At 51.0% G+C, this 46,693-nt stretch carries 55 protein-coding genes; 30 read left to right on the plus strand and 25 right to left on the minus strand.

From position 1 onward, the window contains the following. Positions 1–798: 798 nt before the first annotated feature. A complete protein-coding gene (locus BJL95_RS10090) occupies positions 799–1,467 on the minus strand; it encodes a hypothetical protein (protein WP_071157639.1) in 669 nt (222 codons plus the stop codon). Between the two features lie 280 nt (positions 1,468–1,747). Here BJL95_RS10090 and BJL95_RS10095 point away from each other — a divergent pair, with 280 nt between their 5' ends. The 27 genes from BJL95_RS10095 (at position 1,748) to BJL95_RS10205 (ending at position 27,484) form a co-directional block, all read left to right on the plus strand. Next, positions 1,748–2,635, plus strand: a complete 888-nt coding sequence (locus tag BJL95_RS10095) for a DNA-binding protein (RefSeq protein ID WP_254786765.1) — start codon at positions 1,748–1,750, stop codon at positions 2,633–2,635. 262 nt (positions 2,636–2,897) lie between these two features. Beyond that, a complete protein-coding gene (locus tag BJL95_RS24560) occupies positions 2,898–3,152 on the plus strand; it encodes a hypothetical protein (protein ID WP_139306204.1) in 255 nt (84 codons plus the stop codon). Between the two features lie 101 nt (positions 3,153–3,253). Further along, a complete protein-coding gene (locus BJL95_RS10100; RefSeq protein WP_139306205.1) occupies positions 3,254–3,691 on the plus strand; it encodes a hypothetical protein in 438 nt (145 codons plus the stop codon). Continuing rightward, complete coding sequence (locus BJL95_RS26040) at positions 3,688–3,858, plus strand: zinc ribbon domain-containing protein (protein ID WP_139306206.1); 171 nt, start codon at positions 3,688–3,690, stop codon at positions 3,856–3,858. Before BJL95_RS10100 ends, BJL95_RS26040 begins: the two co-directional genes overlap by 4 nt. Positions 3,859–4,131: 273 nt before the next feature. After that, positions 4,132–4,422, plus strand: a complete 291-nt coding sequence (locus BJL95_RS10105) for a TrbC/VirB2 family protein (RefSeq protein ID WP_071157643.1) — start codon at positions 4,132–4,134, stop codon at positions 4,420–4,422. A gap of 2 nt (positions 4,423–4,424) precedes the next feature. Continuing rightward, entirely contained in the window at positions 4,425–4,787 is a 363-nt protein-coding gene (locus BJL95_RS10110; protein ID WP_071157645.1) for a type IV secretion system protein VirB3, read from the plus strand. A gap of 18 nt (positions 4,788–4,805) precedes the next feature. Further along, a complete protein-coding gene (locus BJL95_RS10115) occupies positions 4,806–7,271 on the plus strand; it encodes a VirB4 family type IV secretion/conjugal transfer ATPase (RefSeq protein WP_071157647.1) in 2,466 nt (821 codons plus the stop codon). 17 nt (positions 7,272–7,288) lie between these two features. Then, on the plus strand, positions 7,289–8,059 hold the full coding sequence (locus BJL95_RS10120) for a type IV secretion system protein (protein WP_083385885.1): 771 nt from the start codon (positions 7,289–7,291) through the stop codon (positions 8,057–8,059). A gap of 13 nt (positions 8,060–8,072) precedes the next feature. After that, positions 8,073–8,369: a hypothetical protein gene (locus BJL95_RS10125; RefSeq protein ID WP_071157651.1), complete on the plus strand. Its 297-nt coding sequence runs from the start codon at positions 8,073–8,075 to the stop codon at positions 8,367–8,369. Between the two features lie 20 nt (positions 8,370–8,389). Next, entirely contained in the window at positions 8,390–9,412 is a 1,023-nt protein-coding gene (locus tag BJL95_RS10130) for a type IV secretion system protein (RefSeq protein ID WP_071157653.1), read from the plus strand. 41 nt (positions 9,413–9,453) lie between these two features. Next, positions 9,454–9,621 carry a hypothetical protein gene (locus BJL95_RS25145; protein ID WP_175463694.1) on the plus strand — a complete coding sequence of 56 codons (168 nt, stop codon included), beginning with the start codon at positions 9,454–9,456 and terminating at the stop codon, positions 9,619–9,621. A gap of 57 nt (positions 9,622–9,678) precedes the next feature. Continuing rightward, positions 9,679–9,924, plus strand: a complete 246-nt coding sequence (locus BJL95_RS24570) for a hypothetical protein (protein ID WP_139306207.1) — start codon at positions 9,679–9,681, stop codon at positions 9,922–9,924. Between the two features lie 199 nt (positions 9,925–10,123). Continuing rightward, complete coding sequence (locus tag BJL95_RS10135; protein ID WP_071157655.1) at positions 10,124–10,843, plus strand: virB8 family protein; 720 nt, start codon at positions 10,124–10,126, stop codon at positions 10,841–10,843. Next, entirely contained in the window at positions 10,840–11,670 is an 831-nt protein-coding gene (locus tag BJL95_RS10140; protein ID WP_083385887.1) for a TrbG/VirB9 family P-type conjugative transfer protein, read from the plus strand. Before BJL95_RS10135 ends, BJL95_RS10140 begins: the two co-directional genes overlap by 4 nt. Beyond that, positions 11,663–12,892 (plus strand): type IV secretion system protein VirB10, encoded by a 1,230-nt coding sequence (virB10, locus tag BJL95_RS10145; protein WP_071157659.1) that lies wholly within the window; start codon positions 11,663–11,665, stop codon positions 12,890–12,892. The genes BJL95_RS10140 and virB10 overlap by 8 nt, the downstream gene beginning before the upstream one ends. A gap of 44 nt (positions 12,893–12,936) precedes the next feature. After that, positions 12,937–13,962, plus strand: a complete 1,026-nt coding sequence (virB11, locus tag BJL95_RS10150; protein WP_083385888.1) for a P-type DNA transfer ATPase VirB11 — start codon at positions 12,937–12,939, stop codon at positions 13,960–13,962. Continuing rightward, positions 13,959–15,821 (plus strand): type IV secretory system conjugative DNA transfer family protein, encoded by a 1,863-nt coding sequence (locus BJL95_RS10155; RefSeq protein ID WP_071157660.1) that lies wholly within the window; start codon positions 13,959–13,961, stop codon positions 15,819–15,821. The genes virB11 and BJL95_RS10155 overlap by 4 nt, the downstream gene beginning before the upstream one ends. An 11-nt stretch (positions 15,822–15,832) precedes the next feature. Beyond that, on the plus strand, positions 15,833–18,082 hold the full coding sequence (locus BJL95_RS10160) for an LPD7 domain-containing protein (protein WP_071157661.1): 2,250 nt from the start codon (positions 15,833–15,835) through the stop codon (positions 18,080–18,082). Next, a complete protein-coding gene (locus BJL95_RS10165) occupies positions 18,079–18,618 on the plus strand; it encodes a hypothetical protein (RefSeq protein ID WP_071157662.1) in 540 nt (179 codons plus the stop codon). Before BJL95_RS10160 ends, BJL95_RS10165 begins: the two co-directional genes overlap by 4 nt. Then, complete coding sequence (locus tag BJL95_RS10170) at positions 18,618–19,205, plus strand: transglycosylase SLT domain-containing protein (protein ID WP_071157664.1); 588 nt, start codon at positions 18,618–18,620, stop codon at positions 19,203–19,205. Before BJL95_RS10165 ends, BJL95_RS10170 begins: the two co-directional genes overlap by 1 nt. A gap of 1 nt (position 19,206) precedes the next feature. Continuing rightward, positions 19,207–19,821 (plus strand): YkgJ family cysteine cluster protein, encoded by a 615-nt coding sequence (locus tag BJL95_RS10175; protein WP_071157666.1) that lies wholly within the window; start codon positions 19,207–19,209, stop codon positions 19,819–19,821. A 57-nt stretch (positions 19,822–19,878) separates the two neighbouring features. Then, on the plus strand, positions 19,879–20,271 hold the full coding sequence (locus BJL95_RS10180; RefSeq protein ID WP_071157668.1) for a hypothetical protein: 393 nt from the start codon (positions 19,879–19,881) through the stop codon (positions 20,269–20,271). Between the two features lie 327 nt (positions 20,272–20,598). Beyond that, entirely contained in the window at positions 20,599–21,150 is a 552-nt protein-coding gene (locus tag BJL95_RS10185; protein WP_071157670.1) for a recombinase family protein, read from the plus strand. Between the two features lie 70 nt (positions 21,151–21,220). Beyond that, positions 21,221–23,125 carry a Dam family site-specific DNA-(adenine-N6)-methyltransferase gene (locus BJL95_RS10190; RefSeq protein WP_071157672.1) on the plus strand — a complete coding sequence of 635 codons (1,905 nt, stop codon included), beginning with the start codon at positions 21,221–21,223 and terminating at the stop codon, positions 23,123–23,125. A gap of 11 nt (positions 23,126–23,136) precedes the next feature. Beyond that, complete coding sequence (locus BJL95_RS10195) at positions 23,137–23,340, plus strand: hypothetical protein (RefSeq protein ID WP_071157674.1); 204 nt, start codon at positions 23,137–23,139, stop codon at positions 23,338–23,340. Continuing rightward, complete coding sequence (locus BJL95_RS10200; protein WP_071157676.1) at positions 23,337–25,052, plus strand: AlwI family type II restriction endonuclease; 1,716 nt, start codon at positions 23,337–23,339, stop codon at positions 25,050–25,052. Before BJL95_RS10195 ends, BJL95_RS10200 begins: the two co-directional genes overlap by 4 nt. Positions 25,053–25,366: 314 nt before the next feature. Further along, positions 25,367–27,484 carry an AAA family ATPase gene (locus BJL95_RS10205; RefSeq protein WP_217631676.1) on the plus strand — a complete coding sequence of 706 codons (2,118 nt, stop codon included), beginning with the start codon at positions 25,367–25,369 and terminating at the stop codon, positions 27,482–27,484. An 866-nt stretch (positions 27,485–28,350) separates the two neighbouring features. Here the strand turns inward: BJL95_RS10205 and BJL95_RS10210 are convergent. Together BJL95_RS10210 and BJL95_RS10215 are read right to left on the minus strand one after the other, a co-directional pair. Further along, on the minus strand, positions 28,351–29,532 hold the full coding sequence (locus BJL95_RS10210) for a relaxase (RefSeq protein ID WP_139306208.1): 1,182 nt from the start codon (positions 29,530–29,532) through the stop codon (positions 28,351–28,353). Beyond that, positions 29,525–30,088, minus strand: a complete 564-nt coding sequence (locus BJL95_RS10215) for a plasmid mobilization relaxosome protein MobC (protein WP_071157680.1) — start codon at positions 30,086–30,088, stop codon at positions 29,525–29,527. Before BJL95_RS10215 ends, BJL95_RS10210 begins: the two co-directional genes overlap by 8 nt. Positions 30,089–30,359: 271 nt before the next feature. Here BJL95_RS10215 and BJL95_RS10220 point away from each other — a divergent pair, with 271 nt between their 5' ends. From BJL95_RS10220 to BJL95_RS10230, 3 genes are read left to right on the plus strand one after another with little or no spacing between them, the layout of a single operon-like run. Beyond that, entirely contained in the window at positions 30,360–30,827 is a 468-nt protein-coding gene (locus tag BJL95_RS10220; RefSeq protein ID WP_071157682.1) for a hypothetical protein, read from the plus strand. Then, positions 30,808–31,521: a StbB family protein gene (gene stbB, locus BJL95_RS10225; protein WP_071157684.1), complete on the plus strand. Its 714-nt coding sequence runs from the start codon at positions 30,808–30,810 to the stop codon at positions 31,519–31,521. Before BJL95_RS10220 ends, stbB begins: the two co-directional genes overlap by 20 nt. Before the next feature lie 3 nt (positions 31,522–31,524). Further along, a complete protein-coding gene (locus tag BJL95_RS10230; protein WP_071157686.1) occupies positions 31,525–32,007 on the plus strand; it encodes a hypothetical protein in 483 nt (160 codons plus the stop codon). Between the two features lie 4 nt (positions 32,008–32,011). On the opposite strand, the gene BJL95_RS10235 is transcribed toward BJL95_RS10230, so the two are convergent. From BJL95_RS10235 to BJL95_RS10320, 22 genes are all read right to left on the minus strand, one after another. Then, entirely contained in the window at positions 32,012–32,416 is a 405-nt protein-coding gene (locus BJL95_RS10235) for a hypothetical protein (protein ID WP_139306209.1), read from the minus strand. A gap of 18 nt (positions 32,417–32,434) precedes the next feature. Continuing rightward, a complete protein-coding gene (gene trbK, locus BJL95_RS10240) occupies positions 32,435–32,680 on the minus strand; it encodes an entry exclusion lipoprotein TrbK (RefSeq protein WP_254786766.1) in 246 nt (81 codons plus the stop codon). 53 nt (positions 32,681–32,733) lie between these two features. Next, positions 32,734–33,366, minus strand: coding sequence for a recombinase family protein (locus BJL95_RS10245; RefSeq protein WP_071157691.1), 633 nt, complete (start codon positions 33,364–33,366; stop codon positions 32,734–32,736). A gap of 145 nt (positions 33,367–33,511) precedes the next feature. After that, positions 33,512–33,742 carry a transcriptional regulator gene (locus BJL95_RS23850; protein ID WP_302848341.1) on the minus strand — a complete coding sequence of 77 codons (231 nt, stop codon included), beginning with the start codon at positions 33,740–33,742 and terminating at the stop codon, positions 33,512–33,514. Positions 33,743–34,149: 407 nt separating this feature from the next. Beyond that, positions 34,150–34,524, minus strand: a complete 375-nt coding sequence (locus BJL95_RS10250; protein WP_071157693.1) for a hypothetical protein — start codon at positions 34,522–34,524, stop codon at positions 34,150–34,152. Between the two features lie 25 nt (positions 34,525–34,549). Then, the gene (locus BJL95_RS10255; RefSeq protein WP_071157695.1) at positions 34,550–35,041 is read right to left on the minus strand and encodes a hypothetical protein; all 492 of its coding nucleotides are present in this window, start codon (positions 35,039–35,041) and stop codon (positions 34,550–34,552) included. A gap of 98 nt (positions 35,042–35,139) precedes the next feature. After that, positions 35,140–35,325: a hypothetical protein gene (locus tag BJL95_RS10260; RefSeq protein ID WP_071157697.1), complete on the minus strand. Its 186-nt coding sequence runs from the start codon at positions 35,323–35,325 to the stop codon at positions 35,140–35,142. 405 nt (positions 35,326–35,730) lie between these two features. Beyond that, a complete protein-coding gene (locus BJL95_RS10265; protein ID WP_071157699.1) occupies positions 35,731–37,389 on the minus strand; it encodes a DUF4942 domain-containing protein in 1,659 nt (552 codons plus the stop codon). Positions 37,390–37,766: 377 nt separating this feature from the next. After that, a complete protein-coding gene (locus tag BJL95_RS10270; RefSeq protein ID WP_083385892.1) occupies positions 37,767–38,822 on the minus strand; it encodes a replication initiator protein A in 1,056 nt (351 codons plus the stop codon). Positions 38,823–38,858: 36 nt separating this feature from the next. Further along, positions 38,859–39,203, minus strand: coding sequence for a TrfB-related DNA-binding protein (locus tag BJL95_RS10275; RefSeq protein WP_071157701.1), 345 nt, complete (start codon positions 39,201–39,203; stop codon positions 38,859–38,861). Positions 39,204–39,246: 43 nt separating this feature from the next. Next, the gene (locus tag BJL95_RS10280; protein WP_071157703.1) at positions 39,247–40,344 is read right to left on the minus strand and encodes a ParB/RepB/Spo0J family partition protein; all 1,098 of its coding nucleotides are present in this window, start codon (positions 40,342–40,344) and stop codon (positions 39,247–39,249) included. Positions 40,345–40,354: 10 nt separating this feature from the next. Further along, positions 40,355–41,116: a ParA family protein gene (locus tag BJL95_RS10285; protein WP_071157706.1), complete on the minus strand. Its 762-nt coding sequence runs from the start codon at positions 41,114–41,116 to the stop codon at positions 40,355–40,357. 411 nt (positions 41,117–41,527) lie between these two features. Continuing rightward, positions 41,528–42,016 (minus strand): hypothetical protein, encoded by a 489-nt coding sequence (locus tag BJL95_RS10290; protein ID WP_071157708.1) that lies wholly within the window; start codon positions 42,014–42,016, stop codon positions 41,528–41,530. Between the two features lie 249 nt (positions 42,017–42,265). Beyond that, complete coding sequence (locus BJL95_RS25150; protein WP_175463695.1) at positions 42,266–42,409, minus strand: hypothetical protein; 144 nt, start codon at positions 42,407–42,409, stop codon at positions 42,266–42,268. Positions 42,410–42,462: 53 nt separating this feature from the next. Continuing rightward, on the minus strand, positions 42,463–43,170 hold the full coding sequence (locus BJL95_RS10295; RefSeq protein ID WP_071157710.1) for a hypothetical protein: 708 nt from the start codon (positions 43,168–43,170) through the stop codon (positions 42,463–42,465). A 75-nt stretch (positions 43,171–43,245) separates the two neighbouring features. Next, positions 43,246–43,440, minus strand: a complete 195-nt coding sequence (locus BJL95_RS10300; protein WP_139306210.1) for a hypothetical protein — start codon at positions 43,438–43,440, stop codon at positions 43,246–43,248. 11 nt (positions 43,441–43,451) lie between these two features. After that, entirely contained in the window at positions 43,452–43,592 is a 141-nt protein-coding gene (locus tag BJL95_RS25155) for a hypothetical protein (protein ID WP_175463696.1), read from the minus strand. A gap of 146 nt (positions 43,593–43,738) precedes the next feature. Next, complete coding sequence (locus BJL95_RS10305) at positions 43,739–44,002, minus strand: hypothetical protein (protein WP_071157714.1); 264 nt, start codon at positions 44,000–44,002, stop codon at positions 43,739–43,741. 70 nt (positions 44,003–44,072) lie between these two features. Beyond that, a complete protein-coding gene (locus tag BJL95_RS23855) occupies positions 44,073–44,297 on the minus strand; it encodes a hypothetical protein (protein WP_083385894.1) in 225 nt (74 codons plus the stop codon). 105 nt (positions 44,298–44,402) lie between these two features. Then, on the minus strand, positions 44,403–44,825 hold the full coding sequence (locus tag BJL95_RS10310) for an antirestriction protein (RefSeq protein WP_071157716.1): 423 nt from the start codon (positions 44,823–44,825) through the stop codon (positions 44,403–44,405). Positions 44,826–44,961: 136 nt separating this feature from the next. Then, positions 44,962–45,327: a DNA-binding transcriptional regulator gene (locus BJL95_RS10315; protein WP_071157718.1), complete on the minus strand. Its 366-nt coding sequence runs from the start codon at positions 45,325–45,327 to the stop codon at positions 44,962–44,964. Positions 45,328–45,378: 51 nt separating this feature from the next. After that, positions 45,379–45,834, minus strand: a complete 456-nt coding sequence (locus BJL95_RS10320) for a RadC family protein (RefSeq protein WP_071157720.1) — start codon at positions 45,832–45,834, stop codon at positions 45,379–45,381. Positions 45,835–46,693 lie beyond the last annotated feature (859 nt).

The following is a 46,693-nucleotide window of genomic DNA, read 5'->3' on the forward strand; positions in this document are numbered from 1 at the left end:
TCAATCAGTTATGGCATGCCCCTTGCAATCGGGATTAAGGGTTCAGGGGAGCGGAGAAGTCCAAATAGCGCGGCGATAGCCGCACCGCTTGTTAGTCGGGGCAATACCCGGCCTGGGTTGCATCGGTCTTAATGGGACGAGGGTGTGCGGTGCGTACAGTCGGCCGGAGGGTTCGGCGCGGTCAAGGGCGGACATAAAAAAATCGACGCAAAGCCTTAATCAAAAAAGGCGTCTATTTTTTTATGTTCGGGCGAAGCCTTCACCCTTGATCGATGAAGCCGGACGCTCTGGCAACCTGTTCGCACATTACGCACATCCTCGTCCCATTAAGACTAGCTACGTCGATGGCCACGGCTAAACTCAAACATCAAAATGCAGTCGGCGATAGCCGCGCCTTAATCTCTATCCGCAACATTTTCGCGGGCGCGAAAATCACCTCATCGATCATACAAGTTGATTTATGCACACTCGCCCGCGTGGGGGTCTTCCAATCTACCCCCGAAAAAGCGGGGCGTTGTGTATAAATCCACCGCCGACCTTTAGGGTGATGTTGTTCGAGCAGGGCGATAGCCTTGCGTGCCGTTAGGGATAAGCCACAGCGGCTAAGGGAGGTGTGGCGGTGCGTAGCTTGCGGAGCGCCGACGCACGTCCCTTATTGAGCGTCGGCAAGGCGGCCTGGAAGGTGCCGGCGATAGCCGGCAGTCGGTACGACCGAAGCGAAAGCGGAGTCTGTAAGGGCGTCCGGTTTTTCGCGGGCGCGAAAAATGCCCCTGAAATAAAAACAGCATATGATCCCAATCAGACCCTAATGTGGCCAAACATTCCGGTGTAGATCAGCGCGTTCCAAATTTTCTTTATCGTTTGACCTGTTTCTTGGTTCACAAACAAAGATGATCGACTGCCATAAGGAGCACCTAAGAAATATGGGCGCATTGATTCCCACGTTTCAGCTACCTCTGACCATCTCCAGCATGGGATCTCTTTCTCTAAAATGAGAGGCATAGCGAGTGACAATGGAATCATTCTATCCATTGGAAGAGCCTTGTCCCAGTCACATTTAACCAAAATAGGGTTGGCATTGGGTTGATATAGCTGTACATCTAGTCGTTCCGCAGTAATGGTAGCAACAGGATGCGCCGGAAGCGCTGCAACCGAATCGATCACCTCTTGCCCATCACGGTACGGGCACGTGATAAACGCGTTGGCAAGATATATTGTGTGATCGAGACCGTTGTATCCACATTCACGACCAGGATGAGTTACCGGATCGCGGCTGTCATGATTCGTGACCAACGGATGCCATGATGGATAACTGTCAATCACTGGCCCATACGTATCAACAATATCATCGAATGCTTCTTTGCTGCGCGTCCTCTGAGATTTGTCCGCATCCCTAAGTCGAGAAATAAGATAATTTACCGCACGTTCATATCCAATACGTGCAGCTTCGTCTGCTCTGAAAGCCATCTAGCACCTCGTAACACTAACTTAAAATGCACATTATACGCATATAACGCATAACTTTATAGTTTTATGCATAGACTAGTATATTAGCGCATGTTTTGCAGAACCAAGTTCCGGCCCAAACCAGACCACCAGCTACAGCGAAACCTGTCGCCGCTTTAAAAATCCTTGCGCTTTACTGTATCATAACGTAACATATCATAACGATTTTGTAGTGATATGTTACGTTATGCACCACCAGGAGAAACAGACTATGGCACGAATAGGTATTTCATACGAACAAGTGGCGCAAGTCGCCGACGCGATCCTTGGCACCGGCCAACAACCCACTATCCGCACCATACGGGATCGGCTAACCACTGGCAGCCCCAACACCATCCAGCGGCACCTGGCGACCTGGCGAGACGCACGGCCCCAAGCGGCTGCCACCGCCCCTGAATTACCCAGCACCTTAACCGCGGCCATTGCGGCGGAAATCGAAAAAGCGGCCGCCATGGCACGGTCGGAAATCGAGGGCAGGCTTGTACAAGCCCAAGGCGACGCCGCCGAACTTGCCGCCACTGGTGAACAGCTTGAAGACGAACGCGACGAACTGCTCAACCAGCTAACCATCGTCACCACCGAACGAGACCAAGCCACCGCGACGGCCGCCGAACGTGCGACCGAAATTGAACGGATGACGGCCGAACTGGCCCGAGAGCGTCATGCAGCGGAACAAGCCCGGATCGAAGTCGCGCAAGGTCGGAATAAACAAGAAGCGAGCGACGAAAAGCTCAAAGAACAGAAAACGGAAATCGACCGGCTCCGGCAACAGATTGAACAACTGCAAACGGGCAAACAAGCAGCCGAGCAAGCGGCGGCTGTGGCAAACGCCAAACTGGAAGCCATGACGGATCGGACAACCCGCGCGGAAGCGCGGATTGATCAATTAGAGAAACAACAGGATGCCAACACCAAGGAACTCAACAGCGCCCGCAACCAAATCACCAGCCAGCAAATAGCGCTTGATGCGGCGAGCCGCGAAGTGGATACGCTAAAGACCCAACTCAAAGAAGTGAAAGCCGACGCCAAAAGGGCCGAGGGCGAAGCCTCCGAGCTGCGCGGCCAGGTCACAGCACTAACCACGCAACTCAAAAATAAACCGAAGCCAGGCAAAAGCGACCCCAGTTAACCCGCCCAGCGAATCACTCAACCCACGCCCCGCGTGCCATCGTTCGATGGCACCGCTTTTTCGCGCCCGCGAAAAATGCCTCAATTTTAAATACGCGCTAAAATTCACTCGGTCGAAACACAATCGACATTCATTCACAAAAGAGAAGGGTGGGGTAAAAGAACCAAATTTGAGTAAACTAAATAGCCCTTAAATAAGAACAATAAGTAGGGTAAAACTAAAACGATGATAACGACGGCACCGACCGGATATTAACGCGCGTATGAGAACAGAAGAGCAAGAAGAAGAGAGGATTAAAAAGAACGAGTTTCGGGCGGTTTTAGACCAATACGGATTAACACAAGCCCAAGCGGCGGATTTGATCGCCAACGAAACAGGTCAAAAAGTTGGGGTTAGGAAGGTACGGTCATGGCTGGCGGACCCCGATACACCGTCATCACGAAACCTCCCAAATTGGGCGCTAACCGCATTGAAACGCGCAACGCAAAATCTCCCTCCAGCAGCCCCACAAGATTAATAAAAATAGTCTTGACATAGGCTCACTGAGCCTATAACATCGAAACCACCTCAACAATTCCCCGGCGATAGCCGGGCGAACATTCAACCCTGGACGATGTTATGCATAATCATTCACGCGCCGCGACAATACTACTCACCATCGCCCTAGCTGCGCCGACATTCGCACAGACACCGGCGGCACAGGTGAATGTTGCGGAGCAACAATCCCGAGACGCCGAAAAAATCAAGATTCTGCAAGCCGAGCTAACCGAGCAAAAACAACTCTTGGCGGACTCTCAAAAAAACCGCGCGGTGCAAATGGCGGCCAACGACACCGACGCCTTGGCCAAAACCGAAAACCGGCTCGAAGAGCTAAACGCGAACATCAAACAACTGCAACAGGAAATTGCGCTTGCCGACGGCAGCGCCAATAAAACTGTAGTGGTCACGCCCGTGCCCCCGCCTATCGCCAACGCGGCGGCGACCACCCCGCAAAAAACCGCGACAACCGGCCCTTGGTGGGATTTGTATAACAAACCGCCACAGGCCGCGCAATGACGACGTTAACGGCCGCCGTACAGCGGCCGAGAATCTATCAGCAACCAAAAACACAGGCCATTTTTAACTGCGTTGCCTGCGGCCACCATGAAAACGCCGACCTCAATGCAACTAAAAATATCCTGTCACGGGGTATTTTGAAGTACGGCGATATAGGCCGGAATTAACGGACGGGGAGATGACGGCAATGTTTTTTAACCAAAAAACAACCAGCATCGATGAAGCGTCAAGGCGGTCACTATGGACGATATAAAGCCGCTATTCCCTAAACGGGGACGCCACCTGCGGTGTTACTCAAAAGCACTGGGCGATATGGACTTGAAACTCAAAAACATGACCAAATGCAACGAGACAAGTAACAATTTTCGCGCCCGCGAAAATTCACAACATTAAACAAACTGTTTTACCCATCTTTTTTTACAACTTAGGAGAAATTCAGAATGAGAAACAGCCGTAAACTGATTCAACAACTATTGATTGCCATTTGTTTCTTAGGCGCTCAGCGCATCACCTACGCCGCAGGCCCGTTTACAACCGGATCGGGCGCACTCTCGACCGACATCCTGGCAATTCTAACGCCGGTTGCAGTGATCGCCGTTATGGCGCTCGGCGCATTGGCGTGGTTCGGGCGGGTATCCTGGACGCACGCCGTCAGCGGCATGGTCGGTATTGTCCTCGTATTTGGATCACAACAAATTGTGACCTGGGTGCGTGGCCTATTCGGTGTGTAGCCATGAGCCGAAATGATGGTCTGCAAGCAGACCCGTTATTTGTCGCTGCAACGCGCCCGCCGATGCGTTTTGGGGTAACAACATCAGGCATGGTGTTAGGCGCAATGCTGGTAATCGAAATGTTTCTAATGACGCGCAACCTGCTGTGGTTGCTGTCCTACATTCCGATTCACGGGTTACTGGCCTTGATTCTCATGCCGGAACCACGTTATTTCGATTTGGCGACGCTATGGGCCAGAACCAAAGGGCAGAACTGGATCAAGGGCAATTACAAACAATGGAAAGGGAGTAGCTACACCGCGCACCGTTACAACCTGCCAAACGAGAAAGGGCGGCGACAAACGCCGCCCAGTTGCGCGGCTTAACAAACAAAGGAACCGAATATGTCAGCGATAGCTCAACTGAAAAACCACAAGGCGCTGTTGCGAGAAGAGGCGGCCGCGATCCACATTCCCTATACCATCCACGCCAACGAACACATTGTGAAAACCAAAAATGGCTACGTGATGGTATTCAAGCTGTCCGGCATCGGCTACGAAAATGCCGACGACGAACAGCTCAACATCTGGCACGAACGTTTAAACGTGTTTTACCGCAATATTGCCCGGCCGAATATCTCGATCTGGCAAACAGTGATTCGCCACCGGGAAGACACCTACCCGCACGGCGAGTTCGAGCCGGGCTTTGCCCACGACCTGAACGAGAAATACCGTCGCCGCATTGGCCAAGAAACGTTGATGGTCAACGACCTATACGTGGCGGTTGTGTATCGGCCTCAACCCGGCACGGTCGGCAAAACGGCCATGAGTTTTCTAAACCGCGTCAACAAAGAGGCGGCCAAACAAGAGCAAGCGGAAGCGCTGGACGAAATGGCGAAACTGCAACAGCACGTCATGGCCGCCCTCGGCCGCTACGATCCCGAACCGCTCAGCATCTACAAACGGGGCGATCATTATTACTCGACCATCCTTGAATATTTCGGCCTACTCATCAACGGCGAATGGCAACGCATCGCGCTACCGCGATCCCCTTTAAATGAGGTGCTGGCCACCTCGCGTTTATCGTTCGGCACCGAAGCCATGGAATACCGCACCGCAACGAATACCCGCATCGGCGCCATCCTTGGCATCAAAGAGTACCCGACGCCAACCGTCGTCGGCATGTTTAATCCGTTGTTGAAAGCGCCATTTAGCTTTGTCTTGACGCAGAGTTTCACCTTCATGGAGAAAGCGAGCGCGCAAACGCTCTTGGTCAATCAACGGGCCAGAATGGAAAACATCGGTGATTTAGCCAGGTCGCAGACCGAAGACCTCGATATTGCTATCGATCAAATATCCGGGAACGAAATCGCCATGGGCGATCATCATTTCTCGTTGCTGGTTCACGCCGAACCGTTTGAAGGCGTGAAAGAAGCGGAAAACACGCCGCGCTTGCGCGAACTCAATAACAACATCGCATGGGCGCGAACTGTACTAGGCGATACCGGCATGACCGTTGCACGTGAAGACCTCGCCATGGAAGCGGGGTTTTGGGCGCAACTGCCTGGCAATTTCGCCTATCGGCCGCGTCTATCGCCGATCACCACCCGGAACTTCTCGGCGACGGCCCCGTACCATAATTTCCCGGTCGGCCGGGCAACGGGTAACCATTGGGGCGACGCCATGGCCGTACTGATCACCAACGCCAGAAGCAACTATTATTTTTCGTTGCACGCCAGCGATCCCAAAGACCCGACCGGTGGCTCCAAAAAAGACGTGGCCCACACCTACCTATGCGGCCCGACGGGTTCCGGTAAAACCGTCGTGTTCGGCTTCATGGTATCGATGCTGCGCAAACAAAACGTCACGCAGGTGATTTTTGATAACGACTACGGCCTGGAAATCTTGATCAGGGCATTAGGCGGCCGTTACCTGCCGATCCGCAACAAACACAATACCGGGTTTAACCCGCTCCAGCTCGACCCGACCCCCAACAATGTCGAATTCATGCGGCAATTTGTGCAACGCCTGGCGTATCGTCCCGACAAACCGTTAACCGAACGCGAGTTGAAGAATCTCAACACCGCACTGGACGGCACGTTATTACTTGACCGCCAATACCGCCGCTTATCGCGCCTGGTGGAATTCCTGGACGTGCGCGATCCGGAAGGCCTTTACGCGCGACTGAGCAAGTGGGCGGAAAGCACCGCCGGAGAATATGCCTGGGTGTTCGACAATGAGACCGACACGATCAGCGGCCTCATGAATGAGGCTGCAACCATCGGCTTCGATTCCACCGACTTTCTGAAAAACCCGGTGACCTGCGGGCCGATCACCATGTATCTGTTCCACCTCGTTCAAACACTGATGGACGGCCGGCGTTTACTGTGTTGGATGGACGAGTTTTCGCGCTCGATCACCGATCCGGCCTTTCAAGAGTTTGCGAAGGACGGACTGGAACGGGCACGTAAAAAGAACGCCGGTTTTATTTTCGTCACGCAAAGCCCTAGCTCCGTACTGGAAAGCCCAATTGCTCGAACTCTGGTCGAGCAAACCCCGACGCAAATCTTCATGCCCAACGAAAAGGCACGGGAAGAGGACTACATCGACGGCTTCGGACTGAGCGAGCGCGAGTTTCTGTTAATCAAACAGGAAATCGAGCCAGGCAGCCGGCAATTCCTGATTAAACAAGGGCACGCCAGCGTCGTATGTGAACTCAATTTAAAAGGGTTCAGTTACGAACTGGATGTCATTTCAGGCCGTTCACATAACGTCGAATACGTCCGAAAACTGATAGAGGACGTGGGCGACAACCCCGGCACCTGGTTACCGCTTTACAAGCAACACCTTGATGAACAACGCCGTTCCTAACCAATGGAGTACACCACATGAAGCTAATTCAGAAAAAGCCCCTAGCGATAGCCCTAATCATGATGTTATCGACTAGCGCTAATGCAGTTGACATTGTGAACGACCCGGCACACATGGCTGAAACCATCGCCGGTTGGGCCGCTAATCACCAAGACGAAATCCAGCAGTTTAATACCATGGTGGAGCAATTACAGCAATTGCAGCAAACCTATCAAATGGTCACATCCACATATAACGCGGTTACGGGTAGTCGGGGGCTGGGAGCCTTGCAAACCCTAACCAACGCCTCGCGTAACTACCTGCCGGAAAGCACGGGCGATCTACTTGACACCATTGACGGCGCGAGCCAGACCTATAACCAGATGAGCGGCATGGTTCAGAATTTCACCAATCAAAACGCGATTCTGAACGGCAATGCCCTCAATAGTCTCAACATGACCGGCCAACAGCTTAACCTATTCACTCAGCGCCGGAAAAACGCCGCCGCAATACAGGCCACCGCACAGCAAAGCATGGACGCCGCCGGCCAGCGGTACGCGTATATCCAGCAAATGATGAATAGCATCAACAACACCAACGATCCAAAGGCCATTGCCGAACTTCAAGCCCGGATCGCGGGCGAACAGGTGATGCTGCAAAACGATCAGAGCAAAATGGATCAAATGTACGCCTACCTGCAAAATCAGGAGCGCATCAATCAGCAACAAATGCGGGAGTTGGCAGTGCAGCAAGTAGGCCATACAAGCGCACTTGTACAACCGAATTACACCATCGGTGGCAATCCATAACCGGAGACAAAAAATGACTAAGAACATCGCAATTTTGACCACCATTGTATTAACGGCAGCCACGACCGCTGGGGGCACGTACTATCTGACCACTAATAGCAAGGCGAACAATACCCCGGAAAATGCGCCAGTGGCCGTAACACCACAAACAGAGGATGGGCAACAGGTGATCCGCGTAGCCGCGCAGGATGCGGATAAACCAATCACCATTGTGGTTAAAACGCAAGTGGAAGAGCCTAAACGCCCTCGGAAATCGACAGGACACATTCGTGATTTAACACAGCCGAATTACACAATCGGCGGCAACTAACATCGGATCGAGGCATCGCCATGGGATTTTTTTTAACAATTTGGAACAATTTGCAAGCGGGTGTCCTAAACACCGTGGCGACCGTGACTGCCAATCTCTCGGCAAGTATCGCTCCGGCGGCTGTCACGTTTGCGACCATGTATGTGATGTTATGGGGGTATTTACATTTACGTGGGGCAATCGAAGAGCCGATCATGGACGGGGCCAAGCGGATCATCCAGTTGGCAGTGATTTTCGCCGTGGCAATCGATTTATGGGAATACAACGCGGTTTTCATTGATTTTTTTGTGACAACCCCTGACGCATTATCCAATGCAATATTGGGTGGAAACGCTGCATTAAACACGGTTGATGGTATATGGGTTAAAGGGGCTTCGGTCGCCGAAGCCCTTATTGACCAGGGCGGTTTTATGAGTGGCGACGTGGGATATTATCTTGCTGGATTTTTGGTGTATTTATGCGCAGGCGCGATTTGCATCTGGATGGCCTATTTATATTGTTTATCGCTGGTTGCTGTGGGATTGTTGTTAGCCGTCGGACCATTATTCATCCTCGGGTTAATGTTTGAAACCACTAAACGATTTTTCGAGGCCTGGCTTGCGCAATTATCCAATTACGCACTCATAATCGTTATTGCCGCAGTAGCGGCTAAATTATTGTTGAATATGCTCGATGCATACGCGACTGATGCGGCCACAAAAGGGGCGGGTATTCAAATCGCCGAGGGTATTCAATTTTGCGTAGCGTGCGTGTTTATTCTCATCATCATGAAACAGGTGCCTAGTATCGCAGCGGCATTGGGAAGTGGCGTTGCGCTGAGCACATTCAATGCCCTAAGTCGGCTGATGTCTCGTACAGCGAGAAGTACAGGCGGCACCGCGTACCAATTCACGCGTGGCGTAGCCGATGGGCGGGCCGGGCATCAACCAAGCCGCTACCAATCGATAACCCGCAACCTGGGCACCCGCTTAGGCGCACGGCGAGCACAGCAACAGACGCAACAGCAAACAGGGGGAAAAATAGCTAGAAACGCCGTGTTTTAACGGTTTTTTTCGCGCCCGCGAAACTGGAATTCAATAAACCGATGAACGATTCAATACAAACAATCCTCGACGATCCGGCGGCATCGGATTGGCTAAAAACGGCATTGCGGGCCGCACTGGCCCGCGATCCCGTTGATGTGGTCAACGACGCCGAAGTGCTTTGTGAAACACTCAAACAACGACTGGACGACCTTTTTCAAACAATCTAAGGAGCATGCGGCGATGTGTCGCCGCATGCTATCTGTTAGCGATCGGGAACCGTTTAAATGGAGCAACTTCGCATACAAGAACACGAAGAAAACCAAAAAGAATTTCGCGAAATTTTATCTAAGTACGGCCTTACACAAGCTGAGGCCGCTGAACTAATCACGAACGAAACCGGGCAATCAGTGGGAACGCGCAAAGTGCGAAGTTGGTTGGCCGGGGCGTCTATTCCATCCAGCAGGAAATGCCCTAATTGGGCGCTAACCGCGCTCAAACGAACCACCAAAGAATTAACGGAAAAAAAATAACAATAGTATTGACATAGGCTCAATGAGCCTATACCATCAAACCACCCTAACTACCAAAAGCTCCTGCGACTATGAAACACAGAAAACGTAAATGGCTTGTTATAGCCATTTTATCAACCGTAATCCTGACAGGCTGCGCAACTACGCCACCAGTGCGTTGCGACGAGGATTTCACCCCCATTAACGCAACGGTGCAACCATGAAACGCGACCCGGAACTGGACAAATATCTGGCCGAGGCGAGTTCTTGGGAAGCCGACAAACTCAGGGATGCGCTCAAGCAAATCAAATTTCAAAAAGTGGTCATTATCGGCCTGGTCATCGTGACCGGAAGCCTGGCCTGGGCCATCAAAGGCCTGACGCCTTTGAAAACCACGCAACCTTATGTAGTCCGAGTGGATAACTCCACGGGAATTGTCGATGTTGTACCGATCTACAACGGCGAAGCCGAGCTTAACGAGCTTGTTACGCGCAACCTACTAACCCACTACCAAACCGCACGGGAACGTTATTTCTACGCGATTGCGGAAACCGACTACGAATACGTCGGCGCATTTAACAACACCAAACTCAACGACGAATGGGCACGGGATTGGTCGGAAAGCAACCCGGAATCGCCTCTTGTGAAATACAAAGACGGCACGACCGTAACAGTCCACGTCAAAGGCATTACTTTCCTGGAACCCGACAGCGGCGCACGCGATACCGCGCAAATCCGATTCACCACAGAAACACGCAAAGGCGGCAACGGCGCACCCGTCGTCACGCACTGGTTATCAACCGTCAAATACGCCTATGGCGAACCGTCCACCAACGATAAAGAACGCAGTCTGAATCAACTAGGCCTGCGGATCACCAGCTATCACAAAGAGCCGGAAGTCATCGCCGAGCAGCCGCGTGTAATGGGGGGGCAACCATGAAAACAATAGGACGTTTAAGCGCTATCGGCTTGATGGCATGGGCCACGACCGGCGTGGCGGAAATTAACCCCATGCCCGGCATTACAGACCCGCGTGTGCGTGAAGTGGTTTATGACCGCGACGATGTAATCCGGTTGATTGGCTATGTGGGCTATCAAACGCATTTGCGCCTGGCACCGGGCGAGAAGTTTGTCGGGGTAGGGGCCGGCGATACCGGCGGGCTAGAAATCACGGCCGACGGAAACGATACCTGGCTCAAACCCAAAGCGGAATTGGTGCGAACCAATTTCGACGTGAAAACGAGCCGGCGAGTGTATCACTTCGATTACGAAGTCCGGAAAAACCCGCCGCAAAACAAAAAAGCAATGATCTACTCGCTTACCTTCCGATACCCGGACGATGAGGAAGAAAAGCGGCTGGATGACATAGCCAAAGCGAAGCTGCGCGACAAGTTGCATGCGCCGGCCTACAAGTTGAACAAGGATTATTGGTATTGCGGCGCTCCGTCGATGAAACCGATTGAGGCCTACGACGATGGCATTCAAACGCACATCAAATTCGGCTCGCACTCCGAATACCCGGCCATCTTCGCGGAAAACGAGGATCAATCGGAATCGTTGATCAATTATCACGTAGAGCCAGACACCGACGAGGTAGTGGTACATCGCGTCGCACACCGCTTTATTTTGCGCCGTGGCGAATTAGTGGGCTGCATCGAAAACCGGCAGTTTACCGGCGGAGGATCGCGTTTGACGTCGGGCACAGTGAAGGACGACGTAGTTTTAAAGACACACCCAACCGAAAACGAGGCAGCCGGCAATGAGTGAAAATAATCATGAAATGGATATGAACTATGACGACCACGACCACGTACCGGGCGAACGTCAAATCCCGAGCGTGACGCGCGGCCAGTCGTTACAGTCGAAAATGAATAATGTGTTCGCGATTGGCCTAATCTTGCTATTGGGCGGCGGCTTTTTGACCTGGTATTACGCCAATATCAACGCGAAGAAAAACGCCGAAGAGGAAAAACGTAAACAGCAACAGGAACAACTAACGCAGTCAAGCGGCAGCCTTCCGAAACTCGGTGCGGTGCCGTTTCCACAAGCCAAAACGCCACCGCCACCGGAACCGATAGAGCAAGTGGACGCTGGCAACCTGTTTGGGCCGGCTCCCGGATCGACGGCCAACGTCAATAACGGGCCAAAAGAACCGACGCCGGAAGAGGTCGCACAAATGCGCCGGTTGACGACTCCTGTTTACGTGAAACCAAGTAACAGCGGAATAGGGACGGGGCAACCAAGCGCCGACCCTAACCAGCGCACCGCCAGTTTAACGGATGCCATCGCCGGGCAGAATACCGATTTGGCGAAAGCGCTACAGCCGACAACAACCGCCATGGCACGGGCCGAAATGTTGCCATCGTTAACGTTCGTTATCCCGAAAGGACGAAAAGGCGATTGTACGCTGGAAACCGCTATCGACTCGCAACTGCCCGGCATGGTGACCTGTGTATTGTCACAAGATATTTTCGGGGCCGACGGCAAGGTGCCGCTGTTAAAACGCGGCACCGCGATTACCGGCGAGACACGTACCAACGTGCAACAAGGGCAAAGCCGCGTGTTTGTGTTGTGGACGGATGCCAGAACCGAGGCCGGCGTGGTGGCACAACTGGCGTCACCGGCAACGGACTCGCTCGGACGTAGCGGGATCACGGGCGAGGTTGACAGCCATTTCTGGGATCGCTTCGGTGCGGCAATCCTAATATCAGTCATCAATGGCGTGATTCAGGCAGGCACGAACTACGCGAGCGGCGCTGGCAACAGCGGCGGCACGACGCTTAATTACAATACACAACAACCCAACCAAGTCATGACCGAAGTGTTGAGAAACACCGTCAGCATTCCGCCAACGATTCGCGTACCGCAAGGGGAGCGCGTGCAAATTCTGTTCGCGCGTGATGTGGATTTTCGTTCGGTGTATGCACTGGCCGACAAATACCAATACATCTACGACGAGGCGGCCGCCAAGTATCGCCAGTATCAGTAATCAATTTTCGCGCCCGCGAAAATCTAACACCGAGTGGAAAGTACATGGAATCAGCACAACGACGCGACAATGTGGAATACCTGAGCGCATTGCATCACTATCTAACTCCATTGCGTTGCATCCTGGATGATGACGCCGTGACAGAGGTCTGCATCAATAAACCGCATGAGGCCTGGGTGCAACGTTACAGCGGCAAAACCTGTGAAAAATTGCCGTTCGCCTCACATGGTTGGTGTAGAAACATGGCCAATCTGGTTGCGAATAAAACCTCACAAGGGGCCGACGAAACGACGCCCTTGTTATCGGCCGATCTGCCGACCGGCGAGCGGATTCAATTCGTGCTGCCCCCGGCCAGCGATCACGTCTCCATTACAATCCGCCGGCCGTCTAAAACCGTCTGGACACTCGACGAGTTGGCCGACAAAGGCCTGTTCACGCAATGTAAAGAAGCCGGTGATGATCTGGACGACGTGGAAAAGGAATTGCTCGCACTCAAAGAACAGCGCCGTTACGGCGAGTTCATCAAGCTAGGCATAAAGGCCAAAAAGAATTTTCTGCTATCCGGGGTCACGGGGAGCGGGAAAACAACGGCAAACAAAGCGTTAATCCTCGAAATCCCGTCCGACGAACGCATCATCACGATTGAGGATGCCAAAGAATTGGTGTTAGTCAACCAACCGGATCACGTGCGCCTTTTTTACTCAAAAGGCGGGCAGGGCATTTCAAACGTTAACGCCAAAATGCTACTGGAGGCCTGCTTACGGATGAAACCGGATCGCCTTTTCTTGGCGGAGTTAAGAAGCGACGAAGCCTTTGAATACCTGCGGGCCGTGGCGTCGCACCCTGGTTCAATTACCAGTATTCACGGACACACCGCACAACTCGCCCTTGCGCAAATGGTGTTACTACTCCGCCAAAGCCCGGCTGGGCAAGCCTTGCAATCGGAAGAAATCAAATCGTTGCTCTACCAAACCATTGACATCGTTTTACAGTTCGCGGCCGATGGCCAGGTTAGATATATCAAAGAGGTCTGGTACAGACCCGATCTGAAACTCAAACACGGCCTATGAAGAAAACCGCAAAAATCCTCGTCGGGTTGCTATTGGCGCTCACAGCCGGGCTTTATGTGTCCGGCTATTTTTTTCTGGCGGTCAGCCATTTAAACCCGTATCAAGCCACACCGATTACGATTCTTCAATATCACGAACATTACGGCCATAAGCCCACGGTTCACCGCAACCTGATTGGTAGCACGGTGGCCGGGTTCCTGTTGGTCGGCGGTGGTATCGGCCTACCACTCATTCCGCGCCGGCGGGCGTTGCATGGCGACGCCCGCTTTGCCAGCCGCCGGGAAATCCGGGAGCGCGGACTGCTAGACGGCGACGGCATCATTATCGGCAAACTCGGAGAGAAATACTTGTCGATACCAGGCCAGCAGGGGGCAATACTGGCCGCCCCGCCTCGCGCTGGTAAAGGGGTGGGTGTGGTGGTGCCGAATCTGTTGAATTTTCCCGGATCGGTGATCGTCGTTGACATCAAAAAAGAGAACTGGGAAGTCACAGCCGGCTTCCGGCGTCAACACGGCCAAGAGGTTTATCTATTCGATCCACTATCCGAAGAGGGACAAACGGCCCGCTGGAACCCGTTTTTTTATGTCTCCGCCGATCCACACACCCGCATTAACGATATTCAACGGATAGCGGAAATGCTCTATACCGTAGACGGCAATAAAGACTCATTTTGGGTGTTAAGCGCCAGAACTTTGTTCTTGGGATTGGCCCTTTACCTATTTGAAACGCAATACACCAAGCGCACGATTGGCGAAGTGTTACGGCTAGGCATGTCCGGCGGCACGACCGGCGAGGGCTTTGTCGAGCACTGGAAAGGCGTTCTCGCCCGCAGAAGAGAGGGCAACAACCCGCTTTCCTGGCAATGTGTGTCGTCGATCTATGAGGTCATCGATCTACCGCCGCAAACAGCGGGTGGCATCCGTAAAGAACTGACATCGAAACTCTCGCTATGGCTGAATCCATTACTGGACGCCGCCACGTCCGAGAACGACATGGATTTACGCAATTTGCGGAAACGGCCCATGTCTATTTATGTCGGCGTCAAACCGGACGACCTGGACAGGATACGCCCGGTGTTGAGTTTGTTCTTCCAGCAAGCGATTGGCTTGCAGACACGCGAACTGCCCGAACACAACCCGCAATTGAAACATCAATTGCTGTTGTTGCTGGACGAGTTTACCGCCCTGGGCCGTATTCCGATTATCGAGACGGCTAGCGGTTTCTTGCCTGGCTACAACGTCCGCGTGCTATTGGTCATTCAAACCCCGTCGCAACTGCGAGCCGTGTACGGCCGCGACGGTGCCGACACGATCATCAAAACCCTGGCCGGCCGAATCGTCTTTGCGCCGAAAGATTTTGCCGACGCGCAAGAAATCTCGAACGATTTAGGTTCCACGACAATGAAAGGTCAAAGCCGGTCGCGGCCGATGTGGGGCACAAAGGGCCAGACCATGACTGAAAGCGACCAGCGCCGTATGTTGTTAATGCCGCAGGAAGTGAAGGAAATCGGCGCGGATCGCGAAATCATCATCTATGAAGGCATCCGCCCGATCCTGGCGGAAAAAATCATTTACTACACCGACCGCCATTTCAAAAAACGCCTGCTGCCGGCACCGAAGGTACGGCGGATCGCCCCCGTCATGCAGACCTACGAGGACATCTACACCCAAATGGATGTAGAGGACGAACCGACCTACCGGCCGGTGACGATAGAGGAACTGGAAAATTTCGATGAGCTATCACTAAACGACTTTGCAATCGATACCGATTACATCTTGCAACCGACAGACCAACCCATGAGCGCCGACGAAATCAAAGCCGCCGCTCAGCGTTACCTAAACCTTGTGATTGAGGACTAAAAGGAGACAACATGGCAACAGAAAGACAACCGGGTGAGGAATTGGAAACCCGCGTAAAAACAGACCTGGCCGAAACCCAATACCGTTACGGCGTGATCGATCCGAAGAACGGTGCGCAATATCGCGTCTACACCTCAGCGGAAATGATTGCCAAGGCCGACGGGTTCGGAATTAACGAAGTCAAAGGCTATAGCGCCGATGGCAGGGAAACCCGGATTACAAAAACCGGCGATAACTGGGTACGGGCCGACGGCCAGAAGATCGAGGACATACAGGCCGAAATCGACAAACAAAGCGTGGCCGATATTTTGAGCCGCGCACAAGCAAGGGCAAAAGTAGGCCAGACAGGCGACCACGATATAGACCGGAAACTGGCGCTGGTGGACGCCTCAGCATTCCTTCGCATTCAGGACGTGGAACAACAAAAGATCGCGGCGGCCGCCATTGTGAAAAATACCCAAGAACACGCGGATTATAAAGCCGGTCTTGAGGTCGCTTTCACGGGGTACATTAGGAACCCGCCGAAAATGTCAGAAGTCGCGGATCGCATCTATCACCTGGAACGCGGCGCACCGCGCGAACAATCAGCAAACGAACCGGCGGGCGAACAAGCGAAGGCACAAGAGGCGGCGCATGTGTTCACCCTCCGCACTGGCAACCGGGAGCGAGAGTTTACAGACGCTCAAAAAGCCGGGGCCGCCTATTACACCGCAGACCCGGAAAAGTCCCCACGTCCGAGCGTGGTACACGCGGAAGGAAATCGCGGCCGAATCATCGCCTCAACCGAAATTCACGGTAAATACGAGGATGGCCAGACCCGCTTTTACAAGACCCTGCCGGATGTAATGCCTATCGATAAAGAGTTTCAAGCCGGTTACTTCGAGGCACTGGAAAAAGGGGTGCGCAAACATCTTCGCACGCTGAAAACCGAAGCTGAACAGGGGCAGGAACCACCGAAACAATTGGATCGTCGGGTTGCCGACGATCTGGAGCGTTTAGCGGGCTACGACTCCGCAAAAGCCATAAAACTATGGCAAAAGAACGCCCCGGATGGCATGCAAACCCCAACGTATTTAACCGAACAGGCCGTGAGCCAAGAAAGCAAGCCGGTCAGTAAAGGGCAAAAACAAGTCGAAAATATCATTGAGTTTTACGATAAGGCCCAAGAGAAAACCGCACCCAAAGCCGAACAAGCGGCTCAGGTAACGGCCGCAGCAAACGACCAGGCACAAGTGGGAGCCGACGAGAACCACGCAATACCGGAACGGCTGGCAAGTCGTTATTTGCGCGTGAAAAATCAATACTATTTTCAAGACAAAACCCTGGCGTTCGAGGATGGCGGCAAACAACTGAAAGTCGAAACCGAAAACGTCACCGTGATTAAGGATGCAATCGCAATCGCCGAAGATCGGAACTGGCAAACCATCAAAGTATCCGGCAGCGATAATTTCAAACAACAGGTATGGCGGGAAGCGTCCCTCAAAGGCCTGGAAGTGGTCGGCTATAAACCGACTCAGGTAGAAGTGGCCGAACTGGAAAAAGCCAAGGCGGCGCTCGAAGCGAAGCAACAAGTCGCCGCGCCGGCACCGAGAGACCGGGACGGTATGATCGTCGGCACCTTGTTGGATCATGGCGCGGATCACTATAAACACGATCCGAATCAAGGCAAATCCTATTTCGTCAAATTAGAGGTGGACGGGAAGGAAGTCACCAAATGGGGCGCGGACTTCAAACGGGCCTTTAAAGAGTCGCAATCGAAGCCCGAAGTCGGCGACAAGATCATCATGGAGTCGGTCGGCCAGCAAGAGGTAAGCATTGATACAAAGGAACGCGACGCAAACGGTAACGAGGTGGAAGGCAAAAAGCCGGTTAAAAAGAACACCTGGCGGGTCGAACGCGAAGATTATCAAACGGCGCTGGAAGATCAGGCCCAAGCGATCCGCACGGGCCGGGAAATCGAAAGCAACGTTATCCGACAAATGCCGCAAGTGGCCGAAGCGATTACCGCCGCCAAGCTCGGCGAGAAGATAGCCGAACAAGCTCATCAATCCGGCGTCATCAAAACCGAGGATGAAAAAGAGGCGCTGGTTTATATAATTCGCGAAGGTCTGGCCTCCGCATTGGAAAAGGGTAAAAAGATCAGTGCACCCGAAGTGCGAGAACAGGGACGGCAAGCCACCATTGACGCGAACAACGTACTGAATGATCAAAAACCGCCCGTGGTCACCAAGGAGCCGGTACAGCAGGAAATGGTGAGATGAAAACGTGGGCCAAAGTTGCTTGCGTGGGGGCGTTGCTCTGGTGGCACGCCCCAAATGCGGCAACCTTGGATCAACAGACAGTCGATGATGCGCGAATCTTCATGGCCGGTTACCTGGAACTGAACAACACCAAAAACATTAGTCTGCTGCCGCTGTATGCCGATGACGCGGTGATTAACATCACCGTGGTTACCCTGGATCGGGAAGTACGGACGTTAGAGTTAAGTGGGCGCAAATGGAAGCAATTGCTTCGCGAAACCTGGTACAACGGACAACCGTCGGCAGAACCAATGCAGCTACACGACATCAGGATTAAACCGATAAGCGGCGAAACATTAGAAATCACCGCTCATCGGTACGCACTCACACGCTGTTACTGGGACAATCGCTATCGCCTTGTAATCGCGAAGGCCGCCAAACGGTATCACATCATTGGCGAAACATTGCTCATCGATCATCACAACCAGTGTGAGCAGCCCGAAACAACAATCATCAATCAGGAAATAACCATTATCCCAACCATGGAACCACGCTAATGAAAATGTTATACGGCACACTCGCCTTAGTCCTCGCCCAATCGGTACAGGCCGCACCGAATTCAGAGGCGGTCATTCGTTTACAAATCGCCTCGATAGATTCGACAAAAGCCGACACCGTACAACATGACAGAACAATCAACGATGACGAACAGCATTGGGTTGATCAAACCGAGCAAGCACTCATAAAGGAAATGACAAAAAATAAGGCCTTAGCGCAACGTATGAGCAATGAGCGCTTACGCCGGGAGTTGTTGCACACGATTTATTACGAGGCAAAACGGGCAGGCCTGGAACCGTCGTTAGTGGTTTCAGTGATTCGCGGGGAAAGCAATTTCCGCAAATACGCGATTTCATCGGCCGGTGCGCGCGGCTTCATGCAGGTGATGCCGTTTTGGGCCGATATAGTCGGTGCAGATTCCGCCGATCTTTTCAATGTGAGAACAAACCTTCGTCTCGGGTGCGCGATATTGCGCAGCTATTTGGACAAGGAAAACGGCAATATCACTCGGGCATTAGCACGATACAACGGCAGTCGTGCCAGCGACGTTTATCCAAATTACGTCTATGCCGCCTGGGTAAATTGATATGTCAGAAAAACCAAGAATTGAGGAAGCAAGCGATCTTCAACCAGTGCCAATTGAATTATTTGATGAGTTAAACCACCTCATCAATGTTCAGCTAAACAAACCAGGCACCCTTATTGACCACCTAAAGCAAGCCTATGATTTTCTGGATAAAGTGAATCGAACCTATGTCAGCACCTTTACCACATGCAGCAAAGGCTGTTCACATTGTTGTTACATGGACGTTCAATTGTCCGCATTCGAGGCGGAATACATCTGTGTAGCGACAGGCATTCCACATCAGCCGTTTAATAAGCTAACCACCGACCATAAAACGCCATGCCCGTTTCTGTCAGAACAAAACGCCTGTGCCATCTATGAACACCGGCCATTGTTTTGCCGTACCTATCACTCGCTAAGCGCTCCCGAATTATGCGGCATTAAAAATGCCGTATTCGCACATTACGGCACCGCCGAATCAGATATGGGCAATATCATTTACCGTTCGGTTTACCTCTGGATTCACCACCATAACATGCATCAAACAGGAGGAAACATCAAAGATATTAGAGATTATTTTCCACACGACCCAATGGCCATGCGCCGGCATCTAAGTGAAATAGTGAAAGCGAAATAAATAGCGTATTTTCGCGCCCGCGAAAAATAGAATCCAGAAATAGCAAGGAAACTAGAAATGAGAAAAGAAAAAGCCAAGCGCCTTTTAATCCTAACTGCGCTTTTAACCATGGAAGCTTGCAGCGTTTATAGACCCACTGTTGACGCCTATAATGACAGGTACGCCTACAGACTCGATCAAGATTACGAAGAATGCAAACACCTCGCGTTTCAGGCGTCTGGAAACACCACAAAAGAGGCGGCAATCGGCGCGGGCGTTGGTGGCGTCGTAGGGGCGGGCGGTGGGGCCGCGCTCGGCGCTGCCATGGGAGACCCAGGAAAAGGGGCGGCAATTGGTGCTGTTGTAGGCGGGCTTGGCGGCGCTACACACCAAGCGCTGGAATCGGGAAAGAACTTTAAGTACTCGTATCAGGCGTGCATGAGGAATCGCGGGCATAACGTCATTAACTAATAACGGAAAATAAGGTTAGCTACAGAATACGGAAAAAATAGTACGCTAAGACTTTTTCAGTGTTCAGAACTACAAGGTATTGGGCGGGGCGAGTGCGTGAAAGCAGCCGCATTGATCGAGTGTGCATTTTCGGATGATGCATTGTTTGTGCGTCGTCCTATTGATTGAAAAGTTTTTCCAAAATTTCCGGGGTTTGGGCTTACAACCCCAGTTAGGAAATTTCCCCCTAAAACATGGTAACTATTTGAAAAAATTCAGACAATACTTTCAATAGCTTGCATGTTTCATAAGTCTGTTTCATAATATCTTCTATTTGTAAGCAAGTTGATGATAATTGGTTACGCCAGAACCAGCACCGACGAGCAGAACACAGCCTTACAACTCGCGGCGCTCAAAAAAAACGGGTGTGAAACCATCCATGAGGATAAAGGCATAAGCGGAGCGGTTCGCAATCGCCCTGTACTCACTTGTTGTTTGGCCTCACTCAAGGCTGGCGACACGCTCATAGTCTGGAAATTGGACAGACTGGGGCGCAGTGCGCGCGACCTTTTGAACATCCTACAGGACCTAGATGCACGCGGCGTGCGGTTTATTAGCCTCACCGAAGCTATAGACACGCAAACCCAAACAGGCCGAGCCATGCTACACATGGTTGCTTTGCTGGTAGAGCTTGAACGTGGACTTATCACGGAACGCACTCGCGCAGGAGTAAAGGAAGCCCAAAAGCGCGGAGTGAAATTTGGCCGCAAACAGAAACTTACGCCAGTCCAGATTAAACACGCTCGCGAACAAATTGACCAAGGTCAGCGAGTGCAGGACGTGGCTGCGCTGTTGAATGTAGGTAGGGTAACACTCTATCGAGCGCTGAAAGCTGATTAGGCATATTGTCCACTACGCTACGCGGCGAAGCTCAACCACATAGTATAAGAATAATTACCGAGGCGAATTTATGGGGCATGCCCCTTTATTAAAAAGGTCACAAGATTTAAGTCTTTCAAGACCATTGTTGAAGTGGGCGGGCGGGAAAACGCAGCTTCTAGGGGAGATTTTGCCAAAAATCCCCAAGAAGTATGGCCGCTACATTGAGCCATTTTTCGGCGGCGGCGCGGTTTTCTTCGCTGCCCGCCCCAAAAGCGGGATCATCGCGGATATAAATCCCGAATTAGTCAATCTGTATCAGGCGGTCGCTGCCGATGTTGACGGCGTGATTGCCGCGCTTCGCCTTTACCAAAACACCGAAGAAACCTTCTATACCGTTCGTGCGCAGGATTGGACAAAGCTATCTAAAATTGAAGCTGCCGCCCGCACTATTTTCCTGAACAGGACGTGTTTCAACGGCTTGTATCGCGTCAACAAATCCGGCCAGTTCAACGTGCCGTTCGGTCGCTACAAAAACCCAAAACTGATCGACACGGACAGTCTTCAAGCCGCAGCCGCGATCCTCAAGGATACCACCATTATTTGTGGAGATTACAAAACCATTTTAGGGGAAAATGCGCGGGCCGGTGACTTTGTTTTCCTTGATCCTCCCTACTTGCCGGTTTCAGAATATGCAGACTTCAAGCGATATACAAAAGAACAGTTTTACGAGGAAGATCATGTTGAACTGGCCGAGGAAGTCCGGCGCTTGCACGAACTTGGTTGCCACGTTGTTTTAACCAACTCCAATCATCCATTGGTGCATGAGCAATACCGTAAATTTGCGGTCGAAGTCGTGCAGACCAAGCGTTATATCTCATGCAATGGCAAGGGACGCACAGGCGAGGACGTGATTGTGACCGTGCCGCCGAAGCCGCGCTTTAATCTGCGCTTACTCCCCTCGCCTTTGCCAGATCAAGCCCAGCTTTATCCATCGACCCGCTATATGGGATCGAAAAACAAGCTTCTAACCGAAATATGGGCGATAGCCTCGCAATTCGAGTTTGATACCGCGATTGACCTATTTTCCGGCTCCGGTATCGTCGGTTATATGTTCAAGTCTCATGGCAAGGCCGTTATCAGTAACGACTATATGGCAATGTCCGCGACCTTCGCCAAGGCGATGATCGAAAACAACGCTGTCACTTTGTCCAACATCGAAACTCTGGGATTGCTTGAGCCGCACCATCAGTCAGATGGCTTTGTGGAAAGCAAATTTCAAGGACTGTATTACAGCGACGAAGATAACCGCCTGATCGACATCGTGCGCAGCAATATCAAAGCTATTCGGAATCCGTATAAACGCGCAATCGCCATGGCCGGGCTAATCAGAGCATGTTTGAAGAAACGCCCTCGCGGCATTTTTACCTATGTCGGACATCGTTATGATGATGGCCGCAAAGACCTTCTCATGTCTTTCCGCGCACAGTTCATCGAGGCCGTTGAAACTGTCAATGCTGCCGTGTTCGATAACGGCCAACAGAACAAAGCCCGCAATGGCGATGCCATGACCCTACAGCACCGCGCAGCGGGCTTGGTCTATATAGACCCGCCCTATTATTCGCCGTTATCGGATAACGAATATGTCCGGCGCTATCACTTTGTTGAAGGTTTGGCCCGCGACTGGCAGGGCGTAGAAATTCAGGAACATACCATCACCAAGAAATTCAAATCCTACCCGACGCCGTTTTCTTCGCGTAAGGGAGCGGCGGACGCCTTTGACAAGCTGTTTCGCCGGTTTCGCGATAGCGTGCTTGTTGTGTCCTATTCGTCCAACAGTTTGCCGACTTTAGACGAAATGGTTGCGATCATGGCACGGCACAAGCGGCATGTTGAGGTTGTGCCAGTCGATTACAAATATTCCTTCGGCAACCAAGGACACAAGATAGGCGACAATAAAAATGACGTGCAAGAATATATCTTCGTTGGCTTTTAGGGAGAGTGGGAATGTTTAGTGCCAGTGACAGAAGAAATGTCGAAAAAGCCAGCCAGACGGCTAATCTTTTGGTGCAAGATTTACAGGGGCTCGTGAAGTCTGATAATCCGCTATTGGCCGATATTGCTCTTGAAATTCTGCAACAAGCCGCGCAGATCGAACAGAGGTTAAACCGGATAGAGGCTATTACGCGCGAAGGAGAGAACACCGCGTGAAGCCTTGGCATTTAGGCAACACCACTGTCCGCAGCGCCTTTCGCTTGCGGGATGGCCTTGTTGCGCTGTCCACCTCATCCCTGCAAGGCAATTTGCGCGGCCAAGAACAGGAAATCGCTTTAAGACACTTGTTAGGCGAACATGGGATCGTGACGCTTGGCGAAGATGAAACCTACAGCGTCGGACGCAAATGGCGGTCCGCGCTGAATAAACTGGGTTTTCTCTATCCTGAAATTCCTGCCGCGACCGGCATCCCTCAAATTGCAATCGGTCCTATCGACATGATTACACCGAACGGCTGGCGGCTTATCCGCGCCGATACGGTTCCGGCCATGCAGGAATGTTTTTTGCGGGCGCTTGCTGCCCATTACATTCCGTCCGCGCTGGAAAAGAAGTTCGATTTTGCCGTTTTCTCCCCGCTACGGCACACCTTGGCCGTCATGCTGGAATTGGAGCGGCAAACCGGCGAAAGCAGACTCAATTTCATTGAAATGGCGCTTGTCGTGCAACTCACCAGCAGCGACGATCCGCTTGCCGATATTGTGGTTCAGATTCTCGACTTGAGGGCGCGACGTCTGGCGGCGACCAATAAACGCCAATTCGATCAACAGGCGCGCAACGCAGCCGCTGCGCTTCACAAATACGCCGCGACCACATTCAACGACTACGCCGATACCAATATGCGCTATCTCAAGGCAACGGGCCTTGTGCAGAGCAAAGGGCGCGGTCTTTCGCTTGTGCCGGAAAAGCATGTTTTCATCGAAAAACTGGTTCAAGATACCGGCATCCCCGATTCTGATCGTTCCTATTTCATCACCCTGTGTAATGGGGCCGTCTTGCCGACCGACAACAAGGATTCAGCGCTTGTGGTCTTGGATGACCTTTTACAGCAGCTTAACCGGCGCGGTATCCCTTTCGATCCGACCGGCAAGCCGACAGAAACGCCAGCCGATATTGCGATTATTCGCCATGAGATCGAAGGCATCTTGTCCGAGAGCAACGAAGAAGAATACGCCTTACGACAGGCCGCAGAGTGGGAAGAAATCGCGGCTTACATGGAGCTGATTATTACAAGAAAAAACAAGAAAACCCTTTCGGATGGCACCGAGATTGAAGTGCCTCAAGCCGAAGCGCCCGCTTATTTCGAGTGGATTCTATGGCGGGCGTTCCTTGCTATCAACAGCATGGCGAACAAACCTTATGAAGCACGGCGCTTCAAGATCGACCAAGACTTTTTGCCGGTCGGTTGCGCGGCTGGCGGCGGAGCGGATTTAATTTGTGAGTTTAGCGACTTTGTTATCGTTGTTGAAGTCACCTTGACCGACAATTCGCGGCAAGAGGCCGCCGAAGGCGAGCCGGTGCGGCGGCATGTGGCCGACCTCGTTTCTCATTATGCCGAGAAATCAGGAAAGCCGGTTTATGGTCTTTTTATAGCCAACCGCATTGACTCGAACACCGCCGAAACATTCAGAATTGGAGTCTGGTACACCCGAACAGACGACAAAATGAGACTAGACATTATTCCGGTCACGCTCGCACAATTCAAAGCCTTTTTTGAAGCACTATTCACTGCCGACCGTGTTGAGGTTGATCTTATTCGTGAATTACTCGACTGTTGTAGCGGATTGCGGGCGGCACATGAAGCACCAGCTTGGAAAGTCGAGATTGAACAAGCCATTAATCACCGGATTGCTTCATTCGCTTTTGCTTAGACATAAGTTGCCCGCCTACATGTAACGGCTTGCAATCGAAAACGCGCAAACCTGCGATCAGCGCAATTTTCGAACGGAATTAGCTGCAACTGAACCTGCAATCATCTTCGGCAAACCAGGATTATTTGCAACTGACATATGTCGTTGGCCATTGGCGGCAGCCGGCCATTAGCAGCTATTGATCAATGCGCCTAGAAGCGGACATTAGCAAACAGTTGAGGTATGCTGCCTAGATTATGTTTACCGGCCACTTGTGAGAATCCAAGCGCCCACTTTTTTGATCTCAACTGTAGAAATACGCGAATGGAGCAAGCATGACTTTGATTCAGATAGAGGTTAAGAACTGCAACAATATCGATTCGGCCACTATTTCGCTGGCAGTGCAGAAATTGAATATCAAATTTGCACCCAATGGAACCGGCAAAAGCACGATTGCAAGAGCGATGCTACTTGGTCTCAAGGAGGATCAAAACCTGCTGAAGGAACTTATGCCGTTCAAACTCAGGAAAGAAAACCCTGAGAACAAGCAGCCAGAAGTTACTGGGGCAGAAAATATAAAAAGCTTAATGTGCTTCAATGAGGAGTATGTCAATCAGTTCGTTTTTAAGCCGAACGAACTTGTTAGCAATAGCTTCGATATTCTCATCAGAACCGAGTCCTACAAACAGAGAGAACAGGAAATAGAGGAGCTTGTTCGCAACATCAAACAGCTGTTTCTTAATAATCCTGAATTAGAAACCTTGATAGCTAATCTCAAGGAAATGGGTGATGCCTTCAAATTGAGTAAATCCGGCTTGTCCAAATCATCGAGCGGCATGAAGGGATTATCCGCAGGCAACAAACTTGAACACATACCGGCGGGATTGGAGTCATACACACCGTTCATTCAGTCTCAAAACAGCGTAGGTTGGATCGACTGGCAAACCAAAGGATACGACTTTGCAGAACTGTCGGATAACTGCCCATTTTGCACCTCACATGCGGCCGACAAAATAGATCAGATAAAAAAAGTCGGGCAGGAATATGACAAAAACACTATCAAGAACTTGATTGGCATAATTTCCGTGATCGAAAAACTTGGCAACTACTTTTCTGATGAGGCCAAAGGCAAGCTAGTAGTAATCACAGTTTTGAAGGATGGGATTGAAAAAGAACATGAGGCATTTCTTGCCACAGTGAAAACGCAGATCGACAACTTTACCGAAAAACTGGAAAAACTCAGAACGCTTTCCTCGTTTCAGTTCAAAGATGGTGAAAAAGTCGCCGATAAACTACCTGCATACAAACTGGATTTACAGTTTTTCTCCGAACTTAAGTCAGAAAAAATGCACGCCGCCATCGCTCCTATTAACGCCTCTATAGATGTAGTTATCGAGCAAGCAGGCCAGCTACAGGGCAAGATCAATCAACAACGGAGCGAGATGAAGAAGGCCGTCGAGCGACATCAAAAAAATATCAATGAATTTCTTGAATATGCTGGATACCGCTATGCAGTTGAAATTGTCGGTGAAGGAGAACAATCGCAACTCAAACTTCGGCATATCGACCACGAAGAACATCTCAGCGGTGGCAATCAGCACCTCAGCTTTGGTGAAAGGAACGCGTTTGCCATTGTTCTTTTCATGTATGAGTGCCTGTCCAAAAAACCAGACCTGATCATTCTGGATGATCCGATATCTTCATTCGATAAAAATAAAAAATACGCCATTCTGGAAATGCTTTTTCGCCGAGATGCCGATTCATGCCTGAAGAGCAAAACGGTTTTGATGTTGACTCATGATGTGGAGCCGATTATCGACACCGTCAGGTCACTTGAGAAGCAATTCAGCAACCAGACTTCATCAGCTTTCCTGAAATTATCAGCAGGAAAAATAGCTGAAGTCTCCATTGGAAAGGATGATATTCAGACATTTGCTCAAATTTGCAAGAGTGCCATCGCGTCTGAAAAACATGATGTCATCAAGTTGATTTACATGAGGCGTAATTGCGAAATTGTTGACAACAAAGGAGATGCTTATCAGGTGCTCTCTAACCTTTTTCACAAAAGAGCGCGAGCAATCGACTTCAGAGAGCCAAGAGGATTAGATGGTGAGCAACCCGAAATAGAGCCCGTCAAGTTCGTAAACGGATGCGCAGAAGTGTCGCGTCAGCTAAATGGAAATGGCTTTTCATACCCTGATCTATTGAATAAAATCACTGACATTGGTGCCCTCAAGTTACTTTATGGCTCTTGCGCAAATGGGTATGAAAAACTTCAGGTTTTTCGGCTGCTAGGGCTAGATGCTGGAAATTCTGTTATTCAGAAGTTCATCAATGAAAGCTACCACATTGAGAATGAATTTATCTGTCAGCTTGATCCTGCTAAATTCGACACTATCCCAGAGTATGTCATTGCTGAGTGCGACAAACTAATGTTGCACGCTGAGCCATGAGCATTGTTTCTTCCAAAATGAGGGTGTTTATGTAGCTTTGCTCCGAAATTCGTACCCCCGCTGCTATCATCAGCCTGGGTCGGTTTTTGTCAGCCAAGTCACTGCTGACACCTACTTCGAAAAATGACCAGTCCAGAATACGTCCGTTTTCTGGACGTTTGCCTTGCCAAGATACGCTTCACGCCGAATCAGACCTTGATAGTCCAACTATCTCGTCAAAGAATCAACGTCCATATTGTTTCCTTGACGCTGAGTTTCTGGAACTGGTGTCAGTTGCAAATAATCCTGGTTTGCCGAAGATGATTGCAGGTTCAGTTGCAGCTAATTCCGTTCGAAAATTGCGCTGATCGCAGGTTTGCGCGTTTTCGATTGCAAGCCGTTACACCTACACCTCTGCTTTTCCATTGTTCAGTTTCACATTTTAATGTGCGCCTACAGATATTGCCAGTTGTGACAGATCCACGTTGGTGTAGGAAAGTAATAAAGTTGCATGCTATCCATATTCAGCCCCATTGTTGAATTGTGACTATTAAAATTGGAAAGCGCAGGCAGGCCAGAGAGGAAAAAAGAGGGCTTTAGGCGCTACCGGAAAACCAGCGAATACCTCCGTGGGAGTGGCACAAGCGGAAATAATGGTGACAACTCGCCGGCCTCGATCGCGCCTTTGTGTCACCACACACACATGGTGACAAACCAGCGAATCCGGACGCGGGGATCTGACACCAATAGGGTCAGCGTATGGTGACACGGTTTGCCCGGCGCCGGCCTCGATCCGGGCCGGGTCTGTCGCCAATCCGGTTTGGTGACGTGGCCAGCTCGACCTTGCCGGCGAATTGTCACCAATCAGTCTGATCGTGTTTTTACGATTAGCGACCAGGCGCTAAATAATCAACATCTTGCGTCTGTTTATCAACAGCCGGCTTTAGCTCTACCTGGGTGGCCTTCGGTTTCTGACCAAGCGCCGCTTGCAATCGACCCGTGTCTTTCGCTACGCGGTCTCTAAGTACCTCGTAATCCGTTTTAACCGCCGGTAACGTCTTGATGAAGGCCTCGACCGCTTTTGCGTCGTTGTCCATGCCGGCGGCACGAAGGGCGTGCGCCGTCGCATTCCAGTCGGCTACCACATTGTTACGCGTCCCTTCAAGGACTGCTTTACCAGTCATATCCGACACCACGCCATTCACAACCTCATTAAGCGCACTTTCGACCTGGCCTTTAAGATAGGACGATTCAATCGGTTTTTTATTAGCCTCGGGATTGCTCTGCCACTTCGCAAGCCGTTCCTGGTGTTGGTGCATAGCGCCTTTCATGCTGCTTCGACCCTTGCCACGGATAGCGGCCGGTGTCGCGTTCGCTTCCACGCCACGGTCGCGTAGCGCCTGGGCGAACTGTTCGCGCCAATCTTGCAAAGTATTTTTTCGGATATAAAGACGTTCGCCGGTTTCGCTTACAGCCTTAACAACCAAATGAACATGTGGGTTTTTACCAGATTCGGTCTTTTCGTGCTTTGGATCGGTCGCCGGATCATGTAGCACCATCGCGTAACGATGGCTAAAGGCGAAGTTTTCGCGGGCGAAAAACTGGGCCGCTTCCAAAACCTTTTGTGGCGGTGCGCCGTGAGGCATCGATAATACGATGTTATGAACCAGTTTCGCGCGTTTATCCTTTTCGCCTGGCTCCGGCGCATCCCTGTGACGTTGATTGATCACAGTTTCTAGCTTCCAATCCTTGACCAAAAAGCCCGAGACATCCCGACCTTTTAAGGTGTCGCCATCATCGGTTAGGACATCCAGCTCGCCATGGCGATCAATGTAATCGATGTGCGCCTCAGCGGTTCCGCTGTCCCGGCCGCCGCCAGTGACCTTTACCATAACCTCCGGCACTCTATCCAACGTCCGCCTTAAGGCGGCCATGGACGAAGGCGACGACGGATCGAATAATGGACGGCCATCACGCGGCGCTTGCGGCCCTTTACGGCCACGACTGGCAATATCTAAACCTGGGGCGTCTCTATCTCGCGCAATCCGCGCTGTTCGTTTTTTAGGCATCCGCGTTCTCCCAACTCAAAAGGTTAGCCCGAACAACCGCATCGATCTCTTCACTAGCCCGGTTGGTTAGTTGAGTGGTCTCTTCGAGTAAATCGATCAAATCGTGTGAATCCGGCCAGCGGCCAGAATGGGCCAGTTTCGCAAACTGGTTTAGGTTACGGCCAATTGCGGCCAATTGGTTAGATGTGACACCAAGAGCCAACAGTTCATCACGTGGCATCGGCGCGCTCTTGTTTATCCACCCACGCAATACTAATTTTAAGATTATACCAGGCGCTAGTTGACGACCTTCACCGTATTGTTTAACGTACAGCTCATCGCCGGGAAGTGGCCGAAAACATAATTGCCCGGTCAATTCGTGGACAGTCTCAGATTGTGCATTTAACGGCGAACTGGGCGGCGCAGGCGCTCTGTCTTCATCTTCCCTAAGCAATCGGGTTATCTCTCCGATAATCAGCTTAGAGACATCGATACGGCGTTTCTCAGCAAGCGCAAACAAGGCCGCCTTTAGGTCTGCATGAATCCGAAAACGGATGAACTCTGTTTTACCTGTCATTCCGACACCTCACCAATAAAAAAAACTGTTCAACGTGCAAAAATGTTACCACAAATGCCGACGCTAGTCTATCCTGCCCTCTTTATTTTGGTTTTTTATACGTCCTTGCCCGTTGCACATGCCGTTTTTGCTGAGAATTTACTGAAAACAGCGCGAAAATATACGCGCATATAGAGAAATTCTGATGATAGTATTGAAAAACTGTGGAGAATTAGTGTAGAGTGTAGAAAAATGACTGAAATAGGCGCAAAGCCCCCATACTGAGGACTTGATGGAACTAGACGAATTCGTGAAGCTGCATAAACCGGCGTCTACGTCACGGTCACGCCTGGCTCCGTATCTGGCGGACATCTATCGCTTGCGTCGGTTGGGCTATTCATGGGTGCAAGTGCAAGGCTATTTGGAAACAAAAGGCGTCACAGTAGCTTTCCAAACAGTTGCCGCTTATGTGAAACGGCACCCGGAACAACCCGGCGAGTCCTCGAAGCAAAGCAAATTACAGCAGACAGCGACAACGCCGGAATCAACACCAGCGCCGTCGAAACAGGATCGGCTCGAGACGCCGCCGGCAGACCGTGAAGATGAAAGCGAGGATGGTCAAACAAGCGATTCATCCTTTTTTAAACCCAGCGACTTACGGGACATCATGCAATCATCAGTTGACCTAGAGAAGCTGGCCAAAATCGGCAAAAGCCAAAAACCTAAGAGGAAAAAACCACATGAAACTGGTAGTGATTAACTTCTCCGGCAATGTCGGAAAATCAACCGTGGCCGCGCATCTGCTTAAGCCACACATGCCGGGCGCTGGATTGTTCAGCGTTGAAACGTTAAACGATGACGCGGCGACCGATGGCGTGGACGTGGAAACGTACAAAGGCAAAAAATACCGCGAACTCCAGGAGGAAATATTTTTGCTCGATGACGCGATTGTTGATGTTGGAGCATCGAACGTCGAGGACTTTACCAACATGATGTCGCAGTATCACGATTCACATAAACAATTCGACTTCTACGTGGTGCCGACCGTCAAAGAGAAAAAGCAGACTATCGATACGATCCGTACCATTAAGGCATTGTCAGCAATGGGTATCCCTAAACAAAAAATCCGGGTGGTCTTGAACAAAGTCGAGGTGGACGACGATATTCACGATGAGTTCGGATCGTTGTTCGGTCTCGCCTCCGTCGATAAATCGTTTGTCATTAACGACAAGTGCGTGATTTACAACAACGAGGCGTTTGATCAATGCAAAGACCTGGGCGTACCGTTAGTGGATATGGTGAACGATAAGAACGATTACCGGGAACTGGCAAAGGCAGCAAAGGCCGAGGGCAAAACAGAGGAAGCGGAACGCCTGGTTAAAATGGCCCTGCTGAAAATGATTGCGGTCACGGCACAGAAAAACCTCGATCAAGTGTTCAAGGCGTTGTTTTAAGCCATGGCCGCCACCAAAAAAACACCAGAGAAAAACCCAAGAACCATGCGCGACGCCCTGGCCGCTCAGGTATTGGGGGACATCGACGTGTTACTGGATAAATCCGATTCAGCGGCCGCCACGATTACAGCCGCCGTTGAGCGATTAGAAACAACGATCCGTCGGCTTGAAGAGGCCGGCGAAAGCTATAACCAAGCCGTATTGGCGGCAAACATGCGCTCGAAAAAAGAGTTAATGGCCTACCTGAAAACAGTTACAACGGCCACGGTATCAGCGACAGCCGACGAACAACGCGAGGTTATGCGCGATTTGTTGCGCGAAGCGGTAACGGATGAAATCACCGCACTAAAGCAAGCCATGTCGGGAACGGCCGGCGGGTACAACGCGTCAAGTGTCGCGTCGGCCGTAAGGATGGGTGTAATGTGTGTTGCGTCCGGGCTGATAGCCAGCGCCGCGACGGCGGCCGTAATCCACTGGATTGGTTAGCCGCTTAGTGCGTGATGTGAACCACGGTGCCGCCCAACTTAAAAATCAGCCAGTCGTACAAGAACATCGTAAACAACGCGGCCGCAGTCAACAGACCAAAGCCCCAGGTCAGGCGCGTATCGGCCGGATGCGTGAACAGGCAGATTACGAACGCGATTATCAAGGCGGTGGTTAGTGGCGTGATCAGAAAGAACACCAACGGCCGAATGAACATCAACAGAACTAACAACAGCGTTCGAGCGGATGACAAGGCGAACAACACAATGTTAAACAATGCCCTACCCAGCCACGGGAAAAACCGATAGCGCACGGTTTCCATGGCATCGCTACGCATTGCCCGCCTGGTAACGTCCAGGATCGCCTGACGGTTGGCCGCTCTCTTGGCTTTTGGAAACTTAACAACAGTCATACAACCTCCTTCGCATAATCACCATGCGATTGGTTTACTCTTAACAAACTCGCCTCGCCGCAAACATAGACCGGCGAACGCTTCTCGCGCCGCTTTGTCCTCGATCTTCTTAATATTTTCAACCTTGCAATTCCTGTCATTAACAACAGGTAAAGCGGTGCTGGTTGGCGTCTTGTTACCATCATCTGGAACCACATAAAGATCAGCAACGGCACGCGCGGTAACGCACAACATAAGTGGCAACATTACATAAAGGGTTTTCATAAGCTCCCCATTGGTACACATAGTAAAAAATCAATACGGCCCGTTACGATACGTTATGAATCACCGGCCACCGCCTTTTTTTGGGCGGCCGCCCAAATCCGTTTCACCTGGCTAACGCTACACGGAGCAAGCCGAGCGGTTTCCTTGATAGAGTGCCCTGCCCTGCGAAACGCGACGACGCGCTCATTAACGGCGGCGTTTACTGCGCGGCCTGTGTACTTACCGGCCTGTTTGGCCAGCTCAACACCCTGCCGTTGTCGCTCGCGTCGGGTTTCATAATCATCGCGTGCCATCTGCAACGCCAGTTTTAACAATAGCTCCTGCACCGATTCCAAAACAATCCTTGATACACCATCGGCCTTTTCCGCAAGTTCGGAAAGATCAACGATTCCCGGAACTACCAGCTTCGCGCCTTTTGCTCGGATAGACGCGACCAATTTCTCCGCTTCGGCGAGTGGTAGCCGGCTTATCCTATCGATCCGCTCAGCGATCACAACGTCGCCCGGTTGTAACTCCCTAATCATGCGTAGCAGCTCCGGGCGATCCGCCCGTGCGCCTGACGCCTTTTCCTCATATCGGCCAGCGATATAGTAGCCCTGGGCTTTTGCCTGGCTAACGATGTCCTCTTGGCGAGCCATATCTTGCTTGTCAGTGCTAACGCGCAAATAAATTCGAGCAACTTTCATAAACAGGGCAATAAGGGTATAGTCTAAAAAGCCACTATAACCCGGATAGCCAAAAACTAAAATATGCAATCCTAATTAGCCACTGTGGCCACGCCAACCCTAATTGGCCATAAGACCATTTTCGCGCCCGCGAAAAGCACTTGCGCTAGGCCTTATGCCTCCATATTTGACCAAGCCCGGCGAAATCACATAAAAGCGCCCAAACAGCATATGGGATTTCAACTTCATTACCGATCCATTTTCGAACAGTCCGCGGCCCGGTTTTTTGTTTTAATCCGAGTGCCTTTGCCGCGGTCGAACCGGTAAAGCCGGCAAGACGCATCGCGGCGGCCACTTCTGCACCGGTTGGCGTCGGCCAGTCTTCACTATGCGGCATCAGACATTCAGGCCGTATTGTTAATTTATATGGTTCCACCATACCTTCCTCTAAACGTGCCGAGTGACCGGATTATCATCTGGTCTTGCAATTACATTTTTCATTTTCCGAATATCCCATTTAGGTTAATCATTCATTTGTTTAATCGCCCCACATGAAACGGATTTCACCGGGTAATGTTAGTTGTTTAATACGTTTAATGAAATGGTGACAATCCGCCGGCCAGGTCGAGCTGGCCACGTCACCAAACCGGCTTGGTGACAGACCCGGCCCGGATCGAGACAAGCGCCGGGTAACCCCTGTCACCAACGCTTACCCTATTGGTGTCAGATCCACGCGTCCGGATTCGCTTGTTTGTCACCATGCGCTTATGGTGACGCCGGCACGCGATCGAGGCCTTCATTCTGTCACCATCGATAGTTACCGGATAAATGGTTGACAGCCTCGCGCAGTCGGGCCTTTCCTTGTAACAATAGGCTTTCAATCCTACGCGTTTCCGCCGACAACCGATCATACTCAATGGCCCGCTGCATGCCATCACGGGCGGCCTGGATACGCTCAGGATCACACCCGATATATTCACGCTTCCGTTTGCCGTCGGCCTCGGTCGGATAAATTAGGTAAAGGTATTTACCGCCCCGCCAATACTCGTTTGCATAGATCAAGCCCGCATCTTTCAAAGTAGTCATTTGCTGCTCATTGACTTGCAGTGCGGCTTTCTGAGCTGTAATCAAGGCCGGCAATTCGTCGGCTAACGCCTCCAATTCACTTACGACATACACGGCATCACCTCAACATAAAAAATAGTTAATGCACAATGTAGGATTGTTTAATAGTGCTAACCGCTTGGGGACTAAAGGTTAAGTCCAGCTCGCACCCGTGCGCAATTAAATCCATGATCGAAATATTCCTAAACTGTAATCGGCGTTTTCGATCAGTGGCCAATATAACGTAACCAAACGCCTTATCGATGCGTTCGCCATCTACACGTTCGGTAATATACCAATGCCAGTTATTCAATTTATAGTGAAGGAAAACTGTCGCTTGATCGTTTAAGCCGGTTTGTTCAGGTGATATTGAAATCTTTTCGATCACCTCGGCTATCGAGACTATTTGCTTCATCATATCCGTCTTATTTTCGCCTCGTAACGAAAGCGCGATTTCCTTAGCCTGTTTGTTTGAAATGTATGGCGAAATAAAAATTGCATCTTGCGCCGCCCGAACTGCTAACGGCGTCGGGTGAAATTCCGTGTTCGATGGGCGATGAACACGGTCAACGGTTTTATAGAATTTAAACATCGGACATCTCCGGTAAGCTGGCCTGAGCGGAATTGCCCGGCCTTTAGTAATGACTAACAGTGTTAATGATGCGGAATTCCGTTTCCGCATAGTGGTAATTAGTACCAGTCGGGTTCCTCCCCGCAGCTTTGGCAACCATGCTCGTGCGGATCGGCGTCCCCTGCTCCGCAATTATTACAGCGCCAAGTGGAATCTTCCGCGCCTATGGCGACTCGGCTGAATTTCCCCGTTTTCGAGTCTTCCAGCCATTCTTGATCAAATAAATCGATTTCTTGCTTTGCCATCGGATACCTCCGGTAAACCTGGCCAGAGCGAAACGGCCCGGCCTTCTGATGGTCGAGCGGTTGCCCAAACCACGATTCCATTATCTAGTATATTTTCCTGCATGTCAAGCTTTTTTGCCTGATAGTGTAACCAAGCAAACCCCACGTGGCATAGTCTTACCAAGTAGATATTCCCGTGCAGAATAGTAGTGCGCGAAATAATATGATCTAAAGCGGCGTTTATGCTTCGGCACTGAGCGATCAAAGCCGACAAACGTCCGTTTTATATGGCAACTCACAAATCGCCGCATTGCCCGCCTGGTGTGATGGAAAGGTTTAGTATTCATACATCAATCCTTATGGTGACAGAGGTCGCCCGGTGCCGATCCGGGTGGTGTCTGTCACCAGCTCCGGGCGATTGAACATTTAGGCGGCCTCCGAAACATCACTCGCCGCGCTTAACTGGAACATCGTGGACAAATCATAACCGGCAGCGGTACACGCGTTGGTGTGTGCATTGTCGATCTGTTCATCCGAAGGAGAACCCCAGCGAACGTGTGGCATTATCATTGCGTCGGTGATCTTCTCGGCCATTTCGTAATGCTTCCAGAAATCCTTTGTGGCTGCATTATCATCTTGCGGTAACCATTGGCGTTCTTTACCGACTAATCGGTTTAATCGCTCTATTAGGTCTTTCCTTCTCGGGTAGATATGTACAGAACCAACCCCAGAATAAAACCTAATGTCAAAATATTCCGTGGCGTGCCTTTTTGATGGTGTTGGGCCGTGATACCCGGAATCAAATAACGAATAAAGACCCTTGAAACACAAACAAGCTTTAGATTCGTGATCAGCGCCGTTATCACAATGTAATTTACCGTCCAGCATGGCAAAAACCTTGTCAAAATCCTGCATCTGCTTTTTGAATTCCCACGGTATCCCGTGATAATTCCGCACTGGCAATATAAACCGCGTCATTTTGACGCGATAAGCTAACACCCTGTGTTTTTCGTTAGATTTCCAGCCCTTGTAATAAGCGCGGTTGTCGGGTCGGTACTTGGTTATCTCATCGAAACAATCAAGTAACATTTGAATATTCATATCGCCTTGATTATTGACCAGACCGATTAAAAAGCCTCTTATATTCGACTCCGTAAACGATAGTTTGGCAATGTCTTCAAATTCAGTCGTAAGGCGTTGATAGGCCTTTGATGACAGATATTTATCGAACTCGGTTGAGTGCAAGACGTTTGTCCACGCCCGTTTTTTAAGATCATCGTACCCTTTATTAAAGCGCTCCTGAATCGCAACGGAATCGCCATCCTGTGCGGATTTATGTAGCTCATTCAGTGGCCGGCCTAATAACCTGGCGTAGTAGTCGGCCTCTTCGCGTGCGACCTCGGCGGTCTTGAGCGATTGCACGGCGGCATTAAACACCGCTACCGCGTTGCTGATCGTATTTTGTCTTAAAGCGATGCTGTTTTTGTCTTGATAATCAAGCCCGGCAACATGCTCGAATTCAAGGCCATTGGTGAAACTCGCTTTTACATCGAGCGTCTTTTGTAACCAAATCAAAGCAACCTCGACCGATGTCTTACGTTGGGTGTCTGGATCAAGAAACGCCTCAGAAAGAAACTCTACAGAACCATGTTCCCCGATCCATTTACAAATCAATTTCCGCTTAGCTGTATGTGGATTGCGGATAGTCTCGGCATTTAGGATCGCGACCAGTTCGCCGTCCACTAACAAATTGAAAGCCTTGATAAGATGTTCATCGCCAGAAGAAAAAGGCGGGTTCATGATGATATGCGAGAACATTGCCGCACCGTCATAGGCTAAAAAGTCGCTATCGATTACGTTCAGGCCTTTACTGCGTAGGATCGCCTGATTAGCTAAATCGATTTCGATGCAATCAATGTTAGCGGGGTGGCGTGATGAATAGTGATGGCTCCATTTATCAAGCAGTGGCTTAAGTAGATCGCCTCGACCGGCTTGTGGCTCCAGGATGCGCCTATAATTGTGAGATTGGAACTTAGCAATAGCTTTTTCAGCCAATGCGGGAGGTGTTGGATAAAATTGAAACATCGGAAATCTCCGGTAAACCTGGCCAGAGCGGAATTGCCCGGCCTATACGTGGTTCGGAATGTGCAAACCACGGCGCTATTATCCTGTCCTATTGGCGGCGTGTCAAGCGTTTTAGCCTGATAGCGAAAAGTTTTAAGGTTTTAAAAGTTTTATTAGTTTTAGACGGTAAAACGCTTATTTTACTTATATAAAACAATAAGATAGAAATATCAACAGTTCCTAATGTACCCCGTTCGGTTCCTAATGTACCCCGTTCGGTTCCTTAAATACGGGTTTCGGTTCTTAATGTACACAAATCGGTTCCTAATGTACGGAATATCCACAGGTTACAATCGCCGAAATCGGTTTGACACGGTTGCAACGGCGGCGTGTGTACATTAGGAACCGCTGCTATCAATGACCTCAATTGAGTCGCGGTGAATCATCACTAATTGTGGGCCTTTGAGGCCTTTTTCCTCGCTCAAAATGTATTCCGGCAGGTCGTTCGTTTCGATAAGCTTACGCAGCATAAAGCAAAATTTCTTAAATGTGCCAGTGCTTCCGCTACGCTCATAAATCGTTTGGTATGACCATTTTGCGGAGTCTTTACCGGCCGCCCGCCGGGCAAGCCGGTAAATGAATTTACCCAAGCCTGGCTCAATTAGAAAATAATCAGGGTGAACTGTGAGCACGTCCGGGCGCTTTCCGTCGATAATTTCCCGATATAGCCATTTAGGTGCTTCAATTTCCAGCTCGGCAATTCGGCCTGAATCGGTATAGGACACCACACGATAACCACCGATTAACCCCTCAGCCTCGACTTCGCGTAACTTCTGACCGTTAGTGTTGACACGTTCACGGACGCTTTTGATCGTTGTGCCTCGAAGCCGATCTAACGCATGTTCTATCTCTACGGCTTGTTTGCCGCCATGTCCCTTTCGGCAAAATCGTAGAATGTCGCTGACATGCGGCCGAAAAGTGCGGCTAGGCTTCTCACCCTTGCCGGCACGATAGGCGTTAACGGCTTCCGTTAAATGTGATACCAACATCAATACAATGTCGTAGTCCCAAATCGACGCCATTCCGTCTGGCCCGCTCTTCACCTCGACGTAACCATCTGGCAGGTCATACCGGATCACGTCACCGGCGCGGCGTTCCTTTTTAGACAGCCGGAACACTGCGACATCCATAATGCTGCGGCTATCGCGCGTGCCCACGTCATAAAGGGCCGGCACAAAAAAATCCATTTGAGCGTCACCACTGGGCGCTTTCCGCATATTGGATTTGGGGGTCGGCGGCTGTTTATCGGCTGCAACCTGCAAACGGTGGGCGGCTTGCGCGTAGGTCTCACCAGGCCGCGCCTCTTTCTCAATCCGCTGCTTTTGAGCCTCGCGGAGTTTGTCAAGTTTATCCGCCATTGCGGATACTTCTTTTGATGCGCCGTGGCCAGTCATTGTAATAAATCCTCGTTTAACCCATTGCCAACTAGACTAATGGCCGCTTTTTTCGCTTTCGTGCCGAAAGGCATTGATGACATTACGGAAGGCCGAAATAATCTCGGTCGGCGCAACAAGTGTCACCCGTTCCCAGCCTGGCGGGATTAGTGAGTCGTCCTCTGCCGCTTGGCTGGCAAGCACTTTTTGATATGTATCCCAAACACTGTTTACGGCGTCACCGATAGATTGGCGAGAACAACCATACTGAGCGGCAACGGTTGTATAGGATTCATTAGCAACAAGCACCGCATAAGCGGCATCCTGCCGCTCTGGTGAAATTCTTAAAAGCGGCCGGACCGACGCGAATTCGCGTTCGGTCAGACGTCGTTTAGCCGGCATAGGCAATTAACTCCAAATAACAAAAACATAATGTAACCATCGGTTACGCTTTAACACTGCCAAAAATATTCAACAGACTGAATTTTGAATCACGATCAAGACCGTATGCAAAAGACGCCAACGCAAACGCTCCAACACCATCGGCAGCAAACAGATCGCCACGCAAACATACCAACATATCGCGGCCGGCATCTTTGCTTTGAACGCCCTTGTCATAAAATGCGCGAAGCCAGACATCGATCATTTCCCGGTCGTCCTGGCTCATGTCGTCCAGCACCGACTTAGGCGATTTGTTTTGTAGAAAGATCGCGCTGTATGCAAGACTCAATACCAAACTAACTGACTCGCGCGACGGGTGATTAGGCGGCGATTGCTCTTCATCCCCGCTCGTTGGTTTTTTCGCGGACGCTAAAACATCAACTTGAGTCGCTGGTTTTTTGTCCTCTTTTTTCTTAGGTGGCTTGACTTCATCTTTAGCGGCTTTCACCATATCCCGCACATTCACCTTAGCCCCGCCGCTTTTTATATCGTCCACTAACACCTTGGCTTTCGCCGGGTCGATCTTTTCGATCACCTTTACTGCGTTAATTGATTCAACATCTGCGCTCAAGTCCTCCGTCACCAAGCGTCTTGCCTGCTCGGGCAAATCCAGCAAGCCCATCATTTTTGATAAGCGCGTCCGGCTTATGTGGTACTTCGCCATCACTTCGTCCATGCTCATGGTCTCAAGGTCATGCTCAATTTTCTTCGCTTCTTCAATTTGCGTGAGATTTTTCCGATGGATGTTTTCGACCACTTGGGCTTTTTCGGCCTGTTCATCGGTTAAATCCTTCACTCTCGCCCAAAGTTGCGTTAAGCCCTCGATCCGGGCTGCGCGGCAACGTCGTTCACCGGCCACCAACAGATAAGGCTTTTCACTTCCTGGGCGATTCGCTCGAAGAATAATCGGCTGTAACTGGTTCTCGCGCAGGCTACGGCCAAGATCGGCCAATTTGTTGTTCTCGTCCTCGAACTCTTCACGAACCTGGTTACCAATCTCAATATCATCCAGGTTAGCCATAATGTCGTATTCGTTCGGGTTACCGCTGGCCCCGAACAAACTATCGATACCACCGCCGAATAATGCATTTGTCTTGCTCATATCGCCCCCCTTAATTCAAGCGATCCAGAATAGCGGTGCATGCCGCCCGCCATTCATGCGCGGCCTTTAAGTGGCCCTCGCCGCTCGTATGTGTCCACACCGGGCGGCGCATTGAGATAGCTTTTTTCACAGGCGCACGTTCCGCCAAGGCCTCTTTTAAAATGATCGGCCCATATTGTTGTTGGAGCGACGCGAGCGCCTGGCGGGCATCCGTGCTGCGGCTATTGACCTTCATCGGCAGAATACCGATGTGTTTCAACCTGGGGTTGAAACCCTGGGTGCGAATGACATGGATTGTCGCCATTAGATCAGCGACACCGGCCAACTCGTACAGGCCGATAGATACTGGCGTCACCACGTAATCGGCGGCGGCCAATGACGCCATAAGGCGAATGCCGAGCAAAGGCGGCGTGTCAATCACGCACAAATCGTAATCCGCCGCAAATTGCCGTAACGCCTGGCCCGGCTGCCGGATCACTTCGTTCTCGGCCTTGTCAATTGACAGCAAAGCGTTATCCGCCCGAATAATGCCTAGATGCTCGCTAAGCATTTGCGGCCGTGTCTCCATCGCACCGGCCACATACAATCTTGACGCGAATAGGCCTGGCTCAGCGTCAGCAGGAGCCGGGAACGAAAGCGACAAACTACCCTGTTTGTCCATATCGACCAACAACACCCGCAAACCAGCCTCTATGGCCGCGTATGCAATATGCACGGATAATGTGCTTTTACCGACACCGCCCTTTTGATTGGCTATTGATAATATTTTCATGACGTAACTATTCCTAAAATCGTGGCACCAATGGAAGTATTTTTATGCTCGTTCGACGCGATCCAATTCCCAACTCGACAAACTAGGCCGATCCGGGAAACTGGTTCGCGAAAGAGTTTGAACCGCTTTTACAAACACCTCGTGGTCAGTCGCCGTATCCGGTGCGTACACCTCAACGAAACCAGAATAGCGTTCCCACATGCCGGGTGCGCTACGCATGTGACACAGGTATTGAACATAAACCGGCAATTGTGATTCATCGAGCATCTTGTCTACCCCTCTGGTAACCTGGCCAGAGCGAAATTGCCCGGCCTTCTGATGGTGGGACGGTAACCCCGAAACCATGGGGCTATTATCAATAGATAAGCCCGGCGTGTCAAGCGTTTTTACCTGACACGCGCATAAATAGTATTACGCGACTTCGTGACTCTCATCGAACGGGGATAACGCCAGCGTATCCAAAAAAACCGTTAAACTCTTGCAAGCCGGTAACGCTGAATCGCCGCGTTCCCGCCGAAATGCATTCATCCGCTGTTCGGCCGCAAGGCGGCTGGCTTTCATCTGCGGCCAATTGCGAATCAAATCCAGCAACATGACAGGGTTTGCGGTCAAGCTATACGTTTGCCAATACCACAGAATGCCATCCTTTTCGGCGTGCTCTCGTAACAAGCGCCGCGCTTTGCGCCAGTCCGCCGCATGCCGGCGGCGGTCGTGAACATCGTCGTCCGCATGCTTGCGCCGCCTAGCCGCCATTTCCTTATCTTCGTCTACTGGTGCAATCTCCCCGATGAATGCGAGCAACGGGTATTTATTGACTTCGCGTTTATGCCGGCGACGGATAGCCGCCCTTTTTTGGTGGGTGTCGGTAAACTCAAAACGTGGATGTTTGTTGAATCTCATCGGATACCTCCGGTTAACTGACCTGAGCGAAGCGCCCGGTCTCTATATGTATGGCCAGAGCGAAATCGCCCGGCATCCTATGGTGACAGGGTTTGCCCGGCGCTGGTCTCGATCCGGGTGGGGTCTGTCGCCAATTCGATTTGGTGACGTGGCCAGTTCGACCTGGCCGGCAGATTGTCACCAAGTAACAGCATTCGTTTTTCGCGCCCGCGAAAATATCTTATGCCTGCGCGTTGCGGAAAAAGCGCCTTACTTTGTCTTTACTGGATAAGGCCCAACAATCAAAAAGCCAACCGCCGCTATTGCTGCTGTGATCTTGACTGTAAGATTTTCTGCCGAGATATGCGCAATTACCTTGTTGCCACGAAGAACATCAAATCTGTGTTTTGCCATCGGTTTATCTCCGGTTAATGGCCAGAGCGAAATCGCCCGGCCTGCTGTGCAAATCAAGCCGCTAAGAGTGTGCAAGTAAAAGGCTTCTCGGCATGCTGTAGGTAACGGCAAAGGCCAATCTGCGTCGGCATCGCATCGGCATCGATGATTTCAATTGTAAAATCGTCGGTGTTATCAAAGCGGTGGCGATACCGGCGTTCGTTGTCCCACTGATACCAGCGCCAATAAATCGCCTCTTCAACATCGGCGCTCGCGTCCGCGCTTCTACCTGCTTGGGCTGCCCTAAAAATCCCCTCCTGGCCGCCTGGTAGATAGTTTGCAACCGTATCCCGATACAGTTTTTCGTAGTCCAGCTCCAGCAACGCCGCTTGCGCATACGCGCGGGCGGCGTCGATTTCATACGCCATGCCATGGCGAAGGCGTTTGCCGTTCAAGTAACGACCAAGGGTCACGCCCTCGCCATACTTGCTATGATCGCGGAGCCAATGACTCATATACACGTTAAACGCAATATCGTGCACCTCCTGAGCGGATAAATGAAACGGCTCTTGATCCAACAGTACGGCTTCGGATTGATTACCGATAATTTCCATCGCATCGGACAAAATACGGCCTCGAACGATACCGTCTAAGTCATGTTGCCGAACATCGCCGCTCGGTAAAGTTTGTATGAGTGAGCGACTGGGCACGCGGTTAGCGTAGGCCTGCCATTGCGCATTGGAAACGGTAACCCGGATTCGCGCGTTTTGTACGGTTTTCATGGCTGTTATCCCCTATCAAATAAAGATGGATTTTTAGCTGATAAAGTCCCCGCGCCCTAAGCGCGGGAACGCGGTTTATTTGGCGGCTAAACAGACCAACCGTTTAAGTGCTTCAAGTTTTCCCTTTTTCCGATTGATAGCCCATTCAAGTTCTTCGGCATTTGGAAAATCCCGGTGGTCGATGTTGTCTAGGTCATCAACTATCAACTCGATAGCGTACTCCAATGCCTCTACATCGTCGGGCATGACAGGAATATTGACGGCTTGCATCGCCACCCCCCTTAGCAACCAGCGCCTAACCAGGCGCAACCGTTGTCTTCCCATGCGTTTTCAGCTTGGCGCATCGCATGGCAACTATCATTCCAAGCCATGGCATCAAGCCACTCGTAATAAAAAACTACATGCGCGTCGTGTAATTCCATAATGGAAATCTCCGGTAACCTGGCCAGAGCGAAGCGCTCGGCCTTCTGATGGTCGAGCGACTGCCCGAAACCATGGGTCTATTGTCCTGCGTTTTCGTTTGCCTGTCAAGCGTTTTTGCCTGATAATGTAACATAATTACCTGGCTTTACCGGCACCACATTTTTACAATCGGCCAACGTTCTAAAACCGGCGATCCTGAGCGATCATCGTTAACATCGACGGCGATATAGGCCACCGTCTGCAAAAGTCGCGCAAACCGCACCGATCCGTCGGACATTGCGATTTCCCACTCAAGCCCGTACTGAGCCGCCCAATTGTCGGCGGTTGGGCGGAACTCAAAGCGGGCCTTAGTCTCGCGGTGATAGAACTCGCCCGCCGGCCTATCCTTCTGATCGTTAAAATAACCCATTACAAGCCCCAATAGAGGCCCGGCACATGCCGGGCGTTACGGTTTAATCAATAAAGGCGCTAGTAATCAGCTAATGATCCCAAAACCGAGAAGAGAACCACTTACCAGCGACAAAAATCCGATTGTTGGCGTCAATTGGTACGAGCTCGGTTGCTTTGTTGTGGCATAAGATCGTTGCGGAATCGCCATCAAAACCACAAATATAAAATCGCCAGTTATGCCGGATAGTTTTATTGCCAATCCGCACCACTTCACGCGACTGAAAGTAACCTTTAAAATCACGGGTCTCAAACATGACTAACCCTCACAATGCCCACAATTAACCTGGCCAGAGCGAAGCGCCCGGCCTTCTCTTTAAATTAGGTAAAGATGCCCCGGCACATGGCCGGGGCGTTGCGCCCTAATCGATAGCGGCGAAGATCAAGCCGGCTTCGGCATGTTCGGAAGCAAAGTCCCGTAAGAAGTGATAACGGTCAATCAGTGCATCGACATCGTGTTGTCCGTGCATGGCGCTAATGAGTTTATTGATTGCAAACAAGCTGATCACAACACCGGCCGCATCGGGCGACATCACGCCATCGAAATAATTACCGGCGACCGAAATTCGCACCGGCGCATCGAAATCTGGAGTCATATAAAAGCCCCCGTTGCTAAGCTCATGAAACAACCAGTAACCGCCCTTGTAATCGGGGCACAATTCATCGGCGGTTTGATACACAAGCATTTCACCGATTAACATCAACTCATCGCCGAAATAAGTAGGCAGGAAGTCAAGACGGTTGCCATCTGCAACCAAGGAAGACGAAACAGGATTTTCTAACATCGGATACCTCCGGTAAACCTGGCCAGAGCGAAACTGCCCGGCCTTCTGATGGTAGGGCGATTGCCCCAAACCATGGCGCTATTATCCGGCGTTTTCGCTTTGTTGTCAAGTGTTTTTGCCTGATACCGTAAAGCAATTACCCGGCATTCTGGCCAGCATTATCAAGACCGTCTTGTAAGCCATCATCAACCGACACCACCCCGGCATACAACAACATCAAACGCCACGCGGCATACGGAATCTGCCTATAATCGTGATTCTCTACAACGGTGCGCCATTTTCGGATCGTGGATGATCCTTTTTTCGGGTTGTACGTCACCCCAACAAGGCGGGCGACACGACTTTGAGACCATCCGGCCAGCTTAATCAAACGATCCACCTCTTGCGGGCTTGGCGGCGCGTATCCGTCTTTTCCAAAGGGTAGCGAACACGCGCGGTTTTTGAACGCATCGAGCGAATTAGGCAGCACGCCGCCGGTATCGTAAAAAGCTATTGTTTCCATAAAAACCTCTAACGTTAAAAAAAAGGGGCGGGGTAAACCCGCCCGCAAAAATTACATAAGGCCGTGCTCTGCGAAACTGTACGCGCCTTGGTTACTGACGATGATATGGTCAAGGATACGAACATCGATCAACCCCAGGGCATCGCGTAATTTTTTAGTGATGCGAATATCGGCGTCCGAAGGTGAAAGCAAGCCCGAAGGGTGATTGTGATACGCGATTAGCGCACAAGCATTGCATGCCAGCACGGCCTTAACGATCTCTCTAGGGTAGACGCTTGCGCCGTCTACCGTACCCTTTGCCACGGATTCATACTTGATCAACTGGTGTTGATTATCCAGAAACAACAGGCCGAACTCTTCATGCTCCAAATGGCCGAAATGAAGGCGGCAGAAATCTTTAACGTTATCGGGCGAAGTCGCCGATAAGTCTTGTTTTTTGAAAAGGGTTTCCAGAATAGCCAGCGCGTTGCGAATGATGGCTTGTTGATCAGCGGTTAAAGTTGTCATCGGTTTTAACTCCGGTTAATGGCCTTGGCGGAAGTGCCCGGCCTGATTGTTATAATACGCCCCAATGGGGCGGAAGTCAAGCAGAAATTAACATCCAAACACAACAATATCAATCAGTTATGGCATGCCCCTTGCAATCGGGATTAAGGGTTCAGGGGAGCGGAGAAGTCCAAATAGCGCGGCGATAGCCGCACCGCTTGTTAGTCGGGGCAATACCCGGCCTGGGTTGCATCGGTCTTAATGGGACGAGGGTGTGCGGTGCGTACAGTCGGCCGGAGGGTTCGGCGCGGTCAAGGGCGGACATAAAAAAATCGACGCAAAGCCTTAATCAAAAAAGGCGTCTATTTTTTTATGTTCGGGCGAAGCCTTCACCCTTGATCGATGAAGCCGGACGCTCTGGCAACCTGTTCGCACATTACGCACATCCTCGTCCCATTAAGACTAGCTACGTCGATGGCCACGGCTAAACTCAAACATCAAAATGCAGTCGGCGATAGCCGCGCCTTAATCTCTATCCGCAACATTTTCGCGGGCGCGAAAATCACCTCATCGATCATACAAGTTGATTTATGCACACTCGCCCGCGTGGGGGTCTTCCAATCTACCCCCGAAAAAGCGGGGCGTTGTGTATAAATCCACCGCCGACCTTTAGGGTGATGTTGTTCGAGCAGGGCGATAGCCTTGCGTGCCGTTAGGGATAAGCCACAGCGGCTAAGGGAGGTGTGGCGGTGCGTAGCTTGCGGAGCGCCGACGCACGTCCCTTATTGAGCGTCGGCAAGGCGGCCTGGAAGGTGCCGGCGATAGCCGGCAGTCGGTACGACCGAAGCGAAAGCGGAGTCTGTAAGGGCGTCCGGTTTTT

It is taken from the genome of Methylomonas sp. LWB, from assembly GCF_001856095.1.
GTDB lineage: Bacteria > Pseudomonadota > Gammaproteobacteria > Methylococcales > Methylomonadaceae > Methylomonas > Methylomonas koyamae_A.

What these genes read in the sequence shown, in the direction of transcription:
- BJL95_RS10160 (WP_071157661.1), top strand. Translation starts at nt 15,833, where the DNA reads ATGGCAACAGAAAGACAACCGGGTGAGGAATTGGAAACCCGCGTAAAA.
- BJL95_RS10100 (WP_139306205.1), top strand. Translation starts at nt 3,254, where the DNA reads ATGCATAATCATTCACGCGCCGCGACAATACTACTCACCATCGCCCTA.
- BJL95_RS25150 (WP_175463695.1), bottom strand. Translation starts at nt 42,409, where the DNA reads ATGGCAAAACACAGATTTGATGTTCTTCGTGGCAACAAGGTAATTGCG.
- BJL95_RS10320 (WP_071157720.1), bottom strand. Translation starts at nt 45,834, where the DNA reads ATGACAACTTTAACCGCTGATCAACAAGCCATCATTCGCAACGCGCTG.
- BJL95_RS10290 (WP_071157708.1), bottom strand. Translation starts at nt 42,016, where the DNA reads ATGAGATTCAACAAACATCCACGTTTTGAGTTTACCGACACCCACCAA.
- BJL95_RS10305 (WP_071157714.1), bottom strand. Translation starts at nt 44,002, where the DNA reads ATGGGTTATTTTAACGATCAGAAGGATAGGCCGGCGGGCGAGTTCTAT.
- BJL95_RS10165 (WP_071157662.1), top strand. Translation starts at nt 18,079, where the DNA reads ATGAAAACGTGGGCCAAAGTTGCTTGCGTGGGGGCGTTGCTCTGGTGG.
- BJL95_RS10270 (WP_083385892.1), bottom strand. Translation starts at nt 38,822, where the DNA reads ATGACTGGCCACGGCGCATCAAAAGAAGTATCCGCAATGGCGGATAAA.
- BJL95_RS23855 (WP_083385894.1), bottom strand. Translation starts at nt 44,297, where the DNA reads ATGTTTGAGACCCGTGATTTTAAAGGTTACTTTCAGTCGCGTGAAGTG.
- BJL95_RS10180 (WP_071157668.1), top strand. Translation starts at nt 19,879, where the DNA reads ATGAGAAAAGAAAAAGCCAAGCGCCTTTTAATCCTAACTGCGCTTTTA.
- BJL95_RS10130 (WP_071157653.1), top strand. Translation starts at nt 8,390, where the DNA reads ATGGGATTTTTTTTAACAATTTGGAACAATTTGCAAGCGGGTGTCCTA.
- BJL95_RS25155 (WP_175463696.1), bottom strand. Translation starts at nt 43,592, where the DNA reads ATGGAATTACACGACGCGCATGTAGTTTTTTATTACGAGTGGCTTGAT.
- BJL95_RS10275 (WP_071157701.1), bottom strand. Translation starts at nt 39,203, where the DNA reads ATGCCGGCTAAACGACGTCTGACCGAACGCGAATTCGCGTCGGTCCGG.
- virB11 (WP_083385888.1), top strand. Translation starts at nt 12,937, where the DNA reads ATGGAATCAGCACAACGACGCGACAATGTGGAATACCTGAGCGCATTG.
- BJL95_RS10210 (WP_139306208.1), bottom strand. Translation starts at nt 29,532, where the DNA reads ATGCCTAAAAAACGAACAGCGCGGATTGCGCGAGATAGAGACGCCCCA.
- BJL95_RS10140 (WP_083385887.1), top strand. Translation starts at nt 10,840, where the DNA reads ATGAAAACAATAGGACGTTTAAGCGCTATCGGCTTGATGGCATGGGCC.
- BJL95_RS10255 (WP_071157695.1), bottom strand. Translation starts at nt 35,041, where the DNA reads ATGTTTAAATTCTATAAAACCGTTGACCGTGTTCATCGCCCATCGAAC.
- BJL95_RS10170 (WP_071157664.1), top strand. Translation starts at nt 18,618, where the DNA reads ATGAAAATGTTATACGGCACACTCGCCTTAGTCCTCGCCCAATCGGTA.
- BJL95_RS10310 (WP_071157716.1), bottom strand. Translation starts at nt 44,825, where the DNA reads ATGTTAGAAAATCCTGTTTCGTCTTCCTTGGTTGCAGATGGCAACCGT.
- BJL95_RS10220 (WP_071157682.1), top strand. Translation starts at nt 30,360, where the DNA reads ATGGAACTAGACGAATTCGTGAAGCTGCATAAACCGGCGTCTACGTCA.
- BJL95_RS10110 (WP_071157645.1), top strand. Translation starts at nt 4,425, where the DNA reads ATGAGCCGAAATGATGGTCTGCAAGCAGACCCGTTATTTGTCGCTGCA.
- BJL95_RS10230 (WP_071157686.1), top strand. Translation starts at nt 31,525, where the DNA reads ATGGCCGCCACCAAAAAAACACCAGAGAAAAACCCAAGAACCATGCGC.
- BJL95_RS10315 (WP_071157718.1), bottom strand. Translation starts at nt 45,327, where the DNA reads ATGGAAACAATAGCTTTTTACGATACCGGCGGCGTGCTGCCTAATTCG.
- BJL95_RS10135 (WP_071157655.1), top strand. Translation starts at nt 10,124, where the DNA reads ATGAAACGCGACCCGGAACTGGACAAATATCTGGCCGAGGCGAGTTCT.
- stbB (WP_071157684.1), top strand. Translation starts at nt 30,808, where the DNA reads ATGAAACTGGTAGTGATTAACTTCTCCGGCAATGTCGGAAAATCAACC.
- BJL95_RS10300 (WP_139306210.1), bottom strand. Translation starts at nt 43,440, where the DNA reads ATGCAAGCCGTCAATATTCCTGTCATGCCCGACGATGTAGAGGCATTG.
- BJL95_RS10215 (WP_071157680.1), bottom strand. Translation starts at nt 30,088, where the DNA reads ATGACAGGTAAAACAGAGTTCATCCGTTTTCGGATTCATGCAGACCTA.
- BJL95_RS10245 (WP_071157691.1), bottom strand. Translation starts at nt 33,366, where the DNA reads ATGAAAGTTGCTCGAATTTATTTGCGCGTTAGCACTGACAAGCAAGAT.
- BJL95_RS10185 (WP_071157670.1), top strand. Translation starts at nt 20,599, where the DNA reads ATGATAATTGGTTACGCCAGAACCAGCACCGACGAGCAGAACACAGCC.
- BJL95_RS10105 (WP_071157643.1), top strand. Translation starts at nt 4,132, where the DNA reads ATGAGAAACAGCCGTAAACTGATTCAACAACTATTGATTGCCATTTGT.
- BJL95_RS10235 (WP_139306209.1), bottom strand. Translation starts at nt 32,416, where the DNA reads ATGACTGTTGTTAAGTTTCCAAAAGCCAAGAGAGCGGCCAACCGTCAG.
- virB10 (WP_071157659.1), top strand. Translation starts at nt 11,663, where the DNA reads ATGAGTGAAAATAATCATGAAATGGATATGAACTATGACGACCACGAC.
- BJL95_RS25145 (WP_175463694.1), top strand. Translation starts at nt 9,454, where the DNA reads ATGAACGATTCAATACAAACAATCCTCGACGATCCGGCGGCATCGGAT.
- BJL95_RS10120 (WP_083385885.1), top strand. Translation starts at nt 7,289, where the DNA reads ATGAAGCTAATTCAGAAAAAGCCCCTAGCGATAGCCCTAATCATGATG.
- BJL95_RS10280 (WP_071157703.1), bottom strand. Translation starts at nt 40,344, where the DNA reads ATGAGCAAGACAAATGCATTATTCGGCGGTGGTATCGATAGTTTGTTC.
- BJL95_RS23850 (WP_302848341.1), bottom strand. Translation starts at nt 33,742, where the DNA reads ATGCCGCATAGTGAAGACTGGCCGACGCCAACCGGTGCAGAAGTGGCC.
- BJL95_RS10115 (WP_071157647.1), top strand. Translation starts at nt 4,806, where the DNA reads ATGTCAGCGATAGCTCAACTGAAAAACCACAAGGCGCTGTTGCGAGAA.
- BJL95_RS10155 (WP_071157660.1), top strand. Translation starts at nt 13,959, where the DNA reads ATGAAGAAAACCGCAAAAATCCTCGTCGGGTTGCTATTGGCGCTCACA.
- BJL95_RS24570 (WP_139306207.1), top strand. Translation starts at nt 9,679, where the DNA reads ATGGAGCAACTTCGCATACAAGAACACGAAGAAAACCAAAAAGAATTT.
- BJL95_RS10175 (WP_071157666.1), top strand. Translation starts at nt 19,207, where the DNA reads ATGTCAGAAAAACCAAGAATTGAGGAAGCAAGCGATCTTCAACCAGTG.
- BJL95_RS10205 (WP_217631676.1), top strand. Translation starts at nt 25,367, where the DNA reads ATGACTTTGATTCAGATAGAGGTTAAGAACTGCAACAATATCGATTCG.
- BJL95_RS24560 (WP_139306204.1), top strand. Translation starts at nt 2,898, where the DNA reads ATGAGAACAGAAGAGCAAGAAGAAGAGAGGATTAAAAAGAACGAGTTT.
- BJL95_RS10195 (WP_071157674.1), top strand. Translation starts at nt 23,137, where the DNA reads ATGTTTAGTGCCAGTGACAGAAGAAATGTCGAAAAAGCCAGCCAGACG.
- BJL95_RS10190 (WP_071157672.1), top strand. Translation starts at nt 21,221, where the DNA reads ATGGGGCATGCCCCTTTATTAAAAAGGTCACAAGATTTAAGTCTTTCA.
- BJL95_RS10285 (WP_071157706.1), bottom strand. Translation starts at nt 41,116, where the DNA reads ATGAAAATATTATCAATAGCCAATCAAAAGGGCGGTGTCGGTAAAAGC.
- BJL95_RS10265 (WP_071157699.1), bottom strand. Translation starts at nt 37,389, where the DNA reads ATGTTTCAATTTTATCCAACACCTCCCGCATTGGCTGAAAAAGCTATT.
- BJL95_RS10090 (WP_071157639.1), bottom strand. Translation starts at nt 1,467, where the DNA reads ATGGCTTTCAGAGCAGACGAAGCTGCACGTATTGGATATGAACGTGCG.
- BJL95_RS10260 (WP_071157697.1), bottom strand. Translation starts at nt 35,325, where the DNA reads ATGGCAAAGCAAGAAATCGATTTATTTGATCAAGAATGGCTGGAAGAC.
- BJL95_RS26040 (WP_139306206.1), top strand. Translation starts at nt 3,688, where the DNA reads ATGACGACGTTAACGGCCGCCGTACAGCGGCCGAGAATCTATCAGCAA.
- BJL95_RS10125 (WP_071157651.1), top strand. Translation starts at nt 8,073, where the DNA reads ATGACTAAGAACATCGCAATTTTGACCACCATTGTATTAACGGCAGCC.
- BJL95_RS10295 (WP_071157710.1), bottom strand. Translation starts at nt 43,170, where the DNA reads ATGAAAACCGTACAAAACGCGCGAATCCGGGTTACCGTTTCCAATGCG.
- trbK (WP_254786766.1), bottom strand. Translation starts at nt 32,680, where the DNA reads ATGAAAACCCTTTATGTAATGTTGCCACTTATGTTGTGCGTTACCGCG.